The sequence below is a fragment of the Candidatus Krumholzibacteriia bacterium genome (assembly GCA_035649275.1).
In the GTDB taxonomy this organism is placed as follows: domain Bacteria; phylum Krumholzibacteriota; class Krumholzibacteriia.
The window spans coordinates 1-57671 of the sequence record DASRJW010000049.1 but is presented as its reverse complement, the minus strand read 5'-3'; the positions used below and the strand labels follow the sequence as shown (position 1 = coordinate 57671).

Genomic DNA, 57671 nt, shown 5'->3' with positions numbered 1-57671 from the left:
GGCCTTCGGCGCGGGCGCGGCGCTGCTCGCTCTGGTGGCGCAGCGCCAGCTCGTCCTCCAGGGTCTCGGTGGTGGCGCACCATTGCCCGCGACTGCGGTCGTAGTCCTTGCGCAGCGGGTGGCCGACGAACTCGTGGTGGCAGAGGATGCGCTTCAGGTTGGGGTGCCCGTCGAAGTGCAGGCCGAACATGTCGAAGGCCTCGCGCTCCGCCCAGTCGGCCGCCTTCCACAGGTCGTGTACGCTGTCGAGATGCGGATCCGCCTCGGGCACGGGCACCTTGAGCCGCAAGCGCCAGCCGTTCCAGAGCGAGTACAGCTCGTAGACCACCTCGAAGCGCTCGAAGCGCTGCTGGAGATGCAGCCGATCGGCGCCGGCGAGGTCCACCAGCATGTCGAAGCGCAGCTCTGGATCGTCGCGCAACGCCTGCAGCACCCGGCGGCTGCCGGAGCGCCGCACCGCGTACACCAGGTCGCCGTGGGAAGAGCAATCGGCCAGGAGATCAGGACCGAGGTGGCCGCGCACGCGGTCCGGGTTCGGATGGGACATCGCGCGCTGCTCCTCTTCAGGATTGTTCGAGGAGCCGGCGCTCGTCGATCTTCTTTTGCAGCTTGAGCAAGCCGTCGAGCAGCAGGTCCGGGCTCGGCGGGCAGCCCGGCACGTAGATGTCCACGGGGATGATCTGATCGATCCCCTGCAAGGTGCAGTAGTCGTCGTAGAAGCCGCCGGAGCTGGCGCACACCCCCATGGAGATCACCCAGCGCGGTTCCGCCATCTGCGCGTAGATGGTGCGCAGGATCGGGGCCATCTTGTAGACCACGGTGCCGGCGACCACCATGAGGTCGGCCTGGCGGGGCGAGAAGCGCACCACCTCGGCGCCGAAGCGGGAGAGATCGAACTGCGAGCTCACCACGCCCATGAACTCGATGGCGCAGCAGGCGGTGCCGAAGGGCAGGGGGAAGAGCGAGTTCTTCCGCGCCCAGTCCACGGCGGCCTCGATGCGGGTGGTGATGAAGGGCTGGTTGGCGATCAGGCCGCGCCTCACTCCCATTCCAGCGCTCCCTTGCGCCAGACGTAGAGGAGCCCGATCTCGAGGACACCCAGGAAGACGAGGACTTGCGCCAGACCCATCCAGCCGAGCTTGCTGGCGAGCACGGACCAGGGGAAGAGGAAGACGACTTCGATGTCGAAAAGCAGGAAGAGGACGGCCACGAGATAGAACTTGATCGGCAGCCGCGGGTGCGCGGTGCCGAGGGGCGGCGAGCCGCACTCGTAGGTCGAGGCCTTCGTCGGGTCGGGCCGCTTGGGCGCCAGGAGGCGCTGTGCCCCGAGCATCAAGAGCGGGACGAGGATGGCCACGGGAACCAGGAGCGCGAGCGGCGCGAACCCCACGTGGACCTCGCAATTCGTTCTCTTGCAGGCACTTGCGAAAGTTTGAGAAAAATTTCTCAAACTACGATGGCACTGATACTACTCGCCGGTGGGGAGAAGTCAAGGCGACGGCCCGGTGCGTCAGACCTCCATGACCTCCGCTTCCTTGGCCTTCAACATCTCGTCGAGCTTGCGGATGGTGCCGTCGGTCATTTCCTGCACCTTCTTGGCGTGCCGCTTGTGTTCGTCCTCGGTGAGCTCGCCCTCTTTTTCCAGCCGTACCAGTTTCTCGTTGGTGTGGTGCCGGACGTTGCGCACCGCCACGCGACCGTGCTCGACCATGGTGCGCACCACCTTGACCAGCTCTTTGCGGCGCTCCTCCGTCAGCTGCGGGATGGGGACGCGGATGACGTTGCCGTCGTTGGCCGGATTCAGCCCCAGGTCGGCGCCGCGGATGGCCTTCTCGATCTCGCCGATGAGGCTCCGATCGTAGGGCTGCACGGTGAGTAAACGCGGTTCCGGCGCGTTGACCCCCGCCACCTGCTTGAGCGGCACCTGGGAGCCGTAATACTCGACGCGCACCGTGTCCAGCAGCGCCGGCGAGGCCTTGCCCGTGCGCACCGTCGCCAGCTCGCGGCGGGCCGCTTCGATCGACTTCTTCATGTGATCTTCGGCTTCGTGCAACAACGTCTCGGCGGACATCGTTTCACCCCTTTCCGACCATCGTCCCGACCTCTTCGCCCGCGACGATGCGTAACAAGGCGCCGGGGGCGTTGATGTCGAAAACGATGATGGGCAAATCGTTGTCTCGGGACAAGGAGAACGCCGTCGAGTCCATGACGCGCAGGTCGCGTCCCAGGGCTTCGTCGTAGGTCAGGCGCTGGTAGCGCACCGCCCCGGGATTCTTGGCCGGATCGGAGTCGTAGACGCCGTCCACCTTGGTGCCCTTGAGGAGCACCTCCGCGCCGATCTCCATGGCGCGCAGCACGCCTGCCGTGTCGGTGGTGAAGAAGGGATTGCCGGTGCCGCCCGCCATGATGACGATGTTGCCGCTCTCGAGCTGCTCGATGGCGGTGCGCCCGGCGAAGGGCTCGGCGATCTGGGTCATGCGGATCGCGGTCATCACCAGCGCCGGCACGGCGAGCCGGGCGAGGGCGTCCTGCACCGCCAGCGAGTTGATCACCGTGGCCAGCATGCCCATGTGGTCGCCGGTCACCCGATCGATGCCGCGGGTGCTGCCGGTTTGGCCGCGGAAGATGTTGCCGCCGCCGAGGACCAAGCCGAGTTGGATGCCGTGGCCATGTACCTCGCGCAGTTCCTGCGCCAGGGCTTCGATGCGGTCGCCATCCAGGCCGACGCTGCGCGAGCCCGCCAGGACTTCTCCGCTCATCTTGAGCAGGATGCGGCGATACTTGAGCTTCATACCCTGAACAGACGAGCGCGAGCGGGCGCCGCCGGGTCGGGGGTCACGCTTCTTCGCCGAGCTGGTAACGCACGAATCGGCGCACGACGATGTTCTCGCCCAGCTTGGCGATGGCTGCCTTGACGCGCTCCTCGACGCTGCGGTCCGGGTCCTTGACGAAGGGCTGCTCGAGGAGCACGCGCTCCTTGTAGAGCTTCTCCACCCGGCCCTGCACCATCTTCTCCACGATCGGCGCCGGCTTGCCGCTTTCCGCCGCTTGGCCGCGGAAGATGCCGAGCTCGCGCTCCAGGAGCTCCGGGTCGAATTCCTCGCGGCGCACCGACACCGGGTTCGTCGCGGCGACCTGCATCGCCAGGTCCTTGCACAGCTCGACGAAATCCGGGGTGCGGGCGACGAAATCGGATTCGCAATTCACTTCCACCATCACGCCCACCCTGCTGCCCGAGTGGATGTAGGCGAAGATGAGCCCTTCCTGCGTCGCTCGGCCGGCCTTCTTGGCCGCCCCGGCCAGGCCCTTGGTCCGCAGATAGTCCACGGCCTTCTCCAGGTCGCCGTCGCTCTCGGCCAGTGCTTTCTTGCAATCCATCATGCCGGCGCCGGTCTTGTCGCGGAGCTCGCGCACGACGCCTGCAGAGATGTCGGCCATGGTCTCCTCCCGTGCCGTGATTCAGGAACGTTCGGCCAGGCGCGGAGAACGCGACCGGGCGGCGGTGGTTTCCTCGTCCGCCCCGACCGCTGCGTGCACCTTGCCATCGCCGGCTTCGGGCTCGAGGCGGCCGGCCTCGCGGCCCTCGAGGGAGCGCTCGCGCCCTTCCAGGACCGCGGCGGCGATGTAGTCGGCGAACAGCGCGATGGCACGGATGGCGTCGTCGTTCCCCGGGATGGGGTAGTCGATGCGGTCCGGATCGGCGTTCGTGTCCACGATGCCGACGATGGGGATGCCGAGGCGGTTGGCCTCCTTGACCGCGATCTCTTCCTTCGTGGTGTCGACGACGAAGAGCATCCCGGGCAAGCGATCCAGGCGGGAGATGCCACGCAGCACCTTCTCCAGCCGCGCCCGCTCCTTCTGCATCCGGCTGCGCTCCTTCTTGCTCAGCTGCTCCATGCCGCCTTCGGTGGCCAACTTCTGCAGCTCCAGGTAGCGGGCAATGCCCTTGCGCACGGTTTGGAAGTTGGTGAGCATGCCGCCGAGCCAGCGCTCGCTGATGAAGTGCTGGCCGCAGCGGGCGGCGGCTTCCTCGACGACGCTGCGCGCTTGCTTCTTCGTGCCCACGAAGAGCACCGGCTCGCTGCGCTCCGAGGCGGCCTTCACTGCCGTGTAGGCGCGCTCGGCACAGGCCACGGTTTTCTGCAGATCGATGATGTGGATGCCGTTCCGCTCGATGAAGATGAACGGCTTCATCTTGGGGTTCCAGCGCCGGGTCTGGTGCCCGAAGTGCGCGCCGGCTTCCAGGAGATCCTTGATGGCAGGGGCGGCGGCAGGCATGCCTGCTCCTTTCGGTTGATCCTCCGGCGACCTGCTCCCCGACCGCACGAAGCGGCACCGTAGGGGAGACAGGGGCGGCTCGCCGTGTGAATTCCGCTCCCTCACGGCGGCTGCTCCGCCGTGCGGTCGAGCGGTGTCGATCAGCGCTTGGAGAACTGGAAGGCGCGCCGGGCGCCGCGGAGCCCGTACTTCTTGCGCTCCTTCATCCGCGGATCACGGGTCAGCAGGCCGATCTTGCGCAGCGGCTTGCGGAGCTCCGGATCGTGCTTCAACAACGCCCGGGCGACACCGAGGCGGAGCGCCCCGGCTTGTCCGGTGCTGCCGCCGCCGCGCACCCGCGCCACCAGATCGAAGCTCGTCGCGGCCTGGGCCACCTCGAACGGCTGCATCACCTGGCGCACCAGCGAGTCGCGGTGCAGGTAGTCGCGCAAGGCGCGGCCGTTCACCAACAGGTTGCCGCTGCCGGGAGTCAGGCGTACGCGCGCGATGGCCTCCTTGCGGCGTCCGGTGGCATACAGTGGCTTCGCCATTCATTCACTCCAGCTCGAAAGGTGCCGGCGACTGGGCTTGCTGGCGATGCTCGGGTCCGGCGTAGACGCGCAGGCGTGTCAATTGGGCACGCCCGAGCTTCGTCGCCGGCAGCATGCCGCGCACAGCCCGCATGATGACTTCCTCGGGTCGGCTCTCCATGAGCTCGCGCATGCTGCGCACGCGCAAGCCGCCGGGATAACCCGAATGCTTGTAGTACTTCTTCTGCTGCAGCTTGTCCCCGGTGATGCGCACCTTCGCCGCATTGGTGACGACCACGTGGTCGCCCTGATCCAGGTGCGGCGTGTACTGGGGCTTGCCCTTGCCGCGCAGCAGATTGGCCACGTGCGAGGCGACTCGGCCGAGGACTCGGCCCTCGGCGTCGATGAGCACCCACTTGTGCTCGATGTCGCGCGCCCGTACCACGTGGGTTTTCATGCCACTTCCTCCATGCTGAACAACAGCAGCCCGCCACCTTAGCAGGGGCTCCAGGGGCCGTCAAGCGCACCTGGCCGGGGAGAGGGGCAGAGGGGCGAGGCGCGGCGGGTCCGAGGAGCCGCGCCGAGGCGTCGGTCTGGCCCCGGGTGCCGTTCCCGACCGCCCCCGGCGCCGGCCTGCCGTCGCTCCCCTGGCCTAGGGGCGTTGGGCCACGACGAACACCGAGGTGGAGAGCACCGGCACCCGCGTCCCGGGCCCGCGGAAGAGTGTCGAGCGCAGCAGGCTGGCCAGGCCGCGGTGGCGGATCACGTCCATCGGCGCCGTGAGGTAGCGCGAGGTGCGGATCTCGAAGCCGGCGCGCCCCAGCAGACCGACGATGTCGCCGCGGGTATAGATGCGGGCTCGGGCGAAGCGCCGGTGCAGATCCCGTGGCAACCAGGAAAAGAAGGGCACCCGGTTCCAAGGCAGGAGGGGCAGATTGGCGCCGTGGGTCTCGAAGATCCACCACTTGTGCGGCACCGAGAGCACGAGCCTGCCGCCCGGGCGGAGCACCCGACGGATCTCGCCGAGGAGCCGGTGCTCGTCGGCGGCGTGCTCGAGGGTCTCGATGCAGAGCACGGTGTCGAACGCGGCGTCTTGGAAAGGCATGCTGCCGCCGTCGTAGAGCACTGGGTGGCAAGGCGCGCCCGCGAAGCTGCGCAAGGCGCGGCGGAACTCATCGAGGTGCGCGGGAACGACGTCGAGACCGACGATGCTCCGGAAGCGATCCAAGAAGCGGACGGTTTGCGCGCCGTTGCCGCAGCCCACATCGAGGAGCCTGGCGCCGCGGAAGGCGGGCGAGCACATGGCATCGATGAGGGCGACGCGGCGTCCGAGCACGAAGTCGCCGTACGAAGCCGGGCGGCCGAGCGCTGGAGCGTCCACCGCGCCCTGCCTCACCCTCGCCGCCGCGGTGCGGCCGCGCCGAGCTCCGCCAGGCTCGCCGGCAGCGACTCCTCGTAGGGCGGGCGCACGACGCCGCCTTCGTGCACGATGGCGGTGATCAGATCCGCCGGGGTGACGTCGAAGGCAGGGTTGTACGCCTCCACGCCTGCCGGAGTGCTCCGCCCTGCGGCACCCGTGGTCACCTCGCTCGCCGCCCTCTCCTCGATCGGGATGTCCCGGCCGCTCGCGAGCGACAGGTCGAAGGTGGTCGACGGCGCCGCGACGTAGAACGGTATGCCGCAGCGCCGCGCCGCCAGCGCCACGCCGAAGGTGCCGATCTTGTTCGCCGTGTCGCCGTTGCGAGCGATGCGGTCGGCACCGACGACGACGCAGTCGATGCGCCCCGAAGCCAGGAGCGAGGGCGCGGCGTTGTCGCAGAGAACGGTGACCGGGATGCCGGCGCGCTGCAGCTCCCAGGCGGTGAGACGCGCTCCCTGCAAGAGCGGGCGCGTTTCGTCGGCGAAGACCTCGACGCTCTTCCCCTGCTGCACCGCTGCGTAGACCACGCCGAGCGCGGTGCCGATGCCCCCGGTGGCGAGCGCCCCGGCGTTGCAATGCGTCAGCACCCGGGCGCGCTGCGGCAGCAATCCGGCCCCGTGCGCGGCGATCGCTTCACAGAGCGCCCGGTCCTCCGCATGCACCGCCGCGGCCTCGCGGGCGACGCGAGTCGCGAGCTCCGCTGCCGAGGTCGCCGGCGCGGCGACAACGCGCCCGAGACGCTCCACCGCGCCGAAGAGGTTGCGCGCCGTAGGCCGGGTGCGCGCCAGGCTCTCCCCTGCCTCCAGCAGCCGCGCCCGCAAGGCCTCGACCTCCTTGCCGCCTGCCGCGAGGAAGAGCTCCGCTTCGAGCTGGAAGCCGTACGCCGCGGCGACGCCGAGCGCCGGGGCGCCGCGGATGCGCAACATGCGGATGGCCTCGCAGAGCGCCTCCAGGCTGCGCAGCTGCAGCACCACGTGCTCGCTCGGGAGGCGAGTCTGGTCGATGATCTCGATGGCGCCGTCGCGGTAGAGGATGGTGTCAACGACCACTGCGCACCTCCACGTCGTGCAGCTCCTCCAGCAAGGAGAGGAAGCGCTGCACCGGGAAACCCATCACATTGTAGAAGCAGCCGCGGATCTCCTGGACGAGCATGGCGCCGAACCCCTGGATGGCGTAAGCCCCGGCCTTGTCGGCGCACTCCCCGGTCGCCACGTAGCGTTGCAGCGTCGCGTCGTCCCAGTGGCGGAAGCGCACCTCCGTCGACTCGACGCCGTCGACGCCGCGGCCGCTCTCCACATCCTGCAGCGCCAGGCCCGTGTGCACCAGGTGCCAGCGCCCGCGCAGGCGCTGCAACATGGCCAGCGCCTCCTCGGCAGATCCCGGTTTACCCAGGATGTCACCGTCGACGACGACGATGGTGTCGGCGCCGATGCAAGTCCCGCGCTGCCGGCCCCGTGTCCCAGCCACGGCCTTGCGGCGCGCCTGGGCCCGGGAATGGGCGAGAGGCTCGGGCTCGTCCAAGGGCTCCGTCTCGGCGTTCGTCGGTTCCACCTCGAACTCGAAGCCGAGCATGCGCAGGATGGAGGCGCGCCGCGGGCTCGCCGAGGCCAGGATCCAATCCCTTTGCGAGGTCCACGGCAACAGCGGATTCATGCTCGCGTCTGCCTCCGCAGCCCTCGATGGTGCTTCCCTGTGGGCGTGAAGAGAGTTCAGGCTAACACTGTGGCGCAGGAGGCGCAACGAGGCGGCCGGCGACAACGCTGCAGAGGCCCACCTCGTGCCGCTACTCCCCTGCCGTTCCCCTTGAAGACCGCGAGGCGCTGCGAGGCAGCCGGTGCTTGGGCTATCTTGGGCGTCCCAGGCCTGCGAGCGGCCGGAGTCACGACCTCGACGTTGCACTGCAGGCGTGAAGCGGGGTGAGAGACGGGATGAACCCAGCAGAGAATGGGCGCGGCGGGCGGTGGGGCGCCACGCGTGTCCTCGCCATCGTCTGGCTCCTGGCGCTCGCGGCGGGCGTGGTCTGGGCTGCGCTCCGCTCCTGGATCGGCGACGACATCTACATCACCTTCCGCTACTGCGACAACGTCCTCGCCGGCTACGGACCGGTGTACAACCCGGGAGAACGCAGCGAAGGTTACACCCACTTCCTCTGGTTCATTCTCCTCACCCTCGGGCGCGCCTTGCACCTGCCGCCGGACCTGCTGGGAAAATATCTGCCCCTGCCCTTCTACGCCGGCTGTCTCGCGCTCCTCGTCCTGCTGTCGCAACGGCTCTTCCCGGGAAAGGGCGGGCTCGCCGGTGTGCCGGTGGCGGCACTCGCCTGGGCGGCGCACGGGGATGCCCGTATCTATGCCAGCAGCGGCCTCGAAACCTCGGCCTACATCTTCACGCTGCTTCTCGCCACCTGGTTCCTCTGCGCCTCCACCCATGCACGGCGCGTCGCCCTCGCCGCCTGGGCCCTGGCACTCGGCACCTTGCTGCGCCCCGACGCCTTGCTCTATGCCGGCTTCGCCGGGCTCTACTTGCTCTGGCAGCGGCCTGCACACGGGCGCGGCTGGCTCGAGTTCGGCCTGCTCTTCGCGGCTCTGGCCCTGCCGCTCTTCGCTTTCCGCTTCCTCTACTATGGTTACCCGCTCCCGAACCCGTACTACGCCAAGTCCGCCAGCCTGGCCAACTGGCCGCAGGGCCTGGTCTACCTGCGGACGTATTTCGACGCCTACTTCGTCCTCCTCCTGGCACCGCTCGCGCTCGCTCTCCTGCTCCACCGGCGCGGCGGCGCGCCACGGGCGGGCGGCGCCGCTCCCGCTCTCGCTCTCGGCCTCGCCGCCGCGGCCGCGAACATTTACACCGTGACCCGCATGGGCGGCGACTTCATGTTCGCCCGTTTCTATCTGCCGGCGACGCCCTTCCTCCTCCTGGCCATCGAGGCTCTGGTGCACCAGCTGCCGCGCCGGAGTTGGCGCCTCGCCGGCACCGCGGTCGTGGTGGGCCTGGTGCTCTACGCCGGCGTGCGCAAGCAGGTCCATTTCTCCCACCGGCAGCACGTGAAGTCCATCGTGGACGAACCGCAGTACTACCCGGACTACCGGCTCGACGACCTGCGAGCGCAGGCGCGCGCCCTGGAACGCTGCCTCGCCGGCACCGGAGCGGTTCTCATGGTGCAAGGGGGTCAAGCGAGCCTGGCGTATTACGCCCACTTCCCCGTCGCCATCGAGCGCTACGGCTTGACGGATGCGCACATCGCCCACAGCCCGGTGCCGCCGATCCGCGGCCGCCCAGGACACGAGAAGCTCGCCGATGCGCAGTACATTTTCGACCGGCGGGTCAACTTCCGCATCCACGCCCGCCGGCCCTTGTCGCTCGAGGCCTTCACCCAGATCGGCATTCCCTGGTCCAAGGGGATGACCTACGGCGAGATCATTCTCTACGACCGGCAGCTCATGGACCGCCTGAAGAGCTGTCCCGGCATCCGCTTCCTCGATTTCCCCTTGTGGTTGCAGCAGGACTACCTGCCGGCCATCGGCAGCCTGCAGCCGAAGCGCGTGGCCGAGGACTACAACCACTTCGTGCGCTTCTATTTCGACCACAATCCGGATCCCGAGGGACTGCGCGGCCAGCTCGACGCAGCGCTGGCCGCGCACGGCATCCAGAAGATCCCGCCCGAGTCGTTGCGCCCCGACTACTTCGAGGACACCGGCCGCACCACCATGCCCGGCGGCCTGTGACGGCGCGATGCGAGACACGGCCTGCTCACGACTTGGCCCGGGCAACGCTGGTTCCGCCAGGACCGAGGTCCTCCCAGATGTAGATCAGGAACCGGTCTCCGTCACCGCTTCCCTTCTGTAGATCTTCGATCACGGTGAAGCGCGCCTGACCGACGATGCGCATCGTCGTCCCCACCTGCGTGTGCCAGGTGACGTCGGTGGCATAAACGGCCTCCGACGCGCGCCACTGCTTGCGATCGAGGGGCCGCAGCGGATTCTGCTCGGATCGGTACAGGTCGAAACGCTCGGTGAAAGCTGCGAGCGGTGTGAGCTCGATGTCGATCGCTCGAAGCCAAAGCTCTGCAGCCACCGGCTCTGCGTCGCAGCCCAGGGTCTCGGGATGGAACATGCGGCGATGGATGCGCATCTCTTCGTCGTAGCCCCATTCCGTCTCGCCAGCGTCCGGCTCATACAGAACAAAGCGAAAGCCCACGCCGTGCTCCGGCACGTTGGCGAAGAGCTGGGCGTAGAGCTCGAGATCCATCGTGCGATAGGCCTGGGCGCAGGTGTCGATCAGCTCGGTAGGCGTGGTGATCGCCACCGTCGCGGCCGCCTGCGTCGCTTGCTCGCCCACTGCCTGCGATTCCGCTCGCGGCCCCGTCGCGAGCAACCCTGTGATGGCGAGAGCGACAAGAAATGACTTCCTCGGTTCCATGGCGGAACCTCCTTGGATACCCAACACCGGCACGGTGACGTGGCGAGCGAATTCAAGGGTGGGTACTACCAATATACGTGGCTGCACGCGACGCGCAACATGACGAGAGCAGTTCACCGTGTCGAACATCGCCGTCAAGCGTGCGGGAGAGGGGCTCCGGTCTCGCGCTCGAGGAGCAAGGTCACCGGGCCGTCGTTCACCAGCTCCACGTGCATGTGTTCCTGGAACCAGCCGGCTTCGACAGGAACGGGGCCGGCGCGCAACAAGTGGACGAAAGTGTCGAAGAGACGCGACGCCACTTCCGGTGGCGCCGCCTGGGTGAAGCTCGGGCGGCGGCCCTTGCGGGCGTCGCCGTAGAGGGTGAAGTTGGGTACCACGAGCAGCGCGCCATCGCAATCGCTCACGCTCTTGTTGAGAGCGCCTTGCGCATCGGGGAAGACGCGGAGCGTGAGGCACTTCTCCGCCATCCAGCGCAGCGTCGCCTCGTCGTCCTCGGCGCGAAAACCGGCAAGCAGCACGAGACCCGGACCGATGCGCCGTTCCTCTGCCGCGGGCACGGTCGCGGCAGGATCGGGGAGCGCTGCTGCAAGCGGGAGAGGCGACGCGGCCTCGCCTTGCCGGGGTGCGGGCTCCGGCGCCAAGCGGCGCACCGCCGCCCGCGCCACGCGCTGGACGACGACGCGCACCTCAGAGGTCCTCGCCGCGGGTGACGCGCCGCACGTTCTGCACCGTGCGCACGGTGTGCAAGACCTCGTTCAGCTGCCGCAGATTGTGCACTTCGATGATGAAGGAGACCCGCACCAGCCCATCGACGGAGGCGAAGTCGCCGCTCTGGATGTTGGTGCCCGTGGCGGAGATCTTCTTGCTGATGTCGGCCAGCAGGTTCTTGCGGTCGTCGCCGGTGACAAAGACGCGGGCCAGGAAGGACTGCTTTTCCCCCACGTCCCAGGAGACGTCGATGCGGCGGTCGGCTTCCACGCTGTCCAGGTTGACGCAATCGTCGCGGTGCACCGAGATGCCGCGCCCACGGGTGACGACGCCGCGGATGCGGTCGCCGGGCACCGGGCCGCAGCAGTGGGCGAAGCGCACCATGAGGTTGCCGACCCCCTGCACCTTGATGCCCTCGGTGGAACCGCGCACCAGGCGCTGCACCCGCTCGGTGGGCAGGAGCCGTGACAGCCGCCGCTTGTTCTCCGGCGGCGCCATGCGGTTGAGCACCGCTTTGAGCGACTGGGTCCCCTGCCCGATGGCGGCGAGCAGCTTCTCGGAGTCCTCGAAGCCCATTGCCTGGGCCAGGTCGGTGAGACCCCCTTCGAGGTCGACCTTGATCTTCCCGCTCTTGACCTCGCGCTCCAGCATCTCCCGGCCGAGAGCGACACTCTCGGCGTAACGCTGCACGTTCAGCCAGTGGCGGATCTTGGAGCGTGCCCGCGGCGTGCGGGCGATCTGCAGCCAGTTCAGGCTCGGGTGCCCGGTGGGTGCGGTCTGGATGTCCACCGTGTCGCCGCTGTGCAGCTCGGTGTGCAGCGGCACCATGCGCCCGTTGACCCGGGCGCCGACGGCGTGCGTGCCCACCTGGGTGTGGACGGCGAAGGCGAAGTCGATGGGGGTGGAGCCGCTCGGCAGCTGCTTCAGATCCCCCCGCGGGGTGAAGACGAAGACCTCGTGCTGGAAGAGATCGATCTTCAAGGCCTCGAGGAACTCCCGCGGGTCGCGCAGCTCCTGCTTCTCCTCCAGCATCTGCCGCAGCCACTGCAGGTGCGCGTCGAGCTCGTCGTCGGTCTTGCCTTCCTCTTTGTACTTCCAGTGCGCCGCGATGCCGTACTCGTTGGTGCGGTGCATCTCCCCGGTGCGTACCTGGATCTCGATGTAGTGGCCTCCGTGCCCCATCACCGTGGTATGCAGCGAGCGGTACATGTTGCTCTTCGGGGTGGCGATGTAGTCCTTGAAGCGGTCGTGGATGGGCGTGTACAGCGTGTGCAGGATGCCGAGGGTGCTGTAGCAGTCGCGCAGGCTGGGGACGACGATCCGGAGTGCCAGCAGGTCGTAGAGCTCGTCCATGGCCTTGTGGCGCCCGCGCATCTTCTTGTGGATCGAGTAGAAGTGCTTGGCCCGCCCGCTCACGTCCGCCTGGATCCCCGCCTCCGCCAGCTTCTCCCGGATCGGCCGGCTCATGTGCTCCAGGTAGCCCTCGCGCTCCTGGCGCTTCAAGCCGATCTCGCGCTCGATGTCCCGATAGGCCTCCGGCTCCAGGTGCTTGAAGGCGAGATCCTCGAGCTGCCACTTGAGGAAGCCGATGCCCATGCGGTGGGCGAGGGGTGCATAGATGTCCAGCGTTTCCTGGGCGATGCTCTTGCGCTTGGGCTCGGGGAGGAATTCGAGGGTCCGCATGTTGTGCAGCCGGTCCGCGAGCTTCACCAACATGATGCGGACGTCCTGGATCATGGAGAGGAGCATCTTGCGGAAGTTTTCGGCCTGCGCCTGCTCGGCGCTCTCGAAGTGGACGCGGCCGATCTTGGTGACCCCTTCCACCAGGCGGGCCACGCCGGCGCCGAAGGTTTCCTCGAGCTGCGCCGGGGTGATCTTGGTGTCTTCGACGACGTCGTGCAGCAGCCCGGCGGCGACCGCCTCGCGATCGAGGCGCATCTTCGCCAGCGTCTTCGCCACCTCGACGACATGGGAGAAATAAGGTTGGCCCGAATGCCGCCGCTGCCCTTCGTGGGCGCGGCGGGCGAAGTCGTAGGCCTTGTCCACGAAGGCCCGGTCGGTCTCGGGCATGTAGGGCGCGAGCAGGGCGCGGAGGGCTTCGAGATCGGCCTGCGCCTGCGTCAGTGTGTTGAGCTCTTGCGCCCCATCGGTACTCATGACGACTCGTTCCGCGCCGGTTCCCCGGCGCCTGCTACCGCGATATTGCTCGCTTCCGCTTCCCGCAGGTCCGCCACCACCAGCTGGCAGGCCTGCCCCCAGCGGGGATCCTGGCGCCGCAGCTGCCCGACCACGTCCAGGTGGCGGCCCACCACCTCCGCCGGGCTGATCTCCCGGCCCCAGCGGAAGGCGATGCCGTCCAGGGGGCTGCCGTCCGCCAGCTCCAGGTCGAGCTTCAGGTGGCTGCCTCCCACGAGCCGAGTGCGCTCGCGGACGCGCACATCCCGTACCAGCAAGAATGGCTCAGGATTGCCCGGACCGAAAGGCTCCAGGAGCTCGAGCGCGTCGGCGAGCTCCACCGCCACGTCGGCCGGGGCAATTTCCGCGTCCACGGCCAAGACCCGGCCCTGGGCCTCTCCCTGCTGCTGGGCCACGGCGTCCTCGAAGAGGCCGCGGAAGGCCTCGAAGCGCCCTGGCTCCAGGGTGAGGCCGCAGGCCTCCTTGTGGCCCCCGAAACGGACGAGCTCGGCGGCCGCCGCGTCCAGGGCGGCACGGACGTTGACCCCGCCGCTGGTGCGGATGGAGCCCTTTCCCACCCCATTCTGCACGCCGATCAGCACCGCCGGGACGCCGTACTCCTCGGCGAGCCGCGCCGCAGCGATGCCCACCACACCAGGGTGCCAGGTCTGCGAGAGGAGCACTAGGGCCGGGCGAGGCGCGCGCTGCCACAGCGCCGCCGCCTGCTCGCGCGCTTCCGCCTCCACCTGCTCGGTGAGCCGCCGCCGCCGCTCGTTCTGTGTCTCGAGCTCCAGCGCCAGCCGGCGCGCCGTCTCCTCCTCGGTGGCGAGCAGAAGGTCCACCGCCAGCTTGCCCCGCGCCACGCGGCCGGCGGCGTTGAGCCGCGGCACCAGGCGGAAACCCACCGGGCGGCTCTTCACCTCCACCTCGCGCACCCCGGCGGTGCCGAAGAGAGCGCGCATGCCGAGGCGCACCTGGCCGCTGCGCAGGCGATCGAGTCCGAGCTTGGTGAGGACGCGATTCTCCTGCAGCAGCGGTTGCACATCGCCCATGGTGCCGAGCGCCACGAGATCGAGGCCATCCTCGGGGGTTCGCTGCGCCAACAAACGCATGCACACCGCCTGCAGGAGTTTGTAAGCCACGCCCACGGCGGAGAGTCCCTTGAAAGGATAGGCGCAGTCGGCGCGCTTCGGATTGAGCACCGCGAGCGCCGCGGCGGGCCGGCGTGGGATCTCGTGGTGGTCCACCACGATCACGTCGATGCCCAGGCTCTGGGCGAGAGCGATGGTCTCGTGCTCGGAGGAGCCGCAGTCCACCGAGATCAGCACCCGCACGCCGACTTCGCCGGCACGCTGCACCAGCCGCGGCGTCATGCCGTAGCCGTCGCGCTCGCGATCGGGAATGAAGAAATCCACGCGTCCTTGCAGGCGGCGCAACTCCGAGACGAGGAGCGCCGTGCCGGTGATGCCATCGGTGTCGTAATCGCCGCTGATGACGATGTGCTCGCCCGCTTGCAGCGCCCGGGCCAAGCGCTCGCTCGCCCGGTCCATGTCGGTCATGAGCAGCGGATCGAGGAGATCGTCGAGGTGCGGCTGCAGCAGGCGCGTGGCAGCGGCGCGATCACGATGGCCGCGGCGGCAGAGCACGCGGGCGAGCACCGGGTGCAGCTGCAAGTCGCGGGCGAGAAGCGCAGCGTCCGCGTCGAGGGCGGCGTCGGCGGGCGGCAGGATCCACCGGCTGCGTGGTTGCACCAACCCCCACCTCCTGGACGGGAGCTCGAAAGCACCGCGGTCGGGGCGGGAGCTCCGGGAACGAAGTCGCTCGTAAGCCGAGTTCTGTTCCCGCGCGTGAGCGCGGGTGGTGACCATTTATCTGGGAGCCGCGTTACCGCGGCCCTCGAGCGACCGACCCGAGGGTCGAGCGAGGCGGGCCACCTCGTCCCCTCCTATTTGGTCTTGCTCCGGGTGGGGTTTACCGAGCCATCTCCGTCACCGGAGATGCTGGTGAGCTCTTACCTCACCGTTTCACCCTTACCGCAGCGCCCTTGCGGGCACCGAGGCGGTTTGTTTTCTGTGGCACTTGCCGTGGAATCGCTTCCCCTGGGCGTTACCCAGCACCCTGCCCTGCGGAGCTCGGACTTTCCTCGGACCCCTCTGGGCCCGCGGCCACCTGAGCGACTTCGTTTCCCGGAGACACCTGCTGCGACCGGAGCCGCTTCTCCTACGTCGCCGGTTTCTCCTGTCTGCGGGGCGAGTCTAGGGCGTCCAGCGCTGCATTGGCAAGGGCGTCGGCCCGGCGGTTCGCCGCGCGCGGGACGTGCTCGATGTGGAAGCTGGCGAAGTCGGAAAGCCGCGCGCGCACCAGGAGGTGCAACGCCTGCAGTCCCGCATGGCGGACACGATACTCGCCGCGCACCTGACGCACCACGAGCTCGCTGTCCAGTCGCGCGCGCAAGCGCCGCACGCCGCGGGCCGCCGCGGCCTCGAGGCCGCGCAGCAGCGCGGTGTACTCCGCCACATTGTTGGTGATGCCTTCGCCCAGAACCTCGCCATGCGCCAGGATCTCCTCGCCCTGCGCATCGAGGAGGACGAAACCGATGGCGGCGCGGCCGGGGTTGCCGCGGGAAGCGCCGTCGCACTGGAGGACGAACTCGTCGAGCCCGAGGTGGGAGGGCTGGCTGTCCGCGGGCCTCATGAGGGCGACTGCACGCCGGGATCCCAGACGAGGATGCGCCCGCAGCTCTGGCAGGTGCGGAGATTCGCGGCGCTACCGCCGCGCAGCTCCTGCAACAGCTGCGGCGGTTGCAAGGCGGCGCAGATGCCGCACTTGCGCTCGCCGACCAGAGCGATGGCCGCGTCCCCCTTGGCGCGCAGAACGCGCTCGTAGAGAGCGCGTGTCTTCGGCTCCAAAGCGCCGATCAAACCGTCACGCAAACGCTGCTGCGCTGCGACCCCCGCCTGCGCCGAAGCCAAGTCGCTCTCGAGCTGCCGCCGCACGCCGTCCAGCCGCAGCGTCTCCGCTTCCAGTCGCGCTTTCTCCGCCTCCCGCCGCGCCGCTGCCTGGGTGCTCCGGTCCATGGCTTCGAGCAAGGAGGATTCGAGGGCGTCGATGCGGCTGTCCTGCTGCTGCATCTCCCGCACCAAGGCCTGGTACGCTTCGGTGCTGGTGAGCGCGGATTGGCGGGATTCGCTGCGGGCCCGCTTCTGCCGCAGCTCCTGCAGCTCCATCTCCAGCTTGCGCCGCTCGCCTTCCGTGCGCCGGAAGACGGCCTCGGTCTCCTGCAGCTGCCGCTCCAGGCCGGTGCGCTTCTCTTCCAGTTCTTGCAGGCGCCGCGGCAAGGAAGCGATCTGCTGCCGCAGCTGGTACAGCTTGGCGTCCTCGCGGGCCAGCTCGACGAGCACGTTCGGCGCGCTCACTGCCCCTCCTCAAGACCGTCAGAGGAAAGGCCCGATCCGGAGAATCGGGCCCTGAGCTGGTGGGCGAAACAGGATTTGAACCTGTGACCTCTCGCGTGTGAGGCGAGCGCTCTGTCCAGCTGAGCTATTCGCCCGCGGAATCCGCGCCCCAGTCGTCCTGGTGGGCCCACCAGGACTCGAACCTGGAACCTGCCCGTTATGAGCGGGTTGCACTACCCGTTGTGCTATGGGCCCGCCACCGTCAGGCGCCGCCGCAGCCTAGCACAGGCCGCGCGCGAGGGGCCAGCCCATCACACCACGTCGGTGTAGCCCTTGAGCTTGCGGGCCCGGCTCGGGTGCATGAGCTTGCGCAGCGCCTTCGCTTCGATCTGCCGCACGCGCTCGCGGGTGACCTGGAAGATCGAACCCACCTCTTCCAGAGTGCGCGGCGTGCCGTCCCCGAGACCGAAGCGCAGGCGGATCACTTTCTCCTCGCGCCGGGTCAGCGTCGACAGCACCTTCGACATCTGGTCGGAGAGCATGGCGTGCGCCGCCGATTGGGCCGGTGAATCCGCCGAGGTGTCCTCGATGAAGTCGCCCAGGTTGGAGTCCTCGTCCTCGCCGATGGGACGGTCGAGGGAGATGGGCTCCAGGCTCGCCTTCATCACTGCCTTCACTTTGTCCACGGGCATTTGCAGCTTGCGCGCCACCTCTTCGGCGGTAGGTTCTCTGCCGTACTCCTGCACCAGCGCCCGCGAGGCCCGGGACACCTTGTTGATCGCCTCGATCATGTGCACCGGGACGCGGATGGTGCGCGCCTGATCGGCGATGGCACGGGTGATGGCCTGGCGGATCCACCAGGTGGCGTAGGTGGAGAACTTGTAGCCCTTGCGGTAGTCGAACTTGTCCACCGCCCGCATGAGGCCGGAGTTGCCTTCCTGGATCAGGTCCAGGAATTCGAGACCGCGGTTGGTGTAGCGCTTGGCGATGGAGATGACCAGACGTACGTTGGCCTCGATCATCTCCTTCTTGGCCTGCTGCACCCGCGCCGTGCCGATCTCGATGTCCCGGAGCAGCTCGCGCAGGCGCGGCGCCGTGACTTCCTGCGCCGCCTCCAGGACCTCCAGGCCCTTGCGGCACTCGAGCACCCGCTTGCGGTAGCCTTGCAACACTTCCTTGCCGTACATGCGGTTCTGGAACTTGTAGGAGCGGGTGTTGCGCCGGCGCATCTCGTTCAGGGCTTCCTGCATCTGCTCCACCCCGAGACCGTATTCGCCCTCCAGGAGGCGGACGTCGCGCTCCACCGCCTCGTAGGTCCGCTGGATGTCCCGCAGGTTCTGCACCAGCGCATCCACCTGGTTGGGGTGCAGCTTGAGGCCGTGGATCTCCTTCTTCAACTTGTCGACGCGGAGCACGACCTGCTTGTCCACCAGCTTCTTCTTTTCCTCGTACTCCCGCGTTCCCACTTTGGCGCGGAGCTCGCCGATCTCGCCGCGCAGCGTCTCGATGCTCTTGGCCTGGCGGTTGAGGCGCGTGACCTCCTTGCGGATGGAGCCGGGCGTGGTGGCGTTGCGGATCTCCAGCTGCAAGAACTCGTCGAGGCGCAGCTCCTGGTTCTCCAGGGACTTCACCAGCTCCCGCAGCTTGCGGAGCGACGCCGCGGTGGAGAACACCGTTTCCAGCACCTGGTGCTGGCCGCTCTCGATGCGCTTGGCGATGTCGATTTCCCCCTGCCGGTCGAGGAGGGGGACGCGGCCCATCTCGCGCAGGTACATGCGGATGGGGTCGTCGTAGCGGATCGTCGCCCGGACCTGCTGTTCCTTCTTCTGGCGCTCCTTGCGCCGGTCCTGGAGCTTCATCTTCTCGCGCGCGACTTCTTCGGTATCGTAGAAGTTGATCGAAAGCCGCGTCAGCTCGGTGTAGATGGAATCGAGGTTCTCCAGGTCGAAGTCGTCTTCCAGCAACTCGTTGATGTCGTCGTGGAGGACGTAGCCGCGGTCGTTGTGTCGCCGCCGCAGCTCACCGACGATCTTCGAGAGCTTCGGATCGAGGATGGTCTCGACCTTGCGCTCCGACTTCTTCCCGCCCTTCGCGGCCCGCTCGGGCTTCGCCTCGCGTTCCGTCTTCGGTTCGCTTGCTCTGCGCGTGGTCAATGCACTCTCCCTGGAATCAGGAAACGGAAGGAGGGCGACGCAGCTCCCTGCGGTCGCGGGCCAGCGCCTGCTGCTCTGCCAGCAGGCGCGCCGTGGTCTCGTGATCGCCGCTCTTCTCCGCCTCGACCAGGCGGCGGCGCAACTCCAGTCCGGTCTTTTCGAGACGGGCCTCGAGCAACGTGGCCCGATAATCTCGGAACAACTGCTCGGGCTCGCCCCGCGGCGCGCCCTCGAACTCCAGCCGGGTGCCGAGCGCCTCGTCGGTGCTCGAGGTCAGTTGCTCGCGCCACACTCCGTCGGCGCCGGCGGCTTGCAGCGCCGCGCACAGCCGGCCTTCCGGCCCGGCGCCGAAATCCGCCGGCTCGAGAGCCGCGAGCAACCGCGCCGCCCATTCCCGGCTCGACAGCGCCAGGCGCAGCGACCCTTGCCGCGCTTCCTGGACTGCGGCCGTCGTCGCGTCTGCCGGCGCTTCCGGCGGCTCCGGCGTCGCGATCAGCGCCCCACCGGCTCTCTTCTTCCCCTTCTCCAGAGCCGCCGACACCGTCGACTCGGAGAGACCGAAGGTGCGGGACAGCTCTTTCGAATACAGCTCCTGCAAGAGCGGATCACTCACCCGGCCCAAATCGGCGAGGAGATGCCGCGCCACCCGCTCTTTCACTGCCAGCTCGCCGGCCCGACGATCGACGAGCAGCTTCATGTAGGTGACGTAGCCGGGGGCCTCGCGCACGCGCGTGGCCATCGCCGCCGCGCCGTGCTCGCGCACGAACGAGTCGGGGTCGTACCCCGAAGGGAGCTCGACGATATGCACCAAGAACCCGTGCTCGAGGAGGAGGCCCGCTGCGCGCACCGCTGCCCGACGACCCGCTGGGTCGCTGTCTCCAAGTATATAAGCCCGATGGGTATAGCGATGCAAGAGAGCCGCCTGGGCGGCGCCGAAGGCGGTGCCGCAGGCGGCCACCACGTGTTCGATCCCGGCCTGGAAGAGGCTCAGGAAATCCATGTAACCCTCGGTGATGATTGCCGAATCGGCCCGCCGAATGGCGGCCCGGGCCTCCGCCAGGCCGTAGAGGACCTTGCCCTTGTGGTAGATGGGCGAGTCCGGCGAGTTCAGGTACTTGGGGGCGTCCCCGGCTTCGGGCCCGGGCAGGAGCCTGCCCCCGAAGCCCACCACCCGGCCGGAGAGCGAGTGGATCGGGAAGACGAGCCGGTCGCGGAGGGTGTCGAAGACGCCGTCCCCCTGGCGGCGGCGGGTCACCAGGCCGAGTTGCAGGAGCTTGTCCTCGCCGAAGCCCTCGGCCCGTAGCGCCTGCCCCAGGCCGTCCCAGGCGGCGGGCGCCGCCCCCAGGCGAAAACGGTCGGCGCTCTGGCGGCTGAGGCCGCGCTGCTGCAGGTAGGTCCGGGCCCGTTCACCTTGCGGGCCCCGCAGGGTGGCGGCGAAGAAGCCCGCTGCCGCTTCCGCCACGGCGTACAGGGCGTCCTGCCCCTCGCTCTCGCCCCCCACCTCGACGGTGATGCCAGCCCGCTGGCCCAAGAGACGCACCGCTTCCGTGAAGCTCACCCCGTCGTGCTCCATGACGAAGCGGAAGGGGTCGCCGCCGCGCTGGCAGCCGAAGCAGTAGTACATCTGCTTGTCCGGGCGGACGAAGAAGCTCGGCGTCTTCTCGCCGTGGAAGGGGCAGAGACCTTTGAAGCTGCTGCCCGCTCGCTTCAGGTTCACGAACTGTCCGATGAGCTCGACGATGTCCGTGGCGGCGCGGACATTCTCGATGACCTCGGCGGCCAGCCGTCCTCGCTGCGATTGCATGCAACCTCTCGTCTCGAGGTGCCGCTCAGGCCCTCGGCACGGCGTGACGAGCGCCTCCTAAGTCCGCGGCGCTGCCATCGTTCCGAATCTAATGCAGCTCCGCGATGGTAACACCGGCGCCACCCTCGCCGTGCTCGCCCAAGCGGTGCGCCGCCACGGCGGGGTGCGAGGCGAGATGCTCCTGCACGGCGCGGCGGAGCACACCGGTGCCCTTGCCATGCACGATGCGGACCGAGGGCAGGCCCTGCAGGACCGCGCGGTCGAGGAACTGGTCCAAAGCCGCCACCGCCTCGGCACGCTCGAAGCCGCGGAGGTCGAGCTCCAGTGCCGCCGCCTGCGTCGCCTCCTGCACGACGTAGCCGCCCCACCCGGGCGCCGCCGGCTTCTCGGCCGCCCGGCGGCGGAGCTCGAGATCCTGCAGCGATACGGTGACCGCGGCCGGACCGTAGCGCACCACCGCCCGATCGCCGAGCAGCTCCTCGAGGCGGCCCTCGGAGCCCAGGGGGCGGATCCACACCGTATCGCCCGGTTGCAACGGCCCGGCCGGCGGCGCCGGCGCTGGCTCCGGCTCGGGCAAGCGCGCCGCGAGCTCCTGCAGGGCGTCGCGGGCGGTGCGGATGTCGTCACGGCCCGCGGGCGAAGCGCGAAGGTCGCGGATCGTGTTCTCTACCTGCGCTCGCGCGGACTCGAGGAGCGCTTGCAACTCTCGGCGTGCTGCCGCCAGATCCTTGGCGCGCCGTTGCGCCAATTCGGCCAGGGCGACCGCCAGCTCCTCGCGCAGCCGCCGCGCTTCTGCCTCCGCCTGCTCCGCGGCGCGGCGCGCCGTTTCCAACCCGGCGCGCTCGGCTTCGAGGGCGCGCAGTACGGTCTCGAGACGCGCCGAGTCGGCGCCGCGCTCGCGCTGCGCCGCCGCCACCAAGCCGGGAGGAAAACCGAGGCGCTCGGCCGTGGCCAGGGCGTTGCTGCTCCCTGGCACGCCCGGTTCGAGGCGGAAGAGTGGGGTGCTGCGCGCCGCATCGAACACCATCGCGGCGTTGGCGATGCCGGGCTCGGTGTGGGCGAAGAGCTTGAGGGCGCCGAGATGGGTCGTCACCAGCGTCGTCGCTTGCTGCGCCACCAGGTGGCGGAGGACGGCCATCGCCAGTGCCGCCCCCTCTTCGGGATCGGTCCCGGCCATGAACTCGTCGAGGAGCGCCAGCAAGCCGTGCGCGGGCGCTTCGAGAGCCTGCCGCACATGGCGCAGATGGGAGCTGAAGGTGCTCTCGGCGGCCTCGATGGACTGCTCGTCGCCGATGTCGGCGACGAGACGCGCGAAGACCGGAAGCTCCGAATCCGGGTGCGCCGGCACTTGCAAGCCCGACTGATGCATGAGCACGAGCAACCCCACCGTTTTCAGCGCCACCGTCTTGCCGCCCGTGTTGGGACCGGTGAGGACGAGAGCGCCGGCGCCACCGAGGTCGAGATCGAGGGGCACGACGTCACGGCCCCGCTGGCGCAGTTGGGCTTGCAACAGCGGATGCCGGGCGGCGCGCAGGCGCAAGGCGACCCCACGCCGCGGTGCCGCCGCCTCCATGCTCCGGGCGACGCGCGCCGCGGCGTGCAACGCATCGAGGTGTTCCAACGCTTCCAGGCTCGCGAGCACAGCGTCACTCTCCTGGCCCAGGCGGGCGGTGAGATCGGCAAGGATGCGCAGCACCTCGCGGGCTTCGCGATCCCGCAGCGCCTGCAGCTCGTTGTTCGCCTCCACCACATCGAGAGGTTCGACGAAGAGCGTGGCTCCGGTAGCGGAACGATCGTGCACGATGCCGCGCACGCCGCCGGAGTCGGCGCGCACCGGGATGACGAAGCGCTCGCCGCGCACGGTGACATAGGCCTCGGCGTCGCCGCGGCTGCGCGCCAGGTGCTTCTCCAGCGCTTGCAGGACCGCCTCGCGCTGCACACCGAGCTGCCGGCGGAGACGCGCGAGCTCCGGCGAGGCGGCGTCGGCAAGCTCGCCGGTGGGGAGAATGGCGGCATCGATCGCAGCGAGGAGCGCCGGGTGGGCCTGCAGCGCCGCGGTCGCGGCGAGGAGTTGGGGCAACTCCGCCGTGTGGGCGTCGAGGAAGGCGCGCATGGCCCGCGCCGCCCGCAGGGTCTCCGCCACCTGCAGGAGCTCGGGCGCTTCGAGCCTGGCGCCGGCCCGGCGCGACTGCTTGAGCCAGGGCCGCAGAGCCCCGGTGCCCGCCAGGGGCCAGTTCTCCAGACCGGCGTCCAGGGCCCGGCGCACCTCGCCGAGCAGCCCTTGGCGGCGTTCCACTTCCTCGGGCAGGACGGCGGGGAGAAGCTGGCGCAAGCGGTCGGCGCCGCCCGGGCTCTGCGCTTCCACTACGAAGCGCTCGAGGAGCTTGTCGAACTCGAGGACGCGCCGCGCATGCCCCTCGGGATCGAGGGGACAGGGAAGAAAGACGGGAGCCGGAGGCGCGGCGGGGGTCAGCGCGTCGCGGCCTGGAAGGGCTCCTGTAGATCCACGCCCTTGGCGTAGGTGCGGACCACCTCGAAGGCCGCGGGAAGCAGGCTCGCCAGCGGCGGCCCCAGCTTCGATTGCTTCAGCTCGTCGCTCAGGCTGGGGCTCACGTTCAGGTGCACCACCATCGTGATCATGATGCTCAGCCACAGTGCACCTTTGCCTACTCCTGCGAGAGCGCCGCCGACCTGATCGAACCAACCGAAGAGAGTGACCTCCACCACCTCGGCGGCCACCTTGCCGATGACCTGGGCCACCAGCAGGCTCACGCCCACGATGGTGAGGAACACGAGGGTCGGCGTAATGCGCCAATGTGCCGCCGGACCAGCATAATCCTGCACCAGACCCCCGGTCAGGTAGAGGGCCAGGAACACACCGCCGACGAGCCCCGCCAGCTCCACTGCCTGGCGCAGCAGACCGCGGCGGAAGCCGAAGATGGCCGCCAGCAAGAGGCCAGCCAGGATCGCGTAATCCACCCAGACCACACCGCACCTCCTCACTCGCGCCCCGGGCTCAGGCACCCAGGAGTTCGCGCACCAGCGCTTGCACCGCGGCGCCGTCGGCGCGGCCACGCACGCGCTGCATGACCGCGCCCATCACCTTGCCGAGATCCCGCGCCGTGCTCGCCCCGGTCTCGGCGATGACCTCCTGCACCACCGCGCGCAGCGCCGCCGTCTCCATGGGCTGGGGCAGATAGCCGAGCACGATCTCCCGCTCCCGCGTTTCCTTCGCCGCCAGATCGGCCCGTCCCGCCTGGGCGAAAGCTTCGGCGGCTTCGCGCCGCTGCTTGGCGAAGGCGGCGAACACTTGCTCCACCTGCGCTTCGGTCAAGGTGCTGCGCACATCTCCCTCGACCTGCTTCTCCTTGACGCGCGCCAGCAACATGCGGAGCACACTGGTGCGCTCCGCATCCCGGGCACGCATCGCTGCTTTGAGATCGGTATCGAGTCGTTCGAGAAGACCGGCCAAGATGTCCTCCGCGGCGGACCCCTGCAGCCCATGGAACCCTAGGGGCGCTTGCAGAAGGCGTCAAGCGCAGCCACAGAGCGCGCGCAACCCCGCACTGCATCGAGTCTGGAAGGCTCTCGCGTCATCGCGCCCCGGCGCCGCCGTGCGTCTCGGCGCGGCGGCGTCACGAGCGCGTAGCGAGGGCAGGAGGCCCGAGCCGCGCTCGTGTCGAGCGACGAGCGCGCCGGAGCGCGCGCGAGGAGCGTCCGCCGAGCCGAGACGCACGGCGGCGCCGAGCGCGCCAGCCGCGTCAGCCCTCGACGCCGTAGTGGCCTTTGCGCGGCGGTGGGAGGGTGGAGTTCGGCAGTTCTTGGAGCTGCTCCAGGAGCCGGCGCTCTTCTTTGGAAGCCTTCTCCGGCGTGTGCACGATGACGCGCACCAGCTGATCGCCGCGCCCGCTCCCGTGCAGGTGCCCGATGCCCTTGTCGCGCAGGCGGAAGATCCGGTGCGACTGGGTTCCGGGCGGGATGGTGAGGACCGCCTTGGCGTCCAGCGTCGGCACCTCGATCTTGGCGCCGAGCACGGCCTGGGGATAGGAGACGAAGACATCGGTGATGATGTCGTCGCCGACGCGCTGGAAGATCGGATCTTCCTTCTCGTCGATGACGACGTAGACGTCCCCCGCCGGGCCACCGTTCGGACCGCCGTCACCCTGGCCGCGGAGAGGGATGTAGTTTCCCGTGGCGACGCCGGCGGGTACGCGCACCGAGAAGGTCTCCTCGGTGCTCTCCAGGCCCTCGCCGCTGCACTGCGGACACGGGTCCGTGATGGTCTGCCCGCTGCCGCCGCAAGCGGAGCACTCGGTCACAGTCATCATGTTGCCGAGGAAGGAGCGGGTGACGCGCTGCACCTGGCCGCGGCCGCCACACTGCCGGCAGGTGCTCGGCGCCGAGCCGGCCCGGGCCCCGGAGCCGCCGCAGGCGGTGCAGTGCACCCGGTGGCGGATGCGCAGCTTCTTCGTCGTCCCTGTGGCGATCTCCTGCAGGGTGAGCTGGACGTGGGCCTGCAGGTTGCGACCCTGGCGCACGCCGCGCCGCACCTGGCTGCCGCCGCCGAATTCGAAGAGATCGTCGAAGACGGTGCCGAAGCCGCCGAAGTTACGCATGAAATCGCGCAGCGCCTCGTTGACGTCGGTGTACCCGTGCTGCCCCTTGACGCCGGCCTCGCCGAAGCGATCGTAGCTCGAGCGCTTCTCCGCATCCGAGAGCACCTGGTAGGCCTCGGTGGCCGCCTTGAATTGCGCCTCCGCCGCGGCGTCCCCTGGATTCCGATCCGGGTGGTACTGCAACGCCTGGCGGCGGTAGGCCTTCTTGATGTCCTCGGCCGAGGCGTCCCGCGACACCCCCAGCTGCTCGTAGTAGTCCGGTTTCGTCATCGATCCTTACGACTTGTCCTTGTCGTCATCGACCACTTCGTAGTCCGCTTCCACCGTACCGCCATCGGTGTCCGGCTTGGCGCCGCCAGCGCTGCCGCCACCGGGAGTGGCTCCCGGCGCCGCACCCGTCCCGCTGGCTTTGTAGACTTCCTCGCCGAGCTTGGCCGCCTTCTGCATCAGCTTCTCCACGGCGCTCTTGATGGCGGCCGCATCCTCGCCGCCGCGGACGCGCTTCACGTCCTCCATGGCCGTCTCGATCTCCCGCCGGGTTTCGGCAGAGACCTTGTCGCCGTGCTCGAGCAGAGACTTCTCCAGCTCGTGGAGGCGCCCCTCTGCTTCGTTCCGCGCTTCCACCACCGTGCGCCGGCGCTGGTCGGCTTCCTTGTGCGCCTCGGCGTCCTTCACCATGCGCTGGATCTCCGCTTCGCTGAGACTGCCGGGGTTCTGGATGAGGATGCGCTGCTCCTTGCCCGTGCCCAGATCCTTGGCGGAGACGTGGACGATGCCGTTGGCGTCGATGTCGAAGGTGACCTCGATGCGCGGGATGCCGCGGGGCGCCGGCGGAATGTCGGAGAGATCGAAGCGCCCGAGGGTGCGGTTGTCCCCGGACATGGGGCGTTCCCCCTGCAACACGTGCACCGTCACCGCCGGCTGGTTGTCGGCGGCGGTGGAGAAGATCTCGCTCTTCCGCGTCGGGATCGTGGTGTTGCGCTGGATGAGCGGCGTCATCACCCCACCCAGGGTCTCGATCCCGAGCGACAGCGGGGTGACGTCGAGGAGCAGGACCTCCTTCGTCTCCCCGGTGAGCACGGCGGCCTGGATGGCGGCGCCCACCGCCACCACCTCGTCGGGGTTGACACCCCGGTGGGGCTCCTTGCCGAAGAGCCGGCGCACCGCCTCCTGCACCGAGGGCATGCGGGTGGCACCGCCCACCAGGATGACCTCGTGGATGTCCTTGGTTTCCTTCTTGGCGTCCGCCAGCGCCTGCCGGCACGGCCGGATGGTGCGTTCCACCAGGTCCGCGGTGAGCTGTTCGAGCTTGGCCCGGGTGAGCGTCATGTCCAGGTGCTTGGCGCCGCTCGCATCGGCGCTGATGAAGGGCAGATTGATGTTGGTCTCCAGCACGCCGGACAGGTCCATCTTGGCCTTTTCCGCCGCTTCCTTCAGGCGTTGCAGCGCCATCTTGTCCTGGCGCAGGTCGATGCCGTGCTGCTTGCGGAAGTCCTCGGCGATGTACTCCATGAGCCGTTGGTCGAAATCGTCGCCCCCGAGCAGGGTGTCGCCGTTGGTGGATTTCACCTCGAAGACGCCCTCTCCCAGCTCCAGGATGGAGATGTCGAAGGTGCCGCCGCCGAGGTCGTACACCGCGACGGTCTCCTCCTTCTTCTTGTCCAGGCCATAGGCCAGGGCCGCGGCGGTGGGCTCGTTGACGATGCGCTTCACCTCGAGGCCGGCGATGCGACCGGCGTCGCGTGTGGCCTGGCGCTGCTGGTCGTTGAAGTACGCCGGCACGGTGATCACCGCCTCGGTGACCTTCTCGCCCAGGTAGGCCTCGGCCGCTTCGCGCATGGTCTGGAGGATGAAAGCGGAGATCTGCTGGGGCGTGTAGGTTTGCCCGCGAATCTCGATCGCCGCGTTGCCGCCCTCACCGGCGACGAGCTTGAAGGGCAGGCGCTGGCGCAGGTCGGCGGGCAACTCCTCCAGGCGCCGCCCCATGAGACGCTTCACCGAGAACACCGTGTTCTCCGGATTGGTGATCGCCTGGCGCTTGGCCACCAGGCCGACCAGGCGCTCGCCGCTCTTGGTGAAGCCCACCACCGAAGGCGTGGTGCGCATCCCTTCGGGATTGGGAATGACGACGGGCTGGCCGCCCTCCATGACGGCGACGCAGGAATTCGTCGTGCCGAGATCGATACCGATGACACGTCCCATGTGCTTGCCTCCTTACGCGGCGGGTCGTCCCCGCAGCGAGTGTTCTTCTCCGCCTCCGGCGCCGCTCAGCGCGACACGGTGACGCGCGCCGGACGCAAAATCTCGCCGTGCAAAGTGTAGCCCTGCTGCACCACGTCCACGACGTGCTGGCTCTCCACGCCCTCCGACTCCACGAGCAGGACCGCTTCGTGCCGGGCCGGATCGAAGGGCAACCCTTTGGCCTCGATGCAGGCGATGCCGAAGCGCTGCAACAACGCCTGCAGCTGCTGCCGAATGAGCTCGACTCCGCCCCGCAATCCCTGCGCGTCCGCCGCCGGCGCTTGCAGAGCGCGCTCCAGATTGTCGGCGATCTCGAGCACCGCGCGCAGCACCTCCGCCGCCGCACGCTGGCGCTGCTCTTGCCATTCCCGCGCATTGCGCTTGCGGAAGTTGTCGAACTCCGCCGCCAGGCGGAGGTAGCGGTCGTGGAGCGCTTGGCGCTCCTGGACGACTTCCTCGTGCTGCCGTTGCAGCGCTTCGAGCGCCGCGCGGAGCGCGGTCGCCTCGTCCACCGGCGGCAGATCCTCGGCCTGCTCCGAAGCGTCCCGGAGTTCTTCCGCCGCCGGGGTGGACGGCGCCGGCTCAGGCTCTCTCACGCGGACCTCCCTCGGGTCGCGGTTCGACGCCGCTCAGCGTCTCCACCACGCTCTGGACCAGAGCGAGGGCGAGAGCGTAGCGCATGCGCATGGGCCCGAGGATGCCCACCTGACCTTCCCAGCCGCCGAGCTGCATGGCGGCGGAGACTATGCTGAACGGCAGCTCCTCGACGTCGGTGGCGACACCGATGGTGATCGTCGTGCCCGCTCCCGGCAGTCCCTGTCCCAAGCGCTCGGGATGATCGAGAACCTTGACGAGGAGGCGTAGGTTCTCGGGATCCTGGAACTCCGGTTGCCCGATGATCTGCGTCGCCCCCTCGAGACGCACGGTGGGGACGGCGCGTTCCTCGAAGAGCTTCTCCTTCTCCCGCGCCACCACTCGGGCGATGGTGCCGGCGTCCCCGGTGTGCTGGGCGAGCGCCACGTCCAGCCTTCGCCGCGCCTCCCCGGGCGTGCAACCGCGGACGATGTCGTGAAGCAGGTGCTCGGCGAGCGCCAAGGTGAGATCGGGATAGCGGCGCTCGAGGGGCGCGAGACAGGTGCGCACCATGCCGTCGTCCAGGGTGACGAGGACGAGGAGACGGGCGTGCTCCAGCTGCACCATCTCGATGCGCTGCACTCGGGCGCTATGATGATCCTCCACCGCGACGCCGAAGCCGACGTTGCTCGACAGCGCCGCCAGGAGCTGAGACACCTTGGCGAGCACTTCCTGCACCGGCGGCTGCGCCCCGGCCGGCAGCAGCTCCTCGTGGATGCGGCGCACCCAGGTGGCGGGCAGGCGAGCCGGGCGGCAGAAACTCTCCACGTACACCCGATAGCCGTCGCGCGTGGGGACGCGGCCCGCCGAGGTGTGCGGCTGGTGCAGGAGACCCTTCTCCTCCAGCCGCTGCAGGACGTTGCGGATCGTGGCGCTCGAGACCCCGAGGCCGATGATCTCTTGCAGGTGCCCCGAGCTCACCGGACCGGCGTCGCGGACGAAGAGTTCCACCAGCGCCGCGAGCACGGTGCGTTCTCGTTCCGTGAGCTGCATCTCCACCCCTCGTTAGCACTCTCAGGTGTCGACTGCTAGGTCGAATGTAGCGGCGCCGGCGGCGGCTTGTCAACCCGGGGAGCCACCCCTTCCATGTACGTAAGTAGCTGTGAAACAATCGAATCCGATACCATCCAGCCTCTCGTGGTGAGGCGGAAACGGGGACCCTCGAAGCGCCCCAGGCCCTCTCGAACCAGGTCCTGGAGGAAGTCTCGCGCCGCCTCCAGACCGTCGACCGCCCAAGCCACCCCCTCCCGCCGCCGGAGACCGAGGAGGACTTCTTCCCGCCGCACCGCGGCGGGAGTGAGGACTTCCCGCGCGGCAGGGGGCAACCCGCCCTGCTCCAGCGCCTCGAGGTAGGCGTTCAGATCGGGCCTGTTCGCCTGCCGCACGCTGGCCGCGAAAGAGTGCGCTCCAGGTCCGAGGCCCACGTAGTCCAGCCTCTCCCAGTAGGCCCCATTGTGTCGCGCCCTCTCTCCGGGTCGCGCCGCGCTGGAGATCTCGTAGTGCTCGTAGCCTCGTTGCTCGAGCCAGGCGGAGACGAACTCGTAGGTCCTCGCCAGGCGTTCCTCCCCCCACGGGGTGCCGAGCGCGCCGGCGCGCGAGGCCGGCAGCTCGAGACAATAAAAGGAGAGGTGCGGCGCCCCGGCCTGCTGCAGAACGGTGAGGCTGTGACGGAGTCGCGCCCGACTCGAGCCGGGGATTCCGAGGATGAGGTCGGCGCTCCAGCGCTCGAAGCGCGCGGCGACGGCGTCGATCGAGGCGAGCACCTGCTCGACCTCCGCCGCCCGGCCGAGGCGGCGCAGGTCGTCGGGGTGCAAAGCCTGCACGCCCAGGCTGATCCGGTCCACGCCCTGGGCGCGGAGACGCGCCAGCGTCTCTGCAGTCACCGACTCCGGATTGCACTCCACCGTGGTCTCTTCGAGCTCGCCGAGGCCGCCAGGAAGCTCGGCGACGAGGGCGGCGAGGAAGTCGGCGAGGAGATCCGGCGGGACGTCGCTCGGCGTCCCGCCGCCGAGATAGAGAGTGCGCAGGCGGTCGCCGCTTTGGAGACGGGGACCGACGCGGAGCGACCACTCACGCCGGACGCCGGCGAGGAAACGGGCGAAGACCTCGCGCCTCTCCGGCCGCGGCACGGTGAAGAAGGTGCAGTAGGGACACTGCACGCGGCAGAACGGGAGGTGCACGTAGACGCCGAAGTGGACGTCCTTCGCCGTGGCGGCCCGCATGGCGCTTCAGCGGATGAGATCGCCGAAGCGGGTGAAGCGCAGATGGGGGGGCACGAAGCCCCGAGCGGTGTCGATGGAGAAGTAGATGAACATCGCCTTGCCGCGCACCCGCCCCACCGGGAGGGGTCCCCAGAAGCGGCTGTCGTGGGAGTTGTCCCGGTTGTCACCGAGCATGAAGATGTGACCGGGCGGAATGACGAGCGGCCCCATCCAGTCCCGCGGCGCCTGCGACGCCAGCAGCATGCCGCGATCGGTGTGCTGCGTGAACGGTTCGTCCCGCCTCTTGCCGTTCACCCACAGCACCTTGCCGCGCATCTCCACGGTGTCGCCGGCCACGGCCACGCAACGCTTGATGAAATCCCGCCCATCGGTCGGCGACTTGAAGACGATGATGTCCCCAGTGCGGGGCTGGCGGATGGCGGGCAGGCGCCAGCTGGTGAAAGGGATCTGCGCTCCGTAGAGGAACTTGTTCACGAAGAGGAAATCCCCCACCAGAAGAGTGCTCTCCATGGAGCTCGAGGGAATGCGGAAGGCCTGGACGACGAACTGACGAAAGAAGAGCGCCAGCGCCACGGCGACGACGATGGCTTCGGCGTATTCCCGGAACTTGGAACGGCTGCGCGCCGTGCGGCCCGCCGCCTTGGCCTCCAGCCCGCGTGCCGGCCGGTCCGCTTCCATCGCCCGCATCGTCTTTTCCTCCCTCGGCATGAGCGCTCCTTGATCCAGGCGCGGCCGTGCCCTCCAGGTTACCGCACCCGCAGCACCGCCAGGAAGGCTTCTTGTGGGACCTCGACGTTGCCCACCCGCTTCATCCGCCGCTTGCCCTCCCGCTGCTTCTCCAGCAGCTTGCGCTTGCGGGTGATGTCGCCGCCGTAGCACTTGGCGGTGACGTTCTTCCTGAGCGCCGAGATCGTGGTCCGGGCGATGACGCGGGAGCCGATGCACGCCTGGACCTGGACTTCGAAGAGCTGGCGGGGGATGAGCTCCTTCAGCTTCTCCGCCATCTCCCGTCCCCAGGTGTAGGCCTTGTCGCGGTGCAGGATGACCGAAAGGGCGTCCACGCGGTCGCCGTTGAGCGCGATGTCCAGCTTGACCAGGTCCGCCGGGCGGTGTTCCAGATAGTCGTAGTCGAAGCTGGCATAACCGCGGCTCAAGGACTTCAACTTGTCGTAGAAGTCGAAGAGGATCTCCGCCAGCGGCAGCTCGTAGACCAGCTCCACCCGCTCTCGGTCCAGGTAGTGCATACCCCGGTGCAGCCCCCGGCGTTCCTGCGCCAGCTGCAGCACCGGCCCCAGAAACTCCGCCGGCAGCAGGATCTCCGCCCGGACAAAGGGCTCCTCGATGCGCTCGATCTCCTGGACCGGGGGCAGGCGGGCGGGATTGTCCACCTGCAGGCGCTCCCCCTTCCCGGTGACGACCTCGTACTCCACGTTGGGGGTGGTGCAGAGCAAGCGCATGCCGTACTCCCGTTCCAGGCGCTCCTGCACGATCTCCATGTGCAGCAGCCCCAGGAAACCGCAGCGGAAACCGAATCCCAGAGCCACGGAGGTTTCGGGCTCGAAGTGCAACGCCGCATCGTTCAGCTTCAGCTTCTCCAGCGATTCCCGCAGCTCCGTGGTGTTCTCCGAGTCCATCGGATAAAGACCGCTGTAGACCATGGGTTTGACGGCCCGGTAGCCCGGGAGTGCCGCCGCCGCCGGCCGCGCCACCGTAGTGATGGTGTCGCCGACGCGGGTGTCGGCGACGTTCTTGGCCCCCGGGACCACGTAGCCCACCTCGCCGGCGCCGAGGGCTTCACGCGGAAGGCGCTCCAGCCGCAGGTGCCCCACCTCCAGGGCTTCGAACTCGAGGCCGGAGGACATGAAGCGGATGCGCTCGCCGCGGCGCAGCACCCCCTGCCGCACCCGGACGTAGGCGATGGCGCCGACGAACTGATCGAAGAGGGAGTCGAAAATGAGGGCTTGCAGCGGCGCCTCGTTCTCTCCTGCCGGCGGCGGCACCCGGGCCACCACCGCTTCGAGCAGCGCCTCGACCCCGAGGCCGCTCTTGGCGGAGACGCGCAGCACTTCCTCGGGGCGGCAGCCCAGCACTTCCACGACTTGCTGCACCACCTCGTCAGCGCGGGCTCCGGGTAAGTCGATCTTGTTCACCACCGGCAAGAGCACGAGCCCCTGCTCCAAGGCGAGATAGAGGTTGGCGAGGGTCTGGGCTTCGACCCCTTGCGAGGCGTCGACGAGGAGGATGGCGCCTTCGCAAGCCGCCAGGCTGCGGGACACTTCGTAGGTGAAGTCCACGTGTCCCGGCGTGTCGATCAGGTGCAGCACGTAGTCCTGGCCGTCCTGTCCGCGGTACTGCATGCGCACGGCGTGGCTCTTGATGGTGATGCCGCGCTCGCGCTCCAGATCCATGGAGTCCAGCACCTGCGCCTGCATCTGTTTCGCTGACAGCGTCCCGGTGCTTTCCAGGAGCCGATCCGCCAAGGTGGACTTGCCATGATCCACATGGGCGATGATGCAGAAGTTGCGGATGTTCTGTGCTTTCATGCGCGCGGTGTCGTCTCCCCGAGCGATGGGTCCTAGAAGCGCAGGCGCAGGGCCCCACCCTGCACGGCGCCGAAGCTCGGCACGAACTGCAGCGACGCGCCGGCGTCGAAATCGAACAGATGGGCATCCACGTAGCACTGCAGGCCGCTGAGCAGCAAGGTGAGGCCGAGCAGCCACGTGCTCTGGATGCGGTTGTCACGGTAGAGGAGGAAGAGGACCTCCGCTTCCTGCTGCGCCTGCACCGAGGCCGGGTCGTTCGGGTCCACCGGCAGGTTCTTCAAGGTCCGATAGCGGTTGGCCAGGCGCTGTTCCACGATGATGTCCCCGAGGAAGTAGAAGTGCACTCCTGCCGCGACGACGGACCAGAACTCGCGTTCGTTGTACAGCTGACCGAGGCCGGGCACGAGGAGAGAGCTCACCATGGCCACGGTGGGATTCTTCTGTCGCTGCCACGGCCGCCCCACGGGTTCCGTGGCCGGACGCCCGAACCAGTCGCGCAGGCCGAGCTGCAGTCCCGGGGACGTCCACGCCGCCTTCCCGCTCGGCCCGCTCCCCGGCGTCGTCGCCCCTCCCACGCTGGCGCTTCCCACCGAGGCGCTCGCCCTGCGGTCGCTTGCGGCGGCCGCTTGCCCCACCGACGCGCTCTCTACCGCCGCCGGGGTGGAAAGCGCCGCCACGGGCCCCACCGGCAGGAGTCCAAGCAGGAGCACCACCGCCTGTCGCCTCACCCCACCCACAGGCATCGCTCCGGAGATGGCGGGAATGTGTGGGAATCGAACCCACCTCGGATGGGATTAGCACCCGACAAAGGGTTTGAAGCCCTCGAGGCCCACCAGGACCCATCCACTCCCGGCGCCCGCGCCGCAGGCCCGCGGCAGGCGTCCGCGTATGGTAGGGAATGCGTGAGGAGCGGGGCAAGGAGCAGGGCTCACGCGCCGCGCACCAGGGCTTCGATCTCGACGCGCGCCCCGGCCGGGAGCGCCAGGACCGCGACGGTGCTGCGCGCTGGCGGTTGCTCCGGGAAGAACTCGGCGTAGACGCGGTTCATGGCGGCGAAATCGTCCATCGTGGTCAGGAACACCGTCGTCTTCACCACGTCCTCGAGACGGGCGCCGGCGGCCTCGACGATGGCACGGAGGTTCTGCAGCGCCCGCCGCGTCTCCGTCTCGATGCCGCCGCCCACGAGCTTGCCCGTGGCGGGATCGAGGCCGATCTGGCCGGCGGTGTGCAGGAACGAACCCACCGCCACACCCTGACTGTAAGGGCCGATCGCCGCCGGCGCTTGCGGAGTTTGGATCACCCGTCGCATCCCTACTCCACCGTGACCGACTTGGCCAGGTTGCGCGGCCGGTCCACGTCGCAGCCGCGCATCACGGCGATGTGGTAGGCCAGGAGCTGCAAGGGCACCACCGACAGGATCGGGGTGAGCAGGCTCAGCGTTTCCGGCACGATGAGAGTGTGGTCGGCCTTCTTGACGATGTCGGTGTCGCCCTCGGTCACCACCGCGATGATGCGCCCCTTGCGCGCCTTCACCTCTTCGACGTTGCCGACGATCTTGCGGTAACCGCTGTCGCGGGTGGCGATGACCACGACGGGCATGTTCTCGTCGATGAGAGCGATGGGACCGTGCTTCATCTCCGCCGCCGGATAGCCTTCGGCGTGGACGTAGGAGATCTCCTTGAGTTTGAGCGCTCCCTCCAGGGCCACCGGGAAGTTCGGGCCGCGCCCGAGATAGAGGAAGTTGTCGTGATGCTGGTAGACCCGGGCGATTTCCTCGATGGCGGCGTCCTGGGCGAGGATCTGCTCGATCTGCCCGGGCAGCTCCTCCAGCGCCGCGATCAGGCGCCGGCCCTCCTGGCGCGACATGTTGCGCAAGCGACCGAGGAGCAGCGTGATGATGGCGAGCACCGTGGCCTGGGAAGTGAAGGCCTTGGTGGAGGCGACGCCGATCTCCGGACCGGCATGGATGTAGACGCCGCCGTCGGACTCGCGGGCGATGGTGGAGCCGACGACGTTGACGATGCCGAGGGTGCGGGCGCCCTTGCGCTTCGCTTCGCGCATCGCTGCCAGGGTGTCGATGGTCTCGCCGGACTGGGAGATCACGAAGGTGATCGTGCCCTCCTCGACGATGGGATTGCGGTAGCGGAACTCGCTGGCGTACTCCACCTCGACGCCGATGCGCGCCACCTCCTCGATCATGTACTCGCCGAGCAGCGCCGCGTGCCAGGAGGTGCCGCAGCCGATGAGGACGACGCGCTTCACCTCCCGCAGCTCTTCCCGCGTCATGTTGAGGCCGCCCAGCTTGGCGTCGCCTTCTTCCACCAGGAGACGGCCGCGGAAGGCGTTGCGGATCGTCGACGGCTGCTCGAAGATCTCTTTGAGCATGAAGTGCGAGTAGCCGCCCTTCTCGATCATCGCCAGGTCCCACTCGATCTCGGTGGCCTCCTTGGCGATCTCCTCGGCGCCGTCCTCGACGCTGGTGAACAGCGGCGCTTCGTCTCCGAGCGCCACCATCTCCTGGTCCTCGAGATAGATGACCTGGCGGGTGTGGCGGAGGATGGCGCTGGCATCGCTGGCCAGGAAGTACTCGCCGTCGCCGATGCCCACGATGAGCGGGCTGCCGTTGCGCGCCCCGACGATGCGGCGGGGCTCGTCGGCGTGCAGCACGGCGATGCCGAAGGTGCCCTCCACCCGTCCCAGGGCGGCGCGCACCGCCTCGTCCAGCCGGCCGTCGTAGAACTCCTCGATCAGGTGGGCCAGCACCTCGGTGTCGGTCTCGCTCTTGAAGGTGTGACCGCGATGCAACAGGTTGCGCTTCAGGGACTCGAAGTTCTCGATGATGCCGTTGTGGATGACCGCGAGCTTGCCGGTGCAGTCGGTGTGCGGGTGGGCGTTGATGGTGGTGGGCTCGCCGTGTGTCGCCCAGCGGGTGTGGGCCATGCCGAGGCTGCCCGGGAGCACCAGCGGCGCGACGTGCTCTTCCAGCTGGGCGATGCGACCGACGCACTTCTCGATGCGCAGCTTGCCGTCGACGAGGGCCACCCCCGCCGAGTCGTAGCCGCGATACTCCAGGCGCTTCAGACCCTCCATGAGGATCGGCAGCGCTGGTTTGTCTCCGATATAGGCAATGATTCCGCACATGGCCGGCATCCCTTTGCGTGCGAGGGTCAGGCGCCTCGCAGGTGTGCGTGCTGACCGAGCTGGCGCAGCGCCCGCTGCACCAGCGTCTCCGCCTGGTCCGCGTCCTCGCTCTCGGCGATGGCGCGGACGATGGGTTCGGTGTTCGAGCGGCGCAGGTGCAGCCAGCCCTCGGGGAGCTGCACCTTGACCCCGTCTCGCGTGTCCAAGGCGCCGCCGAACTCCCGGCGCGCCAGCTCGACGATGTCCCCATCCTGGAGCGGGCGGGCAAGCTCCAGGCTGCGCTTCACCATGTGATAGTGCGGCAAGGCCGCGTGCAGTTCCTGCAGCGAGCTCCCGGTCTCCGCCAGGGACTGCAGGATCAACGCCATCCCCACCAGCGCGTCGCGACCGGGGTGCAGCTCCGGCAGGATGACGCCGCCGTTGCCTTCGCCGCCGATGACGGCGCCGACGCGGCGCATCTGGGCCACCACGTTGGCTTCGCCCACCGGCGTGCGGTGCAAGGGCACGCCATGCCGGGCACAGAGGTCGTCCATGGCACGGGTCGTACTGAGATTCACCACCACGGGGCCGCGGCGGTGTCGCAGGTAATGGTCCGCGGCCAGCACCAGAGTATACTCCTCGAGGAGCGCAACGCCGGCGTGGGTCACGACGCTAAGCCGGTCGGCGTCGGGATCGGTGGCGAAGCCGAGGTCGGCCTCTTCGGCGCGCACTCTCTCCCCCAGCTCCTGCAGGTGCGCCGGCGTCGGTTCGGGACGCCGGCCGAAACGTCCCGTGGGCTCGCAGTAGAGCTCGGTGACGCGGGCGCCGAGACGGCGCAGCAGCTCCGGAGCCACGACGCCGCCGGCGCCATTGCAGCAGTCGATGACGACGTGGAGTTCCCGCGCCCCGATGCGGGCGCGATCCAACCAAGGCATTTCCAGGATGGAGCGGATGTGCACTTCCGCAGCGGCGCCATCCTCGCGCAGCGCCCCCATCTCTTCCCAGGTCCGGTGCCGGGCCTTTCCCGTCCGCGCCAGCTCGAGCACCGTGGACCCGGCCTCGGCGCTCAGGAAGAGTCCTTCCCGATCGAGCAGCTTGAGCGCGTTCCACGGTTCCGGATTGTGGCTGGCGGTGAGAATGATGCCGCCCGCCGCCCCGTGGGTGGTGACCATGATCTCCGTCGTCGGCGTGGTGGCGACGCCGAGATCGATGACGTCGTGCCCGGTGGAGAGGAGCCCGGCGGCCACCGCATGCAGCAGCATCGGGCCGGTGAGGCGCGAGTCGCGACCGACCACCACGGCTCCAGACGGCGCCCAGGTGCCGAAAGCGGCCGCCATGCGGCAGGCCACTTCGGCGTCGAGGCCGGCCCCGACGATCCCCCGGATGCCGGAAACGCTGGTCATCAGGACTGGAGACGGGGGCTGCATGGCGCGCCTTTCCTCGGGGGAGGGTCGCGGCGGGGGGAAGTGCTGGAGCTGGTGCGCGGAATCGAACCGCGGACCTACGCATTACGAGTGCGTTGCTCTACCAGCTGAGCTACACCAGCTCCGGGAACCGACGTGGACGAGACCGGCGGTCTCGTGCGCGGAGGAAGCCTGGTGCGAAGGGGCAGAATCGAACTGCCGACACACGGATTTTCAGTCCGTTGCTCTACCAGCTGAGCTACCTTCGCATCGAGCAGGGCAGTATAGGAGGGCCCCCCGAGGGTGTCAACGTCCGCAGCCGCGGCGTTGCCGGCAGTGTGCCGGCCATGGCGGCGGCATCAGCGGTTGCTGGCGTCCTTGGCGGCCTCACCACCCTGCTCGCTGCCGGTTTCCTCCGCCGGGCCGGCGCCTACGGTGCGCCGGTCCACGCGGTAACAGCTGCCGGCTTGACCCTTGGCGTACTTCTTCATTTCCGCTGCTCGGTTCGACACCTGCATGGCATCGCCGACCACGCGCTGTCCGTTGGTGACCACGCCGATGGAGACGCTCATGAGGGGGAAGCGTACGCGCTGTCCTTGGCGGTTGATGCTCTCCAGGTAGCCCGAGCGCAGGTGCTCGTCGCGATAGAAGCGGCCGATGCCGGTGTCGAAGCGCTCGATCACCGTGGCGCAGCAGGTCTCGAAAGTGTCGAGGTCCACGAGGAAGAGGAAGTCGTCGCCGCCGATGTGGCCGACGAAGGAGCTCTTCGAGTGCTCCTGGGTGGTGCGCACCAGGATCTCCGCCAGGAACTTGATGACCTTGTCGCCGGCCTCGAAGCCGTATTCGTCGTTGTACGCCTTGAAGTGGTCCAGGTCGGCGTAGCAGGCGGCGAAGGGCGTGCCGGCTGCAAGGACCGCTTCGATCTTCTTGGAGATGACGTTGTTGCCCGGCAGGCCGGTGAGCGGGTTGGCGCTCATCGTCTCCTGGGTGCGGCGCAGGATCATGTGCACCCGGGCCAGGAGCTCCTCGAACTCGAAGGGCTTGACGATGTAGTCGTCGGCACCCTCGCTGATGCCGCTCACCTTGTCGGCGATGTCCCCCTTTGCGGTCAGCATGATGACCGGGATGCGGCACCAGGCGTTGCGCTTGCGGATCTCGCGACAGGCGGTGAAGCCGTCCATCTTCGGCATCATCACGTCCAGCAGCACCAGATCGGGATGATGGGTGTCGATCTTCTCCAACGCCTCCAGGCCGTTGGCGGCGAGGACGCACTCGAAGCCCTTCTTCTGCAGCCGGAAGCGCAGGATGCGGGCGATGTCCTGGTCGTCGTCGACGATGAGGATGCGGCTCATGAGACGGCTCCGGAGGTGGCGGCGAGTGCCTCACGCACCTGGAAGAGGAGGAAGCCCAGGTCGTAGGGCTTCCACAGGGTCAGGTCGGCCTGGGACCAGGAAGCCAGGAACTGCTGACGCTCGCCGGCAGCGACTCGCCGGGCGGTGAGCATGAGGATCGGGAAGCGCGGCAGCGCCCCGCGGCGCATCTCTGCTTTCAAGCGCCGCGACACTTCGTAGCCGTTCAGACCGGGCAGCATGACGTCGAGCAGGGCCAGATCCGGGGGTTGCTGCCGCGCCCGTTGGAGGGCGGCGAGACCGTCGGCTTCCACCTGCACCGCGTGTCCTTCCTGCTCGAAAGCGAAGCGCAGCGTTTCGAGGATGTCGCCGTCGTCGTCAACGACGAGGATGCGGGCCATGCAGCACCTCCCCGCGGCGTGGCAGCGCCGTGAGCCCGTGGCGGCAGCGCACCGCCGCCTGCAGCAGCACCGGATCCGCCGCCGCCCCTTGCGGCAAGCGCCGCAGTGCCAGGCGCAGCCGCGCCGCCGCTGCCGGCGGCACCTGTTGCCGCAACGCCGCGGCGAGAGCCGGGGCGAGGGCGCGCACCGGCGCCGCCGACCAGAGCACGAGGGTGGTGGCCGAGAGCTCCACGACCCGGCAGGCCGGATGTCCCAGCCGGCGGCGGAGGCCTTCTTCCAGCGCCGGCCCCGAGGTCACACGGCCGAGGTCCTGGCGCACGATGGCGACGCTGCAGGGAGCCGCCGCGAGCGCCGCGGCGAGCGCTGCCACCAGCGCGTCCATCCGTTGCACCAGCCCAGAGGTGCGGAGATCCGCCGGCAAGGTGACGACGAAGCTGGCGCCGCGCGCCGGCGTTTCGGCGCGCAGATCGCCGCCCATGCGCCGGGCCAGACGCTGGGACACCGCGAGACCGAGGCCCATGCCCGGAACTCCTGTCGCTTCGCTGCCGCGACTGAACGGCTGGAAGAGCCGGCGTCGCGTTTCCTCGCCGAGGCCGACGCCGGTGTCGGAGACGCGCAGCTTGACGAAGATGGGCTTGAAACCGAAGCCGCCGGCGAGCAACAGCATCCGCCCCGGCAACACCGCCCCCTGGGCCGGCAAAGCGGTCACTCGCACCTCGCCCTCGGCGGGGGTGAACTTGAGGGCATTCGACAGCAAGTTCACCAGCACCTGTTCGAAGGCGAAGGGCGCCAGCGGGATCGCCGCCAAGCCTGGCTCCACCTCGAGACGCAGGCCCAAGCCCCGGGCCTGCGCTTCGGCGCGCTGCTCGTCCACCAGGCGGCGCAAGACGAGGGCGAGATCCACCGGTTCCAGCCGCAGCTCCGCTTCTTCCAGGAGCGCGATGCTGGAGAGATTGAGCAGCACCCGTTCCGCGCGCTCCAGGCCGCGGCCGGCGATACTCAAGAGGCGTTCCTGTTCGGGATGGAGTCCGGCGCTGCCGCCGAGGAGCTGCACGGCGCTACGCGTCGGCGCCAGGGCCCCGCCCAGTTCGTGCGCGACCATGGCCAAATCCACCCAACGCTCCAACACGGCCTCCAGCGGCTCGATCCCTTGGGCGGCGCAGCAAGCGCCAAGCCAGCCACGACGTTGCCGTCGTCGCACCGAGGCGGCGCTGCATGCATGGAGCTTGCCGCAGGCCTTGGCTGGAAAGGGTGGCGAGGAGCGCCAGCGGCTACGGAGTGTGGCGCGGAAAGCGGAGGCGGAAGAGCGTGCCCCAAGGCGGCTCGGAGAGCACTTCGATGGAACCACCGTGCTCCATGACGATCTGGTGCACCACGGCGAGCCCCAGGCCCGTGCCTTCCTGCCGCGTGGTCATGAAAGGCACGAAGAGGAGTTCGCGGATCGAAGCGGGAATGGGGTCGCCCGTGTTCGCCACCTCGAGCTCCACGCTGTCTCCTTGCGTGCGGGTGACGACGCGGATGCGCCCGCCGCTGGGCACGGCGACGATGGCGTTCATCAGCAGGTTCACCAGCACCTGCTTCATGCGATCGCCGTCGAGATGGGCCCGCGGCAGGTCCGGATCGAGGACGAGCTCCAGCTCGCCGCGCCCGGCGCGGAGCTGCTGGCGCAGCAGCATGATGCTCTCGTGGATGACCTCGTTGAGCGCCGTCGGTCCGCGCTGCAGCCGGGCGCTGCGCACGAAGGCGAGCTGGTCGTTGAGGATCCGCTCCAGCCTCGAGGTCTCCTGGGCGATGACCTCGGCGGCCTCGCGCTCGTCCGCCCCCAGGCTGTCACTCCGCAGCATGCGGCGGGCGAAGCCGCCCAGCGCTGTGAGCGGATTGCGGATCTCGTGGGCGATCTTCGACGACGCCTGGCCGAGGGCGGCGAGCTTTTCGTTGCGATGCAGCAGGTCGTTCAGTACCTCGATGCGGCTCTGGTCGTCCTGGATCGTCTGCACTCTGCGGCCCGAGAGCACGGCGATCGCCGCCTGGTCGGCGATGATGGAAAGGAAACGCCGGCTGTGGCGGTCGAAGTGGTTGCGTCCCGCCTCGGCCGCGGTGCGGTAGACCATGAGCACGCCGACCATCTCCTTGTCGATGCTCATGGGCGCGCTCACCAGAGCGGCCGGCCCCGCCAGACCTTCCAGAGGGGACTGGCGCGCCCCGGGGCCGAGGCGGAGGGTCTCGCGGGCGATCTCGCCGCAGCGGGCGGTGACCTCGTCGGGCAAGGCCGCACCGCTCAGGTGGTACTGCATCTCCAGGCGCGGTTCGGCGCCGGCACCCCGGACGATGTAGAGGAGCGCCCCTTCGGCGTGCAGGACGGAAGCGCTGATCTGCGCGATGCGGCGCAGCACTTCGACCCGGTCGATGCTGGAGAGCAGGGCGCGATTGATGGCTTGCACTTCGTTCAGCTCGGCGTAGCGCCGGCTCACGTCCTCGAACATGAGGGCGTTCTCGATGACCACACCCACATGGTTCGCCAGTCCCGAGAGCAGGTAGACCCGATCGCTCTCGATGGGGGCATTGCTGTAGAGGTTGTCCGCCACGATGACGCCGAGGGCGCGTTCGCGTCCGAGGATGGGGATGACCACGAAGTCGTTGGCGCCGAAAGCGTCGGCGAACGGTTCCGGTCGCTCGCCGCGGAAGAAGTGGATGTTGTACGGCTCCGGCGAGAGGACGGCACGCACGAGGAGACTGCCCTCCGGCTCCAGGGGCACGGAGAATTCGCGGATGCGGGCCGCCAGCGAGCCCGGCGCCGGCTCCTGATGCAACTCCTCCACGGCCCGGCGCAGCACGTCCTCCAGGCTGAGGCGTTCCAGGCTCGCCCAGATGCGCAGCGCTTCGTCGCCGGAGGAGGGCCCCACGGCCACGGTGCCGCGCAGCTCCCGCTGTTCCTCGTCGAGGAGGAGCAGGAAGGCGCGATTGAAGCCGATGGCCTCGCCGGAGGTGACGCAGGCCATGAAGGCGCGCAGCACCTGGGTGAGTTCCATCGAGCGGAGCGTGACGTCGAGCCCCTTGAACAGCAACGACAGGTCGGAGATGCGCCGCTCCAGCGCCGCCGAAGCCAGGCGCGAACGCTGCAGCTCGAGGGCGTCCTCGAGACGCGTCTGCAGGTAGCGGCCGATCTCCTCCAGGAGGGCGCGGCCGGCGGCAGCACCGGCTTCGTCCTCCAATCCGAAGCCGAGAACGATGCGCGTGTGCCGGGGCAACCACAACGCCAGACCGAGAGCGCCGTCGCTGCCACCGCACCAGAGCCGCTCGGCGGGCGGCGCCTCGGGCAGTCCCAGGCGGGCCGGTAGGGCCTCGGCATCGGTGGTGGCGTGGGTGAGGCGCAGGCCGCCGAGCGGGCCCTCGCCGTTGCCCTCTGCCACCGCCCAGACGGCGCCGAGCTCGCGGCGCAAGAGCTCCCAGCTGCGGCGCACGAGCCGGATCGGTTCGCGCTCGGCGGCGAGCTCGTGGACGCAGCGCGCCAGGCTGCGGGAGACCTCCGCGGCGATGCCTTCCACCGGCGTCCTCCTCCGCGCCGCCGCTCTTCCCACGGCGCCGCGTCGCGGCTCTGGGCTCGCGACGGCCCGATTACCCCGTTGCCGCCGTCGGCGCCGTGCGTCCGCCCGCTTCCAGGTGACGCCGCAAACAGCGGCCGGTCCAGGAGCGCGGCACTTCCAGCAAGCCTTCCGGCGGCCCGGCGTAGACGATCTCGCCGCCACCCGCACCGGCTTCCGGTCCGAGGTCGATCACCCAGTCCGAGGCGGCGACCACGTCCAGATGGTGCTCTACCAGCACCAGCGTGTGACCCCGTTCCACCAATTCGTGCAAGATGCGCAGCAAGCGCGAGACGTCGTCGAGATGCAACCCCGTGGTGGGCTCGTCGAGGAGGTAGAGCATGTTCCCCTCCCGCGTCGCCGCCAAAGCCCGGGCGATCTTGAGGCGCTGCGACTCGCCGCCCGAGAGCGTCGGCGCCGCCTGGCCGAGCCGGAGATACCCCAGGCCGGCGCGCTTGAGCAGGTGCAGTTTCTGCCCCAACCCCGGCGACTCGTGGAAGAAGGTCATGGCCTCGTCCACCGTCATCTCCAAGACCTCGGCGATGTTGCGCCCGCGGTACTCCACCGCCAGGACCTCGGGCTTGAAGCGCTTGCCCTCACAGTGCTCGCAGGGGACGAACAGATCGGCCATGAAATGCATCTCGATCTGCACCGATCCCATGCCCTCGCAGTGCTCGCAGCGGCCGCCCTGGGTGTTGAAGCTGAAGTGCCCAGGGCCGAAACGGGCGAGACGCGCGGCGCTGGTGGCGGCGAAGAGGCTGCGCACGTCGGCGGTGCCCTTCATGTAGGAGAGCGGATTGGAGCGCGGGGTGCGCCCGATCGGAGCCGCGTCCACGAGCACGACGTCGTGCACCAGATGAGCGCCGCGCAGCGAGTCGTACCAGCCCGTAGCGCCGCGGCTCGGCGGCACCTGTCCGGTGAGGGCGCGATGCAGCACTTCGGTGACCAAGGTGCTCTTGCCCGAGCCGCTGACGCCGCTCACGGTGACGAAGAGCCCGACGGGAATGCGCACGTCCACACCCTTCAAGTTGTGCAGCCGCGCGTTGCCGAGCTCGAGCCAGCGCGACCCGGGTTGCCGGCGCCGCGGGCGCGGCTGGATCTCGGCGGCCCCGGTCAGGTAGGCGAGGGTGCGCGACGCCGCCACGCTGCCGCTCTCCGCCACCAGTCCGGCGCCGTCGGGAGTGCGCAGTCCCGCCAGCGCCCCGGCGAAGACGACCTCGCCGCCGTGCACTCCCGCCCCCGGTCCAAGATCGACGAAGTAGTCGGCCGCGGCGATGACGTCGGGATCGTGTTCCACCACCACCACGGTGTTGCCGAGATCGCGCAGGCGCTCCAAGGTGCGCACCAAGCGTTCCGTGTCCCGGGCGTGCATGCCCACCGTGGGCTCGTCCAGGATGTAGAGTGCATCCACGAGGTTCGACCCCAAGGCGCTCGCCAGGTTGATGCGCTGCGCCTCGCCGCCGGAGAGCGTGCGTGTCAGCCGGTCGAGGGTGAGGTACTCGACGCCGACGGCGCAGAGAAAGTCCAGGCGGGCGCGCAGCTCGGCGACGATGTCGGCAGCCACCTGCTCCGCTTCACCCTGCAAGGCGAGCTCGTCCACCCAGGCGCGCAGCGCTTCCAGAGTGAGGCGCGAGAGAGCCGCGATGTCGAGGCCGCCGACGCGGACGCAGAGCGCCTGGCGCTGCAGTCGCCCGCCGGCGCAGCTGCGGCAGGTGCTCTCCTCCATGAAACGGCGGGTGAAGAAACGCGCGTACTTCTTGTAACCCTTGGCCCGCAGCCCCTCCAGGAACGGAATGACGCCTTTGAAACCCTGGGTGCCCTCGAGGATCGCCTTCTGGGTCGGTCGGGGCAGCTCGCACCATGGCGTCTGCCAGGGAATCCGCTGGCGCCGGCAGAACTCTTCCAACCGCCGGGCGTAGTACTCGAACTTCCCCGTTCCCCAGGGGGCGATGGCGCCGTCGGCCAGAGTGCGCTCGGGCTCGGGCACGATGAGCCGCTCGTCGAACTCGAGGCGGTTGCCGAAGCCACGGCAGTCGGGGCAGGCGCCGAGGGGACTGTTGAAGGAGAACATTCCCGGCGATGGCCGGGGCAGATCGAGGCGGCAGCGCACACAGGAGCCGCGCTGGTCGAGTCGCTGGCGCTCGCCGCTCTCGGCCTCGACGACGCTCGCCGCGCCGTTGCCGGCGCGGTATGCCGTCTCCAGCGCCTCCGCCAGCCGCGCCCGGGATTCGGGCCGCGCCACGATGCGGTCCACCACCACCTCGACGCTCTCGAGCGCGGCGGGCAGAGAGGGTGGCGGTTCCAGATCCACGCTGGCTCCGTCCACCCAGAGCCGGGCGAAACCGGCGCCGCGCAACGGCTCCAGCACCTCGGTCCACGCCGAACCTGCCGTGCGCGGCAGAGCGAAGAGGACGACGAGACGGGCACCGGCAGGAAAGCGCGCCAGCAGCAGCTGAGCCCCGGCGGAAGGTGAGAGCGCCGCCGAGGCTTCGCCGCATTGCGGGCAGTGCACCTGGCCGACGCGCGCGAAGAGCAGGCGCAGGTAGTCGTACACCTCGGTGGCCGTGCCCACGGTGCTACGCGCCGACTTGACGTGGTTCTGCTGGCGGATGGCGATCGCCGGGCTGATGCCGGATACCTCGTCCACCTCGGGACGCTGCATGCGCTCGAGGAATTGCTTGGTGTAGGTCGAAAGCGATTCGACGTAACGCCGCTGCCCTTCGGCATAGAGCGTGTCGAAGACGAGGGAGCTCTTCCCGGAGCCGCTCACACCGCTCACCACCACCAGCCGGCGGCGCGGCAAGCGCACCTCGATGTTCTTGAGGTTGTGCTGTCGGGCGCCGCGGATGGTGATGGGCTGCACGGTCAGCGCTCCTCGAGAAGGAAAGCAGAGCCCACAGGACGGGTGACGCCAGAGGCGCCGAACAGGGAAGCATAGGAAGCGCGATCGACACTGTCAACGCGCGCTTCTGTCGCAGTGGCGCGGGGCGCGCCCGACCGTGCTCGCCCATGGAGCGGTTGAAGGCCGACACACGAACCGGAGCGGGCTCCCCGCTCAAGGCGTGCTGCGGCCGGGGGCGCGGGGCAAGCGCGGCAAGCGCAGCGGCGGATGCCGCGCCAGCACCGCGGCGTTGCGCGGGTGCTCGCGCAGGAACACCGCCGACACCGCCGAGGGCCTTTCGGGGTGGCTTGGATCGGGGCCGTCGTAGAACACCAGACGCCACTCGCCGGAACGCAGGAGGAACTCGGTCAAGGGATGCACTTGCAGGGGGCCGAAGTCCAAGGTGAGGAGCTGCCAGATCACCACGTTGGCATCGTAGCGATCCAGGAGAGCGCGGACCGCGTTGTCGCTACCGCGCGGGGCGTAGTGCAAGAGATCGTACTCCTGCAGGCGCGCGGCGCCGTAGAGATCGCCGCGCGAGTCGATCCACACCTGGGTCTGCGGATAGAGCGTGAAGGCGAGATAGCCGCCCCAGCGGTAGGGGTTGACCAGGTGACCGGGCAGACGCTGCGCCGCGAGCCACTGCGCTGCCGCCACCGGGTAGCGGCCGGGAAGGAGCCGTGCCTCCGGGCTGCCATCGCGCGGGAAGGCCGGGACGAGCGCCGCCAGCGCCAGGGCGGCGCTCACAGCGACGACGAGCCGCGAGCGGCGTGAAGCGGTGCGCCGGCGACAGAATTCCTCCAGCGCCTGGACGCGGCGGAGCGAAGCGAGCTGCCAGGCGAGAAGCGGCGTTCCCAGAAGCAGGAAGAGCGGCGCATGGCGCTCGGCGGCGAACGGCAGCGCCACTCCCCCGAGCCGCGGCATGGAGATCCAGCCGAGCACGAGCGCCAGGACTGCCGGTGCGAAGGCGCTGCGCCGGCGCAGCAGGAGGAAAGCCCAGAGGCAGAGGACCAGGCCGAGATGCACCCAGGCGTAAGCGCTGTCCAGCTGCCCAGGGCGCTCCTCCTGCACCGTGAGTGCGAGTCCCGCGCGGACGTAATGCAGCGGGTAGAGCGCCCCCTCGAGACCGTTGGGATTCACCCGCGTCGCCAGAGCGCAGGCACCGGCGAGGAGAGTGAAGCGCCGCGCCGCCAGCGCCGACGCCGCCGAGCGCGTCCGCATCCACACCCCCGTGGCGCCCGCCGCCCAGAGCAGCACCATGCCGAGACCGAGCATGAAGCCGCCATGGAGATTCACCCAGAGGGCGAAGAGGAGAGGCAAGAAGAGCGCGCTCGGCCCCGGCCGCCGGCGCTGCCGCTCCAGGAGCCAGAGGACGAGCGTGACGAGGAGATAGCTGGCGAGCTGCGGCCGGTCGAGCCAGTTGCGCTGGGAAGCGAAGGCGGCGGGAACGAGGAGTCCGAGGGCGAGCATCGGCCCCGCCTGCAAGCGGGCGATGGCGTAGGCGCCGGCGAAGGCCGCTCCCACCAAGAGTCCGCGAGCCAGCACGACACCCAGCAGTCCGGCGTTGGCGTGGACGCCATGCAAACCCAAGTCGGCGAGCCATTCGTGCGCCGTCCAGCGCTGGCCGGCGAGGGTGTAGGAGAACGGGTCCGTGTGCGGGATCCCGTGGGCCGCGATGAATCGACCCGTGGCGAGATGCCACCAGACATCAGGGGTGAGGATGGGAACGCGGGACGCCGCCGCGACGAGCGCCGCGAGGGCGGGGAAGACGAGAACATCCACGGCGCCGCGAGGCGCGGTCGCGGGCGGGCTTCCCTGCTTCCGAACGCTTCCGGACACGGCTCCCCCAGAGTGCCCGAACCCCTTGAGACATCGTACTCTACAGCGACTGCAGGAAGCCAAGCGGGTAGGCTAGCATGCACCCGTCGTGGCACCGAAACCGGAAGGGGTGGGTTCGATCGAAACGCTGGACCAGCTCTTGGAAACGCTCCGCTTCCTGCGCAGCGAGCACGGCTGCCCCTGGGATCGAGCCCAGAGCCTGGAAGCGATGTGCACCTACCTGATCGACGAGGCCTACGAGCTGCAAGATGCGGCGCACGCGGCGCAGGACGACGCCTGCGCCGAGGAGCTGGGTGACGTGCTCTTCCTCCTGCTCTCCGTGGCGCTCATGCTGCAGGAACGCGGCGGTCCGGAGGTCGGCGAGATCGCCCGCCGCACGCGGGAGAAGATCATCCGCCGCCATCCGCACGTCTTCGGGGCGCTGCAGGCGCAGAGCGCCGAGGAAGGCGCCCGGCACTGGCGGGACATCAAGGACGCCGAAGCCCGGGCGCGAGGCGAGGCGGCGCCGCTCCTCCTGGACACGCTGCCCCGCTCCTTGCCGCCGCTCCGCCGCGCTCTCACGGTGCAGCGCCGCGTCGCCGCGGTGGGCTTCGAGTGGGACACCGCCGAGCAAGTGCGACAGAAGATCGTGGAGGAGACGGCGGAACTGCAGGAGGTGGTGCAGAGCGGCGAGAAGTCGCGCATCACCGACGAGCTCGGCGACATCCTCTTCTCCGTCGTCAACCTGGGACGTTTCCTGGGCGTCGATCCCGAGGCCGCCTTGCACTCCACGGTGAGCAAGTTCGTGCAGCGCTTCGGCCGGGTCGAAGAGGCGCTGCGCGCCCAGGGCCGCAGCCTGGAGGAAGCCACTCTCCCCGAGATGGACGGGCTCTGGGAGGAAGCGAAGCGGCACGAAACCGGGCCGTCAGGGACGACCGGGGGTGCTTGAGCCCTCGGGAGCGCTCCGCTCCTGATCGGGACAGCCGTCCAGGTCGCGATCGCCGTCGAAATCCTCCGCCTCGTTCGGGCAGGCGTCCTTGTCGTCGCTGATGCCGTCGCCGTCGTTGTCCCGATCCGGCCGCCCGTCGCTGTCCTCGAAACCATCGACGTCCTCGGGGAGATCGGGGGCCAGGTCTTTGACGTCCGGGACGCCATCCTGATCGTTGTCCAAGTCCGGGCAACCGTCCTGATCGGCGAAGCCGTCGAAGTCCTCGGCCTCCTTCGGGCAGGCATCCTTGCTGTTGGGGATGCCGTCGCCATCGTCGTCGTGGCGGCCGAGCCCGCCGTGCCAGACGAGACCGAGGGCGAAGCGCCAGTCCGGACTGTCGGTGACCGACGGCGGCGGCGCATCCGCCTGCAGCGAGACCGAGGCGGCGAGCTTGAGGTCGATACCGCGCTTGAACTTCACCGTCGCTCCCTGGGTGAGGAAGAGAACGTTGTCGGCGAAGTCCACGCCGTCCTGATGGGGGAGGAGATCCATGGAGAACTCGGTGAACACGTCGAGGGCGCTGGTGACGAACTCGAGCCCGACGCGGAGGAGCAAGGCGTCGTTCTCCGTCGGACTCGCACCGGCAGGAAGGGGCGGGTAGGCCGGGGGCCAGAACCCCCCTTGGCGCAGGGAATCGAGCGGCGCCATGCCGACGCCGCGCACCTCGTTCCGGTTCCAGCGATAGCTGCCGTTCAGGTGCAGGCGGGTGGGCAAAAAACGCTGCATGTGGGTCAGGTCCACGGTCAGCAGGCCGCCGGCTTCGATGTCGGTGCTCTCGCTGCTCATGCCGCGGGAACTGCTGCCGGTGGCAGCGCTCACCACTCCGAAGCCGCCGAGACGCACGGTCTTCCAAGGCAGCGGCAGCTGCAGCTTGGCGCTCGTGAGCAGATCGCCGAAGCCGACGAGGCTGGCGGGTTCGATGCTGCTGCCCGCCGTTTGGTTCACCCACCAGGAGCGCAAGGGAACGGAGACCGACGCTTCGAGATACGGTGACAAGCCGTAGGCGAGATGGAAATCGGTGAGGAGGAAGACATGGTCGTTCCCTGCCGCGTCCTCGAGCCAATGCATGCGGGGAAAGACGCCGAGGGCCACCACGCCGCGGCCCTGGATATCGGCGGAGCGCACCTCGAGCAAACCGCGCAAGCCGCCGGGAGTACTGCTTTGCCCGCGGGCCGGGGCGGCGGCGGCGCCGGCCAGGGCGGCCACGAGGCAACAGGCAGCGGCCCGGGGGATCAACGACCGCCTCCGGAACGGCGGCCGCGCCCCGGCGGGCGCCGGCCGAGGTCTTCGGGGCCCACCCCCGCTTCGATCTCGGCCACCAGCTTGACGATGGCGGGGTGCTCCTCGACGCGCTCGAGCCCGGCGGTCTCGACGACCAGGAAGCGCAGCTCTGGGGCGCTGCGCGCCGCCCAGTCGTCGTACGCCGCGTTGAGGCGCTCCAGGTAGGCGCGCTCGATGCCCTGCTCGCATTCCCGGCCGCGACTTTGGATGCGCTGCAACAGCGTGTCCACGTCGGCGCGCAAGTAGATGATCGCGTTCGGTGCCTGCAGATACGAGGTCATGCAGCGGAAGAGAGCCATGTAGTTGTCGAAATCCCGGACATCCATCGCCCCCGTGTCGTGCAAGGTGCGGGCGAAGATCTCGGCGTCCTCGTAGATGGTGCGGTCCTGGATGCAAGAGAGCATGTTGTCCATCATCTTCCGATGCATCTCGAAGCGCTTGGAGAGGAAAAAGATCTGCAGATGGAAACTCCAGCGCGGCATGCAAGCGTAGAAGTCGTCCAGGTACGGGTTGTCCACCACGGGCTCGAAAAAGACTTCCCAACCCAGGCGCTCGCCGAGGACACGGGTCAAGTGGGTCTTGCCGACGCCGATGTTGCCGGCCACGGCGAGGAAGTATCGCTGCACGCCACCTCACCCCCGGGCGCAGTCGCTGCGCCACCCTCCACCCATGGTACTCCCCGTCTCCCGCCGCAGGCCACGGGGCAAGGCGCTTCGCCGCGGTCCGCCACGCTCCTGGGCCATGCTCTCTAGCGAATGATGGCGACGCGCCCGAAGGACTCGAGACCCGAGTCCAGGTCGACGATCTTGTAGATGTAGACCCCCGAGGCCACTTCCCGGCCGGCGCCGTTCGCCGTGTCCCAGCGCAGCGTGCCCGGAGGATCGCCGGCGCTGGCGTCGGCAGGGTGGTGGAACTCCCGCACCAGATCCCCGGCCAGGGTGAAGATGAGGAGCGTGCCCCGCGGGGGCATGCGGATGAAACGCACCGTGCAGGTCGACTGCGGGTCCAGCTGATCGCAATCCACCTGGCGGTACGGATTGGGCACCGCTTGCACCGGCTGGAATTCCGCTGGCGGCGGGCGCAGGAAGTCCACCCGCAGCTGGCAGGGGCAGCCCTCGTCGGGCAGGGGGCTGTCGAAGGGGATGGCCCCGAGCGAACCGCCACGCACGGTGTCGAAGCCTTGGTCGTAGGTGGTCACGGCATAGTGGTAGACATTGCCGTCGATGACGAAATGGTCCAGGAAGGTGAAGCGGCGCGCCAGCGGCTCGACGTCGGGCCAGGAATTGTCGGGGCGCTGCCTGTCCCTGAGCTTGCTGTAGGTGCCGACGACGCGGGGCTCCACGTTCGGGTCCGATGCCCAGCGCCAAATGTGGAAGCCCTCGAAGTCCTCGACGTCGAAGACGGCGCTCCAACCCCGGCGCACCCGTGCCCCGCTCTTGAAGGTGATCCGCACCCCAGGGACGACGATGGTGTCCGGGGGCGAGCTCGGCGTGCGGTAGAAGACGAAGGGCAGCTTGAGGTCGGCGTTCGAGGCATCGAGTGTGAATTCGGCGCGCCAGTCGGAGGGGAAGGGGAGGAACTTGCTGGACCATGCCACCCGGATCACATCGCTGCCCACGGTGCCCGAATCTGCATTCGCGCCGATCTGCAAGATCGCGATCTCGATGCGCTGATCGAAGAAGCCGAGAAAGGTGCCGGTCACCTCGATCTGATCCGTCGGGATCAGCCCCCCTTCCGGAACTCCCCAAGGGCAGCCGCTCCCCCCGACCGCGGTGTCACAGGCTGCCGCCTGCAACGGCGTGCGCAGGCTCGTGGTTTCCCGCGGTGGGGCATCGAAGGAGAGCTCGAGCCCCTCGGTCACCACCCGGGTGGCGAGCTGCGATGCCACGGGGGAGCACATGGTCAGCCGGTGCGGGAACTGCGGGTCACGGCAATAGGTGCTCTGCGCCACGACGCCGCAGGGCAACAGCATCAGCAAGCAGAGACCGGATAGGCACCGGATCCGGGCGAGGAAGGGCATGGACACCTCACACAGGCGGGAGGCGGCGACGTCGCCGCCTCCCGCTCGGGACGTTGGCGGACAGGGCCCAAGACCCTGACCCCCTCCGGCTCAGGGCAGACTCGTGCCGAGTCGGAAGTGCCGGACCAGGACGAAATGGACCAGTCGTTCGTGGGACGACAGCTCGAGCAACGGCGGATCGAAGCCACAGTAGGCGCGGCTGAAGTGCGTCTCCACCAGCGACCCCCGCGCCAGGATGAAAGCCGGTTGGTTGTCCGAAGTGTCGGGATAAAAGACCGTGCCACCCTCACGCAGCTGGGCCACGTAGCAGTAGAGGGGTAGCGAGATCCCGGGCAAGGGGTTGACCGGCGGACTCTCGTTCCGCATCGCGTTCGGCATGTTGTAGATCTCGATGTTCGTCCGTCCTGCGGTTCCCCCCTGGCCCCAGGCGGAGGAGAGCGCCAGCGTCGGCGCTCCCCAGGCCCCGAGCTGGTCCACGAGCCGGAAGGTGTGCCGGTGCGGCACCGGGTTGGGATTCTCGTCGGTTTGCACCTGGATGGTGGCGCCCGCCCGCAGCGCCGCGAAATCATCGGGAGACAGGGTCAGTGAGTGCCGGTCGTTGAGGTTCGGCGCGCTTTCGGAGGTCTGGTAGGTCGTGCTGACCGAGGGAATGCGCTCCACGTCCGCTCTCTCGATGGTCACGCTATGGGAGTGCCCGGCCTGCACGTCCGAGGTGGTCGTTTGCGCGGCGACGCCGGCGACGTCACACACCTGCAAGCCATAGCACCAGAACGGCCGCGTATTGCGCTTGTTCTCGGTGGACGAGCCCACGTCGAACATCTCGATCCCCATCTTGTAGAGCAGGCTGTTGACGCCGACCGAGTCGATCCCCGGCGGGTGCGGCTCGCGCGGATCGTCCCAGTCGGTCACGTTGACGGGATCGGTCTCGTGGCCGACCTCGCGTTCGTCGGGCCACAGCTGCCGCGCCGGGCGGAAGCCGTTGATCCACAGTGCGCCGCTGTTGGCCAGGTAGATGTTCATGAAGTTGAAGGCCTTGGAGGAGGCCTGGTTGCGCGACGGGATGGGATCGAAGAACTGCGCCGCCCGCCGCAGCCCCGAGCTGCCGTCCCGGCCGCTGATCGTGCTCCAGACGATGGCCTTGTAGTCGAACACCTTCTGGATGGGTGGCGGCTCCTTGCGATTCTCAAGGACGTCGTAAACGTCCAACTGGTTATCGAAGATGATGTTGTTCGCCCCGGCGACCTGACTCAGGACCTGCAGCCAGCGGGCGTCCTCCCCGGCTTCTCTCGGGGTATCGGTCTGGTAGTCCGTATCGTCCACCCAGAGCAGGTCGCGGGCGCGCGTCACCGCGTGCACCGTGATCTCATAGATCGCCCGGGTAATGGATTCGGCGTTGTCGCGCACCTCCACGAAGAACCGGTGCGAGCCGGTGCTGAAGGCTCGCGTCGGCGCGCGGGTGTTGCTCAGGGCCCAGCTGGACCATTCCTGGTCGTTGTCGGGGTCGCGGATGTCCCAGCCGTAGCGGTAGGCGACGATCTCGCCGCCGTACTTCGAGGCGTCGGCGCTCCAGCGGAAGTTGATCGGCTGTCCCGCGGCGATGTCGATGGGGACGGGCCGGGAGCCGCCCACGAAGGTCGAGGTGCCCAGGAAGACCTCGCGCACCGTGAGCACGGGACCGACGGCGCCGCTCACCGTGACCAGAGCCACGTTGTTCTTGTTCTTCGTCTGGTAGTCGAACACCGGGGTGATCGCCCCGCCCTCGTCCATGGCCTGCACCGCGAAGATGTAGTAGCCCTGGGTGGTTCCTTGCGCCTCCAACAGTCCGGAAACCACGGTCCGCTTCCCCGACCGGTCGTCAGCATCCCAGCGCTTCCACTCGCTCCAGGAATAGCGCGCCGGCAGGTCGTAGAGGGAATCCGGGAAGCTCGTGTAGGTGTCCCCGGGACGGTTGATGTCGATGGTCGAGGAGATGAGGACGTACCGCGACGCCACCGGTTCGATGGAGGAGGCCTCGTCCACTGGATCCTCACCGTCCCAGTTGAAGACGACCACCGGCGGTGCGGTGAACACACCACCCGCGGCGACGGGGGGCTTGATGAACACCGTGGGAGCGATGTTGGTCGAATTGAAGGAGCGGTAGTCCGGCGTCGGGTCGACCGCGCCCTCGTTGTCGACGGCGCGGACGAAGAAGGTGTGCCAGCGCTCGAACGGCGTGTCGCGAACGTCGCCTACGTTCTCCCCCGGCCCGGGCTGCGGGTCCCGCAGCAGCGAATCGGCCAAGCTGACGAAAAGGGAGTCCGTGGCCGTGGTGCCCACCCAGCGCGGGTCATCCGGGCTCGGCACGGTGATCACCACGCGGGTGGGATCGTTGTCCCCCGGGTCGCCCTCCATGTGGGTGCGGATGGGCGGGTGGTCCACCAGGATGAAGTCGTAGTGGCTCACCGTCCCGTCTCGATCAGTCCCCGACCAGTAGAGCTGCACCCGGTAGAGGGCGGCAGCGGTGGAATCCGGTGGGCCGCTGGAGAGCTTTGTCTCCGGCGGCTGGTTGGGGCGGACCTTCTCCACCCCGAGCTCGTTGTCGCCGCACCCTGCCGCCAGGACGAGGGCGAGGAGCCAGACAGCGCGCCTCATGGCATCCACCTCTTCCGCAGCGCGAAGGGGCTGGGACTCGGACCGGAGTTCCCGGCGCTCGCGCCTGCTTTCTGGGTCAGGCGGCGAACCTCTTGGTACTGCCGCCAGATCACTTGCCGGCTTACCACCTGCGTGGTCCGGCCGAGCCGGTAGATGGGGATGGGGAACTGGGCAGGTCCCTGGCCGAGATCGCTGGGCTGATCGCAGGTCTGGCCGATGAAATCCGTGTCCCGCCCCTGGAGGGTGAAGACGTAGGTCCCGAAGTGATCATCGTTGAGCACCGCTCGCGCGCGCTGCACCGTGCAGGGCGTGGTGACGCACACCGTATCCAGCACCATCCGGACGCGCAGGACGTCGTCGTAGACCTGCTGGCCCGGCGGGTCGCTCTCGGAGCGGACGTCTTGGTGCCAGTTCCCCTCGTCGCGCAGCCCCACGTCGGCGCAGTTCGGCGTGGAGCAGTCGAAGGTGTAGATCCAGGAGAGGATTCCCGTGCTCGAAGTGTTGTAGTAGACCGTTCCCCCCGGTGGGTTGAGATCGCGGGGATGGTCGTGTCCCCAGGCCCGGAAGGGGAAGGTGAAATCGTTGTAGCCGAGCCCGAGGGGCGTGGTCGTCGGATCGGCGATGTGGGTTCCCACCACCGCCAGCGTGTCCGGGCCGAACACCGGCGGGTTCGTGCTCCAAGGGCAAAGAACGGGCGCGAAGATGTCCGGGCACTTGGGGATGAAGACCAAGACCTTGGGGATCTCGAGGCTGTCCAGCTGCGGCGTGCCGCTGACGTAGAAGGGAATCGCCGCCGGGGTGCCATCCACCTTGTCGTTCTCGTCCACCGCTCCGGCCTCGAACTTGTAGTCCAGAGGACAGGTCCTCCAGGTGGCGTCGGCGCCACGGTAGGTGCCGCCGCCCGCCGCGGGCGGAACGATCAGGTCCGACGCCGGCTTCTCGGGGTCGGAAAAATTCATGTTGTTGCTGGAGTAGTCCACCGCACCGTACTCGAAGCGGAAGCGGTAGCGCGCTTCGGCGCGCCCGCTCTCCGGGTCGATGGGTGGATCGCGGTCGTCGTCCTCGCCCTGGGCGAAAAACCGAACCCGGCTCAGGTTCGGCAAGGTATCGCCGGGACAGAAGACGCGCCATTCGTCGCGGGGGAAGCTGTCCACCAGACCGATCCCGGTGATGAAGCCCACCGGCACCTGCCGCGACGGCGAGCAGTTGGCGGGCGGATGGGGACAGTCGCACTCGGGGAGCGAGAACAACCGAGTGTCCGGGTCGTAGTTCACCGTCACCAGACGGTGACCTTTGTCCAGCAGAGATTGCTGCTTCGCCTGATCGCGCACCCGGACGTGCCAGCTGAAGTCCCCCGCCGGCACCGGCTTCTCCCGGCTGCTCTCGGTGTAGACCGTCACCGTGTCGTGTGCCGCCGCGAGATGCCAGCGCAAGCGCTGCTCCGGATCGTAGCCGGTGGTGTCGCCCTGGATCCCGCTCACTTGGAGGAAGAAGGTGTCCAACTTGGTGTAGTACGGCTCCCAGAGGTCGAGATTCGGTTGCCAGGTGTAGCCGGTGATCGCCCCGTTGTTGGAGCGGCCGACGAAGCGCGTTTGGAAGCTGGTGAACATCGGCACCGTGCAAGGCAGGGCGGCGGCACAGGGGAGTACGCGTGGATCGGTGGTGTTGGCGGTGACCCCGAGGAAGTCCACCAAGGGCAGCCCGTTGTCGACGACGCGGAAAAAGGAGCGCGCCGGCGACGGATCCAGCTCGCCGTAGTCGTCGATGGCGACGATGTTGAACACCTGCCTGCCGGCCTTCGAGTTGAAGAGGAAGATCGAGTCGTTGCGCGTGGTGTAGACACCGCGCTCGCGGTCCACCGCCAGGCTCGGGTCCCAGTTCAGCTCCTCGTCGCGGTTCAAGGTGTCGGTGATCGCGAAGAGGAAGCGCACCACCTGGCCGTCCGGATCCTCGCCACGCCAGTAGACATGATAGCGATAGAAAGCGTTGGCGAAATCCTCGGCGACGATGGTGAGGGTGGTTTCCGGAGCGCGGTTGCGGCGAAAGAGCGGGGGGACCTCTTCCCGACAGCCCACGGCCGCCCACCAGGCCAGAAGCAGGAGGACGCCCCCTGCCAGCGCGCGCCGTGTTTCCATCCAGACCCTCTAGTTCCCTGTGAACACGTAAGTTATAAAAAGCACTGAAATATAGAGTCGGCTCCTTGGGGTGTCAACCCCGTTTCGGCACCAGGAGCGGTCGAGGGGGGCGCTCGCCGAGGGCGTGAAGCGGCGCCGTGCGGCGACCCATGCCGCCGCCGCCGCGGGTGGCACCGTGACCGTGCCGTTACCGGCGGCGGCCATTTTTCGCCGCGCGCGGAGCAAAAAAAAAGCGGGGCGTGCAGCGCACGCCCCGCTTCCGGCCCAGGGGGACCTTACTTCATGACCACCATCTTCTTGGTCAGAAGCTTGTCTACCGCGTTGAGGCGGTAGAAGTACACGCCGCTGGCGACCTTGTTGTTCTGGTCGTCGAGACCGTTCCACACCATCGTGTGGTTCCGGCCGGCGGACATGTCCTTGTCGACCAGCGTCCGGACCAGCCGCCCGGCGACGTCGTAGATGCGCAAGCTGACGCGTCCACTCTGGGACAGGTCGAAGCGGATCTCGGTCATCGGGTTGAACGGGTTCGGAACGTTCTGATGCAACACCGGCTGACGCGGCAGCGCGTCGACATCCGGATCGTCACCAGTCCCGGTGGCCGGGTTCGGCGAGTGCAGGCAGGGCGCCGGGAGCGCCGCACCGAGGATCTGCTCCAGGAGCGTGAGCTCCGGCGGCGTCGCGGCGGGCGTGCCAGCGTTGTCGCGGATGTCGAACCACGGATGGGTCTGCTGGATCGTGTTGTACGCACCAGCGTCGTTCCGGTTCATGACGATGGCGCCGGCACCGAGAGCCGCGTTCACCGGGTTGCGGTACCTGTGGGTACGCACCGCGGTGCCTGCAGCGTCGATGGCGTCGTAGTTACGCACGACCGGGCAGCCACCGTTGAGCGAGTACAGGGTGGCGCTGAAGTCCACCAGCGCACTGCCTGCACCCGTGTCGAAGGTGAA

Annotated in this window: 48 protein-coding genes, 5 tRNA genes and 1 other RNA gene (1 of these 54 running past the window's edge); 2 read left to right on the top strand and 52 right to left on the bottom strand. The window is 68.7% G+C overall.

The genetic code is table 11. The annotated features are described in order from the left end of the window. The 12 genes from nuoD to VFE28_05055 all read right to left on the bottom strand — a co-directional run. Window positions 1–547: the 5' portion of an NADH dehydrogenase (quinone) subunit D gene (nuoD, locus tag VFE28_05110; protein ID HZM15359.1), read on the bottom strand. It extends 1190 nt beyond the left edge of the window; 547 of the gene's 1737 nt are visible here — the first part of the coding sequence; its start codon is at window positions 545–547; the stop codon falls past the left edge of the window. A 16-nt stretch (window positions 548–563) separates the two neighbouring features. After that, entirely contained in the window at window positions 564–1049 is a 486-nt protein-coding gene (nuoB, locus tag VFE28_05105) for an NADH-quinone oxidoreductase subunit NuoB (protein HZM15358.1), read from the bottom strand. After that, entirely contained in the window at window positions 1040–1390 is a 351-nt protein-coding gene (ndhC, locus tag VFE28_05100; GenBank protein ID HZM15357.1) for an NADH-quinone oxidoreductase subunit A, read from the bottom strand. The genes nuoB and ndhC overlap by 10 nt, the downstream gene beginning before the upstream one ends. 120 nt (window positions 1391–1510) lie before the next feature. Beyond that, entirely contained in the window at window positions 1511–2071 is a 561-nt protein-coding gene (frr, locus tag VFE28_05095) for a ribosome recycling factor (protein ID HZM15356.1), read from the bottom strand. A gap of 4 nt (window positions 2072–2075) precedes the next feature. Then, a complete protein-coding gene (gene pyrH / locus VFE28_05090) occupies window positions 2076–2792 on the bottom strand; it encodes a UMP kinase (GenBank protein HZM15355.1) in 717 nt (238 codons plus the stop codon). A 43-nt stretch (window positions 2793–2835) separates the two neighbouring features. After that, window positions 2836–3438, bottom strand: coding sequence for a translation elongation factor Ts (gene tsf, locus VFE28_05085; protein ID HZM15354.1), 603 nt, complete (start codon window positions 3436–3438; stop codon window positions 2836–2838). 21 nt (window positions 3439–3459) lie between these two features. Then, window positions 3460–4278, bottom strand: a complete 819-nt coding sequence (gene rpsB, locus VFE28_05080; GenBank protein HZM15353.1) for a 30S ribosomal protein S2 — start codon at window positions 4276–4278, stop codon at window positions 3460–3462. A gap of 140 nt (window positions 4279–4418) precedes the next feature. Next, window positions 4419–4808, bottom strand: a complete 390-nt coding sequence (gene rpsI, locus VFE28_05075; protein ID HZM15352.1) for a 30S ribosomal protein S9 — start codon at window positions 4806–4808, stop codon at window positions 4419–4421. A gap of 4 nt (window positions 4809–4812) precedes the next feature. Continuing rightward, window positions 4813–5244: a 50S ribosomal protein L13 gene (rplM, locus tag VFE28_05070; protein HZM15351.1), complete on the bottom strand. Its 432-nt coding sequence runs from the start codon at window positions 5242–5244 to the stop codon at window positions 4813–4815. Between the two features lie 195 nt (window positions 5245–5439). Next, a complete protein-coding gene (locus tag VFE28_05065) occupies window positions 5440–6168 on the bottom strand; it encodes a methyltransferase domain-containing protein (protein HZM15350.1) in 729 nt (242 codons plus the stop codon). 11 nt (window positions 6169–6179) lie between these two features. Beyond that, a complete protein-coding gene (gene mtnA / locus VFE28_05060; GenBank protein ID HZM15349.1) occupies window positions 6180–7256 on the bottom strand; it encodes an S-methyl-5-thioribose-1-phosphate isomerase in 1077 nt (358 codons plus the stop codon). Continuing rightward, window positions 7246–7860, bottom strand: a complete 615-nt coding sequence (locus VFE28_05055) for a Maf family protein (GenBank protein HZM15348.1) — start codon at window positions 7858–7860, stop codon at window positions 7246–7248. The genes mtnA and VFE28_05055 overlap by 11 nt, the downstream gene beginning before the upstream one ends. Window positions 7861–8135: 275 nt before the next feature. Between VFE28_05055 and VFE28_05050 the strand changes: the two genes are divergently transcribed. Further along, on the top strand, window positions 8136–9932 hold the full coding sequence (locus tag VFE28_05050) for a hypothetical protein (GenBank protein HZM15347.1): 1797 nt from the start codon (window positions 8136–8138) through the stop codon (window positions 9930–9932). Window positions 9933–9957: 25 nt separating this feature from the next. Here VFE28_05050 and VFE28_05045 read toward each other — a convergent pair whose 3' ends face one another. From VFE28_05045 to VFE28_04880, 34 genes are all read right to left on the bottom strand, one after another. After that, window positions 9958–10755: a hypothetical protein gene (locus VFE28_05045; GenBank protein HZM15346.1), complete on the bottom strand. Its 798-nt coding sequence runs from the start codon at window positions 10753–10755 to the stop codon at window positions 9958–9960. A 5-nt stretch (window positions 10756–10760) separates the two neighbouring features. After that, on the bottom strand, window positions 10761–11312 hold the full coding sequence (dtd, locus tag VFE28_05040; protein ID HZM15345.1) for a D-aminoacyl-tRNA deacylase: 552 nt from the start codon (window positions 11310–11312) through the stop codon (window positions 10761–10763). Between the two features lies 1 nt (window position 11313). Beyond that, complete coding sequence (locus VFE28_05035; GenBank protein ID HZM15344.1) at window positions 11314–13491, bottom strand: bifunctional (p)ppGpp synthetase/guanosine-3',5'-bis(diphosphate) 3'-pyrophosphohydrolase; 2178 nt, start codon at window positions 13489–13491, stop codon at window positions 11314–11316. Next, complete coding sequence (gene recJ / locus VFE28_05030) at window positions 13488–15260, bottom strand: single-stranded-DNA-specific exonuclease RecJ (GenBank protein ID HZM15343.1); 1773 nt, start codon at window positions 15258–15260, stop codon at window positions 13488–13490. The genes VFE28_05035 and recJ overlap by 4 nt, the downstream gene beginning before the upstream one ends. A gap of 58 nt (window positions 15261–15318) precedes the next feature. Beyond that, window positions 15319–15690, bottom strand: an RNA gene (gene rnpB / locus VFE28_05025) — RNase P RNA component class A. 39 nt (window positions 15691–15729) lie between these two features. Then, window positions 15730–16203, bottom strand: a complete 474-nt coding sequence (locus tag VFE28_05020; GenBank protein HZM15342.1) for a ribonuclease HI family protein — start codon at window positions 16201–16203, stop codon at window positions 15730–15732. Beyond that, window positions 16200–16925, bottom strand: a complete 726-nt coding sequence (locus VFE28_05015; protein HZM15341.1) for a hypothetical protein — start codon at window positions 16923–16925, stop codon at window positions 16200–16202. Before VFE28_05015 ends, VFE28_05020 begins: the two co-directional genes overlap by 4 nt. A 57-nt stretch (window positions 16926–16982) precedes the next feature. Continuing rightward, window positions 16983–17059, bottom strand: a tRNA-Val gene (locus VFE28_05010). Between the two features lie 24 nt (window positions 17060–17083). After that, window positions 17084–17159: transfer RNA gene (locus tag VFE28_05005), tRNA-Ile, on the bottom strand. A gap of 56 nt (window positions 17160–17215) precedes the next feature. Further along, entirely contained in the window at window positions 17216–19057 is a 1842-nt protein-coding gene (gene rpoD, locus VFE28_05000) for an RNA polymerase sigma factor RpoD (protein HZM15340.1), read from the bottom strand. Between the two features lie 16 nt (window positions 19058–19073). Then, window positions 19074–20861 carry a DNA primase gene (dnaG, locus tag VFE28_04995; GenBank protein ID HZM15339.1) on the bottom strand — a complete coding sequence of 596 codons (1788 nt, stop codon included), beginning with the start codon at window positions 20859–20861 and terminating at the stop codon, window positions 19074–19076. Window positions 20862–20949: 88 nt separating this feature from the next. Then, a complete protein-coding gene (locus tag VFE28_04990) occupies window positions 20950–23226 on the bottom strand; it encodes a Smr/MutS family protein (protein ID HZM15338.1) in 2277 nt (758 codons plus the stop codon). Window positions 23227–23330: 104 nt separating this feature from the next. Then, window positions 23331–23849 carry a CvpA family protein gene (locus VFE28_04985; protein HZM15337.1) on the bottom strand — a complete coding sequence of 173 codons (519 nt, stop codon included), beginning with the start codon at window positions 23847–23849 and terminating at the stop codon, window positions 23331–23333. A gap of 28 nt (window positions 23850–23877) precedes the next feature. Continuing rightward, window positions 23878–24333 carry a GatB/YqeY domain-containing protein gene (locus VFE28_04980; GenBank protein HZM15336.1) on the bottom strand — a complete coding sequence of 152 codons (456 nt, stop codon included), beginning with the start codon at window positions 24331–24333 and terminating at the stop codon, window positions 23878–23880. Between the two features lie 289 nt (window positions 24334–24622). After that, window positions 24623–25747 (bottom strand): molecular chaperone DnaJ, encoded by a 1125-nt coding sequence (gene dnaJ / locus VFE28_04975; protein ID HZM15335.1) that lies wholly within the window; start codon window positions 25745–25747, stop codon window positions 24623–24625. 6 nt (window positions 25748–25753) lie between these two features. After that, window positions 25754–27679, bottom strand: coding sequence for a molecular chaperone DnaK (dnaK, locus tag VFE28_04970; protein ID HZM15334.1), 1926 nt, complete (start codon window positions 27677–27679; stop codon window positions 25754–25756). Between the two features lie 65 nt (window positions 27680–27744). Then, on the bottom strand, window positions 27745–28314 hold the full coding sequence (locus VFE28_04965) for a nucleotide exchange factor GrpE (GenBank protein ID HZM15333.1): 570 nt from the start codon (window positions 28312–28314) through the stop codon (window positions 27745–27747). Next, complete coding sequence (gene hrcA / locus VFE28_04960; protein ID HZM15332.1) at window positions 28301–29344, bottom strand: heat-inducible transcriptional repressor HrcA; 1044 nt, start codon at window positions 29342–29344, stop codon at window positions 28301–28303. Before hrcA ends, VFE28_04965 begins: the two co-directional genes overlap by 14 nt. 35 nt (window positions 29345–29379) lie before the next feature. Further along, window positions 29380–30573 carry a coproporphyrinogen-III oxidase family protein gene (locus VFE28_04955; GenBank protein HZM15331.1) on the bottom strand — a complete coding sequence of 398 codons (1194 nt, stop codon included), beginning with the start codon at window positions 30571–30573 and terminating at the stop codon, window positions 29380–29382. 6 nt (window positions 30574–30579) lie between these two features. Continuing rightward, entirely contained in the window at window positions 30580–31281 is a 702-nt protein-coding gene (gene lepB, locus VFE28_04950; GenBank protein ID HZM15330.1) for a signal peptidase I, read from the bottom strand. Between the two features lie 38 nt (window positions 31282–31319). Continuing rightward, window positions 31320–33116, bottom strand: coding sequence for a translation elongation factor 4 (gene lepA, locus VFE28_04945; GenBank protein HZM15329.1), 1797 nt, complete (start codon window positions 33114–33116; stop codon window positions 31320–31322). A gap of 32 nt (window positions 33117–33148) precedes the next feature. After that, complete coding sequence (locus VFE28_04940; protein HZM15328.1) at window positions 33149–33829, bottom strand: DUF5683 domain-containing protein; 681 nt, start codon at window positions 33827–33829, stop codon at window positions 33149–33151. Between the two features lie 41 nt (window positions 33830–33870). Then, window positions 33871–33967: transfer RNA gene (locus VFE28_04935), tRNA-Sec, on the bottom strand. A gap of 77 nt (window positions 33968–34044) precedes the next feature. Next, window positions 34045–34425 carry a RidA family protein gene (locus tag VFE28_04930; protein ID HZM15327.1) on the bottom strand — a complete coding sequence of 127 codons (381 nt, stop codon included), beginning with the start codon at window positions 34423–34425 and terminating at the stop codon, window positions 34045–34047. A 2-nt stretch (window positions 34426–34427) separates the two neighbouring features. Then, window positions 34428–36257, bottom strand: coding sequence for a glutamine--fructose-6-phosphate transaminase (isomerizing) (gene glmS, locus VFE28_04925; GenBank protein ID HZM15326.1), 1830 nt, complete (start codon window positions 36255–36257; stop codon window positions 34428–34430). Between the two features lie 26 nt (window positions 36258–36283). Further along, complete coding sequence (gene glmM, locus VFE28_04920) at window positions 36284–37663, bottom strand: phosphoglucosamine mutase (protein HZM15325.1); 1380 nt, start codon at window positions 37661–37663, stop codon at window positions 36284–36286. Between the two features lie 43 nt (window positions 37664–37706). Further along, window positions 37707–37782: transfer RNA gene (locus VFE28_04915), tRNA-Thr, on the bottom strand. 50 nt (window positions 37783–37832) lie between these two features. Then, window positions 37833–37908, bottom strand: a tRNA-Phe gene (locus VFE28_04910). Between the two features lie 90 nt (window positions 37909–37998). After that, window positions 37999–38991: a response regulator gene (locus VFE28_04905; protein ID HZM15324.1), complete on the bottom strand. Its 993-nt coding sequence runs from the start codon at window positions 38989–38991 to the stop codon at window positions 37999–38001. Continuing rightward, window positions 38988–39389: a response regulator gene (locus VFE28_04900; protein ID HZM15323.1), complete on the bottom strand. Its 402-nt coding sequence runs from the start codon at window positions 39387–39389 to the stop codon at window positions 38988–38990. Before VFE28_04900 ends, VFE28_04905 begins: the two co-directional genes overlap by 4 nt. After that, on the bottom strand, window positions 39367–40491 hold the full coding sequence (locus VFE28_04895; GenBank protein ID HZM15322.1) for a HAMP domain-containing sensor histidine kinase: 1125 nt from the start codon (window positions 40489–40491) through the stop codon (window positions 39367–39369). Before VFE28_04895 ends, VFE28_04900 begins: the two co-directional genes overlap by 23 nt. Before the next feature lie 169 nt (window positions 40492–40660). Further along, complete coding sequence (locus tag VFE28_04890) at window positions 40661–42934, bottom strand: ATP-binding protein (protein ID HZM15321.1); 2274 nt, start codon at window positions 42932–42934, stop codon at window positions 40661–40663. A gap of 70 nt (window positions 42935–43004) precedes the next feature. Further along, window positions 43005–45833: an excinuclease ABC subunit UvrA gene (gene uvrA, locus VFE28_04885; GenBank protein ID HZM15320.1), complete on the bottom strand. Its 2829-nt coding sequence runs from the start codon at window positions 45831–45833 to the stop codon at window positions 43005–43007. Window positions 45834–46025: 192 nt separating this feature from the next. Next, window positions 46026–47690, bottom strand: a complete 1665-nt coding sequence (locus VFE28_04880) for a hypothetical protein (GenBank protein HZM15319.1) — start codon at window positions 47688–47690, stop codon at window positions 46026–46028. Window positions 47691–47778: 88 nt separating this feature from the next. On the opposite strand from VFE28_04880, the gene mazG reads away from it, so the two are divergent. After that, complete coding sequence (gene mazG / locus VFE28_04875; GenBank protein HZM15318.1) at window positions 47779–48618, top strand: nucleoside triphosphate pyrophosphohydrolase; 840 nt, start codon at window positions 47779–47781, stop codon at window positions 48616–48618. On the opposite strand, the gene VFE28_04870 is transcribed toward mazG, so the two are convergent. From VFE28_04870 to VFE28_04845, 6 genes are all read right to left on the bottom strand, one after another. Continuing rightward, entirely contained in the window at window positions 48595–49893 is a 1299-nt protein-coding gene (locus VFE28_04870; protein HZM15317.1) for a hypothetical protein, read from the bottom strand. The genes mazG and VFE28_04870 overlap by 24 nt on opposite strands. Beyond that, the gene (locus VFE28_04865; protein HZM15316.1) at window positions 49890–50564 is read right to left on the bottom strand and encodes a deoxynucleoside kinase; all 675 of its coding nucleotides are present in this window, start codon (window positions 50562–50564) and stop codon (window positions 49890–49892) included. The genes VFE28_04870 and VFE28_04865 overlap by 4 nt, the downstream gene beginning before the upstream one ends. A 122-nt stretch (window positions 50565–50686) precedes the next feature. After that, window positions 50687–51958, bottom strand: coding sequence for a hypothetical protein (locus VFE28_04860; GenBank protein HZM15315.1), 1272 nt, complete (start codon window positions 51956–51958; stop codon window positions 50687–50689). Window positions 51959–52048: 90 nt separating this feature from the next. Next, complete coding sequence (locus VFE28_04855) at window positions 52049–54589, bottom strand: hypothetical protein (protein HZM15314.1); 2541 nt, start codon at window positions 54587–54589, stop codon at window positions 52049–52051. Continuing rightward, window positions 54586–56724, bottom strand: a complete 2139-nt coding sequence (locus tag VFE28_04850) for a hypothetical protein (GenBank protein ID HZM15313.1) — start codon at window positions 56722–56724, stop codon at window positions 54586–54588. The genes VFE28_04855 and VFE28_04850 overlap by 4 nt, the downstream gene beginning before the upstream one ends. 275 nt (window positions 56725–56999) lie before the next feature. Continuing rightward, window positions 57000–57671: FlgD immunoglobulin-like domain containing protein (locus VFE28_04845; protein HZM15312.1), on the bottom strand; the 672-nt coding region annotated here is incomplete at its 5' end.

Excerpts from the sequence above, each read along its gene's own strand:
- dnaK (HZM15334.1), bottom strand. The coding sequence starts at position 27,679 with ATGGGACGTGTCATCGGTATCGATCTCGGCACGACGAATTCCTGCGTC.
- glmS (HZM15326.1), bottom strand. The coding sequence starts at position 36,257 with ATGTGCGGAATCATTGCCTATATCGGAGACAAACCAGCGCTGCCGATC.
- tsf (HZM15354.1), bottom strand. The coding sequence starts at position 3,438 with ATGGCCGACATCTCTGCAGGCGTCGTGCGCGAGCTCCGCGACAAGACC.
- VFE28_04955 (HZM15331.1), bottom strand. The coding sequence starts at position 30,573 with ATGCGGGCCGCCACGGCGAAGGACGTCCACTTCGGCGTCTACGTGCAC.
- VFE28_04860 (HZM15315.1), bottom strand. The coding sequence starts at position 51,958 with ATGCCCTTCCTCGCCCGGATCCGGTGCCTATCCGGTCTCTGCTTGCTG.
- dnaG (HZM15339.1), bottom strand. The coding sequence starts at position 20,861 with ATGCAATCGCAGCGAGGACGGCTGGCCGCCGAGGTCATCGAGAATGTC.
- dnaJ (HZM15335.1), bottom strand. The coding sequence starts at position 25,747 with ATGACGAAACCGGACTACTACGAGCAGCTGGGGGTGTCGCGGGACGCC.
- frr (HZM15356.1), bottom strand. The coding sequence starts at position 2,071 with ATGTCCGCCGAGACGTTGTTGCACGAAGCCGAAGATCACATGAAGAAG.
- glmM (HZM15325.1), bottom strand. The coding sequence starts at position 37,663 with ATGCAGCCCCCGTCTCCAGTCCTGATGACCAGCGTTTCCGGCATCCGG.
- nuoB (HZM15358.1), bottom strand. The coding sequence starts at position 1,049 with ATGGGAGTGAGGCGCGGCCTGATCGCCAACCAGCCCTTCATCACCACC.
- rplM (HZM15351.1), bottom strand. The coding sequence starts at position 5,244 with ATGAAAACCCACGTGGTACGGGCGCGCGACATCGAGCACAAGTGGGTG.
- hrcA (HZM15332.1), bottom strand. The coding sequence starts at position 29,344 with ATGCAGCTCACGGAACGAGAACGCACCGTGCTCGCGGCGCTGGTGGAA.
- rpsI (HZM15352.1), bottom strand. The coding sequence starts at position 4,808 with ATGGCGAAGCCACTGTATGCCACCGGACGCCGCAAGGAGGCCATCGCG.
- VFE28_05050 (HZM15347.1), top strand. The coding sequence starts at position 8,136 with ATGAACCCAGCAGAGAATGGGCGCGGCGGGCGGTGGGGCGCCACGCGT.
- VFE28_04855 (HZM15314.1), bottom strand. The coding sequence starts at position 54,589 with ATGAGGCGCGCTGTCTGGCTCCTCGCCCTCGTCCTGGCGGCAGGGTGC.
- VFE28_05035 (HZM15344.1), bottom strand. The coding sequence starts at position 13,491 with ATGAGTACCGATGGGGCGCAAGAGCTCAACACACTGACGCAGGCGCAG.
- lepB (HZM15330.1), bottom strand. The coding sequence starts at position 31,281 with ATGCCGAGGGAGGAAAAGACGATGCGGGCGATGGAAGCGGACCGGCCG.
- VFE28_04905 (HZM15324.1), bottom strand. The coding sequence starts at position 38,991 with ATGAGCCGCATCCTCATCGTCGACGACGACCAGGACATCGCCCGCATC.
- lepA (HZM15329.1), bottom strand. The coding sequence starts at position 33,116 with ATGAAAGCACAGAACATCCGCAACTTCTGCATCATCGCCCATGTGGAT.
- VFE28_04930 (HZM15327.1), bottom strand. The coding sequence starts at position 34,425 with ATGCGACGGGTGATCCAAACTCCGCAAGCGCCGGCGGCGATCGGCCCT.
- rpsB (HZM15353.1), bottom strand. The coding sequence starts at position 4,278 with ATGCCTGCCGCCGCCCCTGCCATCAAGGATCTCCTGGAAGCCGGCGCG.
- VFE28_04895 (HZM15322.1), bottom strand. The coding sequence starts at position 40,491 with ATGGTCGCGCACGAACTGGGCGGGGCCCTGGCGCCGACGCGTAGCGCC.
- VFE28_05055 (HZM15348.1), bottom strand. The coding sequence starts at position 7,860 with ATGAATCCGCTGTTGCCGTGGACCTCGCAAAGGGATTGGATCCTGGCC.
- pyrH (HZM15355.1), bottom strand. The coding sequence starts at position 2,792 with ATGAAGCTCAAGTATCGCCGCATCCTGCTCAAGATGAGCGGAGAAGTC.
- VFE28_05020 (HZM15342.1), bottom strand. The coding sequence starts at position 16,203 with ATGAGGCCCGCGGACAGCCAGCCCTCCCACCTCGGGCTCGACGAGTTC.
- VFE28_04850 (HZM15313.1), bottom strand. The coding sequence starts at position 56,724 with ATGGAAACACGGCGCGCGCTGGCAGGGGGCGTCCTCCTGCTTCTGGCC.
- VFE28_04900 (HZM15323.1), bottom strand. The coding sequence starts at position 39,389 with ATGGCCCGCATCCTCGTCGTTGACGACGACGGCGACATCCTCGAAACG.
- VFE28_05045 (HZM15346.1), bottom strand. The coding sequence starts at position 10,755 with ATGTTCGACACGGTGAACTGCTCTCGTCATGTTGCGCGTCGCGTGCAG.